This is a genomic window from Gordonia amicalis NBRC 100051 = JCM 11271, assembly GCF_000332995.1.
In the GTDB taxonomy this organism is placed as follows: domain Bacteria; phylum Actinomycetota; class Actinomycetes; order Mycobacteriales; family Mycobacteriaceae; genus Gordonia; species Gordonia amicalis.
In genome coordinates this window covers 56249-113919 of sequence record NZ_BANS01000019.1, presented here as the reverse complement: position 1 = coordinate 113919, position 57671 = coordinate 56249, and the positions used below count along the sequence as shown (strand labels likewise).

53 protein-coding genes (2 of these 53 running past the window's edge) are annotated in these 57671 nt (G+C 69.2%); 28 read left to right on the top strand and 25 right to left on the bottom strand.

All coding sequences use genetic code 11. The features are described from left to right. The 3 genes from GOAMI_RS10725 to msrB form a co-directional block, all read left to right on the top strand. Positions 1-526, top strand: partial view of an alpha/beta hydrolase gene (locus tag GOAMI_RS10725; protein ID WP_210738283.1) — the final stretch only. Its footprint begins 1043 nt before the window's first position; 526 of the gene's 1569 nt are visible here — the last part of the coding sequence; the start codon falls outside the window, past its left edge; the stop codon is at positions 524-526. Between the two features lie 70 nt (positions 527-596). After that, positions 597-1871, top strand: a complete 1275-nt coding sequence (locus GOAMI_RS10720; RefSeq protein ID WP_006436517.1) for a glycosyltransferase family 87 protein — start codon at positions 597-599, stop codon at positions 1869-1871. Between the two features lie 48 nt (positions 1872-1919). Continuing rightward, the gene (gene msrB, locus GOAMI_RS10715) at positions 1920-2357 is read left to right on the top strand and encodes a peptide-methionine (R)-S-oxide reductase MsrB (protein ID WP_040004760.1); all 438 of its coding nucleotides are present in this window, start codon (positions 1920-1922) and stop codon (positions 2355-2357) included. Positions 2358-2416: 59 nt separating this feature from the next. Here msrB and GOAMI_RS10710 read toward each other — a convergent pair whose 3' ends face one another. The 4 genes from GOAMI_RS10710 to hemE form a co-directional block, all read right to left on the bottom strand. Then, on the bottom strand, positions 2417-2743 hold the full coding sequence (locus tag GOAMI_RS10710; RefSeq protein ID WP_006436515.1) for a hypothetical protein: 327 nt from the start codon (positions 2741-2743) through the stop codon (positions 2417-2419). A gap of 182 nt (positions 2744-2925) precedes the next feature. Then, positions 2926-3621 carry a hydrogen peroxide-dependent heme synthase gene (gene hemQ / locus GOAMI_RS10705; RefSeq protein WP_006436514.1) on the bottom strand — a complete coding sequence of 232 codons (696 nt, stop codon included), beginning with the start codon at positions 3619-3621 and terminating at the stop codon, positions 2926-2928. A 38-nt stretch (positions 3622-3659) separates the two neighbouring features. Then, entirely contained in the window at positions 3660-5069 is a 1410-nt protein-coding gene (locus tag GOAMI_RS10700; protein WP_006436513.1) for an FAD-dependent oxidoreductase, read from the bottom strand. Continuing rightward, positions 5069-6130, bottom strand: a complete 1062-nt coding sequence (hemE, locus tag GOAMI_RS10695) for a uroporphyrinogen decarboxylase (RefSeq protein ID WP_006436512.1) — start codon at positions 6128-6130, stop codon at positions 5069-5071. The genes GOAMI_RS10700 and hemE overlap by 1 nt, the downstream gene beginning before the upstream one ends. 131 nt (positions 6131-6261) lie before the next feature. Between hemE and GOAMI_RS10690 the strand changes: the two genes are divergently transcribed. The 3 genes from GOAMI_RS10690 to GOAMI_RS10680 all read left to right on the top strand — a co-directional run bounded on the left by GOAMI_RS10690 (position 6262) and on the right by GOAMI_RS10680 (position 8704). After that, a complete protein-coding gene (locus tag GOAMI_RS10690; RefSeq protein WP_006436511.1) occupies positions 6262-6915 on the top strand; it encodes a DUF3000 domain-containing protein in 654 nt (217 codons plus the stop codon). A gap of 5 nt (positions 6916-6920) precedes the next feature. Continuing rightward, positions 6921-8195 (top strand): HRDC domain-containing protein, encoded by a 1275-nt coding sequence (locus GOAMI_RS10685; protein ID WP_006436510.1) that lies wholly within the window; start codon positions 6921-6923, stop codon positions 8193-8195. Between the two features lie 80 nt (positions 8196-8275). Then, on the top strand, positions 8276-8704 hold the full coding sequence (locus GOAMI_RS10680) for a type II toxin-antitoxin system Rv0910 family toxin (RefSeq protein WP_006436509.1): 429 nt from the start codon (positions 8276-8278) through the stop codon (positions 8702-8704). 22 nt (positions 8705-8726) lie between these two features. Here the strand turns inward: GOAMI_RS10680 and GOAMI_RS10675 are convergent, their stop codons facing one another. From GOAMI_RS10675 to GOAMI_RS10660, 4 genes are all read right to left on the bottom strand, one after another. Further along, a complete protein-coding gene (locus GOAMI_RS10675) occupies positions 8727-9827 on the bottom strand; it encodes a carboxylate-amine ligase (RefSeq protein ID WP_006436508.1) in 1101 nt (366 codons plus the stop codon). Between the two features lie 13 nt (positions 9828-9840). Further along, on the bottom strand, positions 9841-11799 hold the full coding sequence (dxs, locus tag GOAMI_RS10670) for a 1-deoxy-D-xylulose-5-phosphate synthase (protein ID WP_040004759.1): 1959 nt from the start codon (positions 11797-11799) through the stop codon (positions 9841-9843). Positions 11800-11921: 122 nt separating this feature from the next. Continuing rightward, complete coding sequence (locus tag GOAMI_RS10665) at positions 11922-13214, bottom strand: class I SAM-dependent RNA methyltransferase (protein ID WP_006436506.1); 1293 nt, start codon at positions 13212-13214, stop codon at positions 11922-11924. Then, positions 13211-15226 (bottom strand): APC family permease, encoded by a 2016-nt coding sequence (locus GOAMI_RS10660; protein WP_006436505.1) that lies wholly within the window; start codon positions 15224-15226, stop codon positions 13211-13213. Before GOAMI_RS10660 ends, GOAMI_RS10665 begins: the two co-directional genes overlap by 4 nt. 78 nt (positions 15227-15304) lie before the next feature. Here GOAMI_RS10660 and GOAMI_RS10655 point away from each other — a divergent pair, with 78 nt between their 5' ends. Both GOAMI_RS10655 and GOAMI_RS10650 read left to right on the top strand, forming a co-directional pair. Continuing rightward, complete coding sequence (locus GOAMI_RS10655; RefSeq protein WP_006436504.1) at positions 15305-15970, top strand: potassium channel family protein; 666 nt, start codon at positions 15305-15307, stop codon at positions 15968-15970. 17 nt (positions 15971-15987) lie between these two features. Beyond that, entirely contained in the window at positions 15988-16650 is a 663-nt protein-coding gene (locus GOAMI_RS10650; protein WP_006436503.1) for a potassium channel family protein, read from the top strand. Here GOAMI_RS10650 and GOAMI_RS10645 read toward each other — a convergent pair. Both GOAMI_RS10645 and GOAMI_RS10640 read right to left on the bottom strand, forming a co-directional pair. After that, entirely contained in the window at positions 16640-17320 is a 681-nt protein-coding gene (locus GOAMI_RS10645) for a DUF3159 domain-containing protein (RefSeq protein ID WP_006436502.1), read from the bottom strand. The genes GOAMI_RS10650 and GOAMI_RS10645 overlap by 11 nt on opposite strands. Beyond that, complete coding sequence (locus tag GOAMI_RS10640) at positions 17317-17697, bottom strand: OB-fold nucleic acid binding domain-containing protein (protein ID WP_006436501.1); 381 nt, start codon at positions 17695-17697, stop codon at positions 17317-17319. Before GOAMI_RS10640 ends, GOAMI_RS10645 begins: the two co-directional genes overlap by 4 nt. Before the next feature lie 198 nt (positions 17698-17895). On the opposite strand from GOAMI_RS10640, the gene GOAMI_RS10635 reads away from it, so the two are divergent. Next, positions 17896-18618 carry an alpha/beta hydrolase gene (locus GOAMI_RS10635; RefSeq protein WP_040004749.1) on the top strand — a complete coding sequence of 241 codons (723 nt, stop codon included), beginning with the start codon at positions 17896-17898 and terminating at the stop codon, positions 18616-18618. Between the two features lie 19 nt (positions 18619-18637). Here the strand turns inward: GOAMI_RS10635 and GOAMI_RS10630 are convergent, their stop codons facing one another. Continuing rightward, the gene (locus GOAMI_RS10630; protein WP_006436499.1) at positions 18638-19507 is read right to left on the bottom strand and encodes a DUF3710 domain-containing protein; all 870 of its coding nucleotides are present in this window, start codon (positions 19505-19507) and stop codon (positions 18638-18640) included. A 76-nt stretch (positions 19508-19583) separates the two neighbouring features. Further along, on the bottom strand, positions 19584-20054 hold the full coding sequence (dut, locus tag GOAMI_RS10625; protein WP_040004748.1) for a dUTP diphosphatase: 471 nt from the start codon (positions 20052-20054) through the stop codon (positions 19584-19586). A 23-nt stretch (positions 20055-20077) separates the two neighbouring features. Here dut and GOAMI_RS10620 point away from each other — a divergent pair, with 23 nt between their 5' ends. After that, positions 20078-20632 (top strand): DUF3093 domain-containing protein, encoded by a 555-nt coding sequence (locus tag GOAMI_RS10620; protein ID WP_006436497.1) that lies wholly within the window; start codon positions 20078-20080, stop codon positions 20630-20632. A 115-nt stretch (positions 20633-20747) separates the two neighbouring features. On the opposite strand, the gene GOAMI_RS10615 is transcribed toward GOAMI_RS10620, so the two are convergent. Continuing rightward, entirely contained in the window at positions 20748-21047 is a 300-nt protein-coding gene (locus GOAMI_RS10615; RefSeq protein WP_006436496.1) for a DUF4193 domain-containing protein, read from the bottom strand. 473 nt (positions 21048-21520) lie between these two features. Between GOAMI_RS10615 and cei the strand changes: the two genes are divergently transcribed. Further along, positions 21521-22213: an envelope integrity protein Cei gene (gene cei / locus GOAMI_RS10610; protein ID WP_006436495.1), complete on the top strand. Its 693-nt coding sequence runs from the start codon at positions 21521-21523 to the stop codon at positions 22211-22213. Between the two features lie 19 nt (positions 22214-22232). Here cei and GOAMI_RS10605 read toward each other — a convergent pair whose 3' ends face one another. Next, a complete protein-coding gene (locus GOAMI_RS10605) occupies positions 22233-23129 on the bottom strand; it encodes an inositol monophosphatase family protein (RefSeq protein WP_006436494.1) in 897 nt (298 codons plus the stop codon). Positions 23130-23258: 129 nt separating this feature from the next. Here GOAMI_RS10605 and ppgK point away from each other — a divergent pair, with 129 nt between their 5' ends. The 4 genes from ppgK to GOAMI_RS10585 all read left to right on the top strand — a co-directional run bounded on the left by ppgK (position 23259) and on the right by GOAMI_RS10585 (position 27469). Further along, positions 23259-24047 carry a polyphosphate--glucose phosphotransferase gene (gene ppgK / locus GOAMI_RS10600; RefSeq protein ID WP_024498516.1) on the top strand — a complete coding sequence of 263 codons (789 nt, stop codon included), beginning with the start codon at positions 23259-23261 and terminating at the stop codon, positions 24045-24047. Positions 24048-24102: 55 nt separating this feature from the next. Continuing rightward, positions 24103-25644, top strand: coding sequence for an RNA polymerase sigma factor (locus GOAMI_RS10595; RefSeq protein ID WP_081598228.1), 1542 nt, complete (start codon positions 24103-24105; stop codon positions 25642-25644). A gap of 418 nt (positions 25645-26062) precedes the next feature. Continuing rightward, complete coding sequence (locus tag GOAMI_RS10590) at positions 26063-27064, top strand: sulfite exporter TauE/SafE family protein (protein WP_006436491.1); 1002 nt, start codon at positions 26063-26065, stop codon at positions 27062-27064. Positions 27065-27262: 198 nt separating this feature from the next. Continuing rightward, positions 27263-27469, top strand: coding sequence for a DUF7455 domain-containing protein (locus tag GOAMI_RS10585; RefSeq protein ID WP_006436490.1), 207 nt, complete (start codon positions 27263-27265; stop codon positions 27467-27469). 93 nt (positions 27470-27562) lie between these two features. On the opposite strand, the gene GOAMI_RS10580 is transcribed toward GOAMI_RS10585, so the two are convergent. Further along, on the bottom strand, positions 27563-29317 hold the full coding sequence (locus tag GOAMI_RS10580; protein WP_006436489.1) for a DEAD/DEAH box helicase: 1755 nt from the start codon (positions 29315-29317) through the stop codon (positions 27563-27565). Positions 29318-29615: 298 nt separating this feature from the next. On the opposite strand from GOAMI_RS10580, the gene GOAMI_RS10575 reads away from it, so the two are divergent. Next, positions 29616-30932 carry a YihY/virulence factor BrkB family protein gene (locus tag GOAMI_RS10575; RefSeq protein ID WP_006436488.1) on the top strand — a complete coding sequence of 439 codons (1317 nt, stop codon included), beginning with the start codon at positions 29616-29618 and terminating at the stop codon, positions 30930-30932. Between the two features lie 21 nt (positions 30933-30953). Here GOAMI_RS10575 and GOAMI_RS10570 read toward each other — a convergent pair whose 3' ends face one another. Beyond that, positions 30954-31226 (bottom strand): DUF3039 domain-containing protein, encoded by a 273-nt coding sequence (locus tag GOAMI_RS10570; protein WP_006436487.1) that lies wholly within the window; start codon positions 31224-31226, stop codon positions 30954-30956. A gap of 146 nt (positions 31227-31372) precedes the next feature. Between GOAMI_RS10570 and GOAMI_RS10565 the strand changes: the two genes are divergently transcribed. Both GOAMI_RS10565 and GOAMI_RS10560 read left to right on the top strand, forming a co-directional pair. Further along, positions 31373-31813, top strand: a complete 441-nt coding sequence (locus GOAMI_RS10565; RefSeq protein WP_006436486.1) for a DUF3099 domain-containing protein — start codon at positions 31373-31375, stop codon at positions 31811-31813. A 288-nt stretch (positions 31814-32101) separates the two neighbouring features. Beyond that, entirely contained in the window at positions 32102-33040 is a 939-nt protein-coding gene (locus GOAMI_RS10560) for a sigma-70 family RNA polymerase sigma factor (RefSeq protein ID WP_174324729.1), read from the top strand. Positions 33041-33062: 22 nt separating this feature from the next. On the opposite strand, the gene GOAMI_RS10555 is transcribed toward GOAMI_RS10560, so the two are convergent. Next, positions 33063-35957, bottom strand: coding sequence for a bifunctional acetate--CoA ligase family protein/GNAT family N-acetyltransferase (locus tag GOAMI_RS10555; RefSeq protein WP_006436484.1), 2895 nt, complete (start codon positions 35955-35957; stop codon positions 33063-33065). Continuing rightward, positions 35950-37206: an acetoin utilization protein AcuC gene (locus GOAMI_RS10550; protein ID WP_006436483.1), complete on the bottom strand. Its 1257-nt coding sequence runs from the start codon at positions 37204-37206 to the stop codon at positions 35950-35952. Before GOAMI_RS10550 ends, GOAMI_RS10555 begins: the two co-directional genes overlap by 8 nt. 160 nt (positions 37207-37366) lie before the next feature. Here GOAMI_RS10550 and GOAMI_RS10545 point away from each other — a divergent pair, with 160 nt between their 5' ends. After that, positions 37367-38062 carry an iron-dependent transcriptional repressor DtxR gene (locus GOAMI_RS10545; RefSeq protein ID WP_006436482.1) on the top strand — a complete coding sequence of 232 codons (696 nt, stop codon included), beginning with the start codon at positions 37367-37369 and terminating at the stop codon, positions 38060-38062. A gap of 35 nt (positions 38063-38097) precedes the next feature. On the opposite strand, the gene GOAMI_RS10540 is transcribed toward GOAMI_RS10545, so the two are convergent. Both GOAMI_RS10540 and GOAMI_RS10535 read right to left on the bottom strand, forming a co-directional pair. Then, positions 38098-39192, bottom strand: a complete 1095-nt coding sequence (locus tag GOAMI_RS10540; RefSeq protein WP_040004757.1) for a DUF4192 domain-containing protein — start codon at positions 39190-39192, stop codon at positions 38098-38100. Between the two features lie 91 nt (positions 39193-39283). Beyond that, positions 39284-39949, bottom strand: coding sequence for a hypothetical protein (locus tag GOAMI_RS10535; protein WP_040004747.1), 666 nt, complete (start codon positions 39947-39949; stop codon positions 39284-39286). Between the two features lie 253 nt (positions 39950-40202). Between GOAMI_RS10535 and GOAMI_RS10530 the strand changes: the two genes are divergently transcribed. Beyond that, positions 40203-41180, top strand: a complete 978-nt coding sequence (locus GOAMI_RS10530; protein WP_006436479.1) for a PAC2 family protein — start codon at positions 40203-40205, stop codon at positions 41178-41180. Continuing rightward, the gene (locus GOAMI_RS10525; RefSeq protein WP_035760358.1) at positions 41177-43282 is read left to right on the top strand and encodes a DEAD/DEAH box helicase; all 2106 of its coding nucleotides are present in this window, start codon (positions 41177-41179) and stop codon (positions 43280-43282) included. Before GOAMI_RS10530 ends, GOAMI_RS10525 begins: the two co-directional genes overlap by 4 nt. 4 nt (positions 43283-43286) lie before the next feature. Here GOAMI_RS10525 and GOAMI_RS10520 read toward each other — a convergent pair whose 3' ends face one another. Beyond that, positions 43287-44219, bottom strand: coding sequence for a hydrogen peroxide-inducible genes activator (locus tag GOAMI_RS10520; protein WP_006436477.1), 933 nt, complete (start codon positions 44217-44219; stop codon positions 43287-43289). Between the two features lie 130 nt (positions 44220-44349). Here GOAMI_RS10520 and GOAMI_RS10515 point away from each other — a divergent pair, with 130 nt between their 5' ends. Both GOAMI_RS10515 and GOAMI_RS10510 read left to right on the top strand, forming a co-directional pair. Beyond that, complete coding sequence (locus GOAMI_RS10515; protein ID WP_006436476.1) at positions 44350-44937, top strand: peroxiredoxin; 588 nt, start codon at positions 44350-44352, stop codon at positions 44935-44937. Positions 44938-44947: 10 nt separating this feature from the next. After that, on the top strand, positions 44948-45481 hold the full coding sequence (locus GOAMI_RS10510) for an alkyl hydroperoxide reductase (RefSeq protein ID WP_006436475.1): 534 nt from the start codon (positions 44948-44950) through the stop codon (positions 45479-45481). A gap of 132 nt (positions 45482-45613) precedes the next feature. Here the strand turns inward: GOAMI_RS10510 and GOAMI_RS10505 are convergent, their stop codons facing one another. Next, a complete protein-coding gene (locus GOAMI_RS10505) occupies positions 45614-46873 on the bottom strand; it encodes an aminotransferase family protein (protein WP_006436474.1) in 1260 nt (419 codons plus the stop codon). 61 nt (positions 46874-46934) lie between these two features. Between GOAMI_RS10505 and hrpA the strand changes: the two genes are divergently transcribed. Beyond that, a complete protein-coding gene (hrpA, locus tag GOAMI_RS10500; RefSeq protein ID WP_006436473.1) occupies positions 46935-50921 on the top strand; it encodes an ATP-dependent RNA helicase HrpA in 3987 nt (1328 codons plus the stop codon). On the opposite strand, the gene nrdR is transcribed toward hrpA, so the two are convergent. Together nrdR and GOAMI_RS10490 are read right to left on the bottom strand one after the other, a co-directional pair. Then, on the bottom strand, positions 50895-51362 hold the full coding sequence (gene nrdR / locus GOAMI_RS10495) for a transcriptional regulator NrdR (RefSeq protein WP_006436472.1): 468 nt from the start codon (positions 51360-51362) through the stop codon (positions 50895-50897). The two genes, hrpA and nrdR, sit on opposite strands and share 27 nt — an antisense overlap. A 99-nt stretch (positions 51363-51461) precedes the next feature. Next, the gene (locus GOAMI_RS10490) at positions 51462-52028 is read right to left on the bottom strand and encodes a LysM peptidoglycan-binding domain-containing protein (RefSeq protein ID WP_006436471.1); all 567 of its coding nucleotides are present in this window, start codon (positions 52026-52028) and stop codon (positions 51462-51464) included. A gap of 236 nt (positions 52029-52264) precedes the next feature. On the opposite strand from GOAMI_RS10490, the gene lexA reads away from it, so the two are divergent. Next, a complete protein-coding gene (lexA, locus tag GOAMI_RS10485) occupies positions 52265-52972 on the top strand; it encodes a transcriptional repressor LexA (protein ID WP_006436470.1) in 708 nt (235 codons plus the stop codon). Here lexA and GOAMI_RS10480 read toward each other — a convergent pair. Next, positions 52950-54668: a phosphoenolpyruvate--protein phosphotransferase gene (locus tag GOAMI_RS10480; RefSeq protein ID WP_006436469.1), complete on the bottom strand. Its 1719-nt coding sequence runs from the start codon at positions 54666-54668 to the stop codon at positions 52950-52952. The two genes, lexA and GOAMI_RS10480, sit on opposite strands and share 23 nt — an antisense overlap. 135 nt (positions 54669-54803) lie before the next feature. Between GOAMI_RS10480 and GOAMI_RS10475 the strand changes: the two genes are divergently transcribed. The 3 genes in view from GOAMI_RS10475 to GOAMI_RS10465 are tightly spaced (at most 57 nt apart) and all read left to right on the top strand, a layout consistent with a single transcriptional unit that may run on beyond the window. Beyond that, positions 54804-55574 (top strand): DeoR/GlpR family DNA-binding transcription regulator, encoded by a 771-nt coding sequence (locus tag GOAMI_RS10475; protein ID WP_006436468.1) that lies wholly within the window; start codon positions 54804-54806, stop codon positions 55572-55574. Next, positions 55571-56536: a 1-phosphofructokinase gene (gene pfkB / locus GOAMI_RS10470; RefSeq protein WP_006436467.1), complete on the top strand. Its 966-nt coding sequence runs from the start codon at positions 55571-55573 to the stop codon at positions 56534-56536. Before GOAMI_RS10475 ends, pfkB begins: the two co-directional genes overlap by 4 nt. Before the next feature lie 57 nt (positions 56537-56593). Continuing rightward, positions 56594-57671: the 5' portion of a PTS fructose transporter subunit IIABC gene (locus tag GOAMI_RS10465; RefSeq protein WP_006436466.1), read on the top strand. 986 nt of this gene lie beyond the right edge of the window; the window shows 1078 of its 2064 coding nt (coding positions 1-1078); its start codon is at positions 56594-56596; the stop codon falls past the right edge of the window.

Below are 57671 nucleotides of genomic sequence, written 5' to 3'. Positions count from 1 at the left end.
GGCGGACCGTCCCGACGCGTTGCTCGACCTGTCCCGCGCCATCACCGCCGCCGACCGAGGCGACACGGCCGCGCTGGTCCGGCTCGCCGATCGGGCCGCGACCCTGCGGATGAGTGACGGTGCCCTGGTGTCCCGGTGCAACGACGTCACCGGCCCGGTGGGGCAGAACGAGATCCCTGGTCTCGTCGAGGCCTGGACGAAGCAGAGTCCGCTGACCGGCTCCGACAGCGCGCTGTCGCTGGTGCGCTGCAACGGCTGGGCGTCGGGCACCGCGGTGCGCCCACCGTCATCGCTGCCCGCCGACCCGCTGATCCTCAACGGCACCCGGGACCCGGTGAACGGGGGCAACGGCGCGAGCACACTCGTCCCGCTGTTCATGAACGCCGGGGCCGAGCCGGTCACCGTCAGCTGGGACGGACTGGGCTTCTCGGTGCTGGGTCGCAGCGCCTGCGCGGCCCAGGTCGCGGCCGAGTACGTGACCAAGACGCCTCTCGGGGGGCCGACCCAGCGCGGTTGCCCCACCTGACCGGGTCCGACCCGGTGCAGCCCGGAGGGTTCTGCGGAGTGTCCGAGGCCGACCGTAGTACGGTGCGCGGGTGGCCAATCTCGACAGGTATCTGTATCCCCAGATGAGTGCGCAGCGGATCATCCCGATGATCCTGTGGCCGATCAGCCTGCTCATGGTCGTGCACCGGTCGGTGTTCCTCGGCGTCAACGGCGACCGCACCGACGATTTCAAGCCGGTGTACGCCGCGGCCTACAACTTCCTCAACAACCTGCCGGTCTACGGCGAGAACTACGCCACGGTCGACCCGCACTACCTGTACCCGCCGTCGGGCACCCTGCTGATGGCGCCGGTCGCGGTGATCGACTACGAACGCGCACGCTGGGCGTTCATCGCGGTCAGCGTCGTGGCCCTGCTGATCTGCGCCTACCTGCTGACCCGGATGTTCGGCCATGCCCTGGACTCATGGGTGATGCCGACGGTCCTGTTCGTCTTCTTCTTCACCGAAACCGTCTCGCACACACTGATCTTCACGAACTTCAACTCGTTCGTCCTGCTGGGCATGATCGCCTTCCTGATGCTGATGCGCTCACGGCACGACTGGTGGGCGGGCATCCCGATGGGTCTGACGCTGGCCGTGAAACCCGTTCTGGCGCCGCTGCTGCTGCTGCCCCTGCTCAACCGGCAGTGGCGGGTGTTCGCCTTCGCCATCGCGGTCCCCCTCGTGTTGACGGTGATCGCGTTGCCGCTGTCGGTGGATGCCGACGCCTTCATCAGCCGGACCGTCCCCTACCTCGGCGAGGCCCGCGACTACTACAACAGCTCGATCGCCGGCAACGGCGCCTACTTCGGGGTCGCACCGTGGCTGGTGATGCTGCTGCGTGTCGCCTTCGTGCTGATGGCCGCGTTCTCGCTGTGGTTCCTGTACCGCTACTACCGCAAGACCAACGAACTGCTGTGGCTCGCGACGTCGTCGGGTGTGCTGCTGGGCACCACTTTCCTCGTCGGCTCGCTGGGCCAGGGCTACTACTCGATGCTGCTGTTCCCGCTGCTCATGACGGTGCTGCTACCCGGATCGGCGATGCGCAACTGGCCGGCCTGGCTCGGCGTGTACGGCTGCATGACCTTCGACAGCTTCTACTCGCAGCGGTGGACGGCCTTCGGCTGGATGGTCGAGTACAACAAGGTGACCTGGGGCTGGTCCTTGCTGATGATCGCGGTGTTCTGCTCGCTGCTGTTCCGCTACCTCGACATGCGCTCCGACGGCGTCGCCGGTGAGGATGCCGTGATGCGGTCGGAGTCCGGCACTCCCCCGGCGCCGGCGACGACGTCCGACGACGAGCTGTCGTTGTCGAAGTCCGTGTAGCACAGCGTGGAACGCGACGCTGTCGCGTCCCGCGCTACCGTGGACGACATGACCGACAGCACGCCCGAGAGCACCGCACCCGCCACGAACCCGGCGACCCTCACCGACGAGGAGTGGAAGCAGCGCCTCACCCCGGCCGAGTACCGGGTTCTGCGCCAGGCCAGCACCGAAGCGCCCTTCACCGGTGAGTACACCGACACCAAGACGGTCGGCGTCTACCGCTGCCGGGCGTGCGACGCGGAGCTGTTCCGCAGCGAGCAGAAGTTCGAATCCCACTGTGGCTGGCCGTCGTTCTTCTCACCCCTCGCCGGCGACAAGATCATCGAGGTCGAGGACAACTCGCTCGGCATGAAGCGAGTCGAGGTGCTCTGCGCGAACTGCAGGAGTCACCTGGGCCACGTGTTCGCCGGTGAGGGCTACGACACCCCCACCGATCTGCGCTACTGCATCAACTCGATCAGCCTGAAGCTCGAGCCGGCCGAGTAACAGAGTCGCACAACAGGTCACGGCCGACCCCCCGGCCGTGACCCCTACTTCTGCGGAATCTAGTCCCCCTGGCCGGGCTCCACGCCCTCGTCGTTCTTGTCCTCGGACTCGTCGACCACTTCTTCCTTTGTCGGCTCTTCTTCCGGCTCCAGGAAGCTGAGCTCCAGCGGTTCATGCGCGATCTCGGCGGGCTCGGATCCCGGCTCGTTACCCCCACCAGGGTCGCCGGGCGCGTTCGAGACGACAGCCGGGGGGCACGGGGCGACCTGACCGTCGGCCAGATGGATCTGGCAGGGCTGGGCGTTCGCGGCCGCAGCGCCGCCGGCGAGCGCTGTCGAGAAGGCCAGTGCGGCGATGACGCGGGCCACGGGGACAATTCGGACCATCGGGTTTCCTCCACGTTGAGTCGACCGGTTGTTTACCTCGTGTTGAGGTTCCATTCACCCTCCGCTTCCCCTCCCGTTGCCCGTGGCGGTTTCTGTCCGCTTTCGTTCGTTCCGGCGACACCGGTCACAGAAAAAGTAGAGGTTCTCGCATCTTCTGCGAGAACCTCTACTTTTCCGACGAATCAGGGCAGGGCGTCGATGAGCGCCGAGACCTCGACGCGGGGTCCGGTGAAGAACGGCGTCTCCTCCCGGACGTGCATCCGCGCCTCGGTGGCGCGCAGGTCGCGCATGAGGTCGACGATGCGATGCAGTTCGGGTGCCTCGAACGCGAGCAGCCATTCGTAGTCGCCGAGCGCGAACGACGACACCGTGTTGGCGCGCACGTCCTTGTACTCGCGCGCGGCCTTGCCGTGGTCGGCGAGCATCTTGCGACGCTCCTCGTCGGGAAGCAGGTACCACTCGTAGGACCGCACGAACGGGTACACGCAGATGTAGTTGCCCGGTTCCTCACCGGCGAGGAAGGCCGGGATGTGGCTCTTGTTGAATTCGGCGGGACGGTGCAGGGCGACGTTGCTCCACACCGCGTTGCAGGCGCGTCCCAGAACCGTCTCGCGACGGAACTTCGCGTAGGCGGCCTGGATGGACTCGACGTCGGCGGCGTGCCACCAGATCATGAAGTCGGCGTCGGCGCGGAGACCCGACACGTCGTACACCCCGCGGACCACGACGCCGGTGTCCTCGAGGGACTTGAAGAAGTCGGCGGCATCCGATTTCGCCTGGTCACGGTCGGTGCCGAGCTCGCCGGGGCGAACAGCGAACACCGAGAACATGAGGTAGCGGATCGTCGAGTTGAGTTCTGAGTAATCCAAGCGGGCCATATCTGACATGGTGCCACCGTGTCCGCCCGGACGAACAGTCAGGTCAGGTCGGTGAGCAGCGCCGCCACCGCGCGTCCGGCCTGTCCGATACAGGCCGGGACGCCGACGCCCGCATACGACGAGCCGGCGAGCACGAGACGGCGAGGGCGGGCCTCGGCGAGCCGCGCCATGGCGGCCAGGTGTCCCGGTCCGTACACGGGCAGCCCGTCGGTCCAGCGCTGCACGTACGTGTCGACGACGTGCGGCGAGGCGGGTGCCACGCCGGCGGCCCGGCAGACCTCGTCGAGGTCCTCGAGTGCCTCGGTCCGCAATCGGTCGTCGACGCCGGGTTCGTCGTCGACGCTCGGCACCGGGGCACCGAACCGGCCGAACGACGCCCGCACCGAGACGGGCGCGTCGTCGTGTGACAGATGCGCCCACTTCTGCGAACTGAGGGTGAAGGCCTTGGCGCGCAGACTTTCCCCGGTACCGACCAGGACCCCGGAGTGATCGGGAAGCGGGGTTCCGGGGGTGAGCGCGATCGAGATCACCACCGACGACGCGCCCCGCACCGCCCGCAGCGGGGCGGCGAAGTCGGCCAGCGAACGACGCAGCAGGTGGCCGGCCATCCAGGCGGGGATCGCGAGGATCACACCGTCGTAGTCGCGGACGTCGTCGCGTGCAGGACCGCCGACGTGCAGCGTCCAGCCGGTGGCAGTCGGCTCGAGCTCACGGACGTGGGCGCAGAGCTCAGGCCGCACCGCCGCAGCCTGTTGCAGGGCGTCGAGGAGGACCCGGTAACCGCCCACGAGGGTGCCGAAGACGGGACCCGAGCCGGTGGCGTCGGCGACGAGACCGGCGACGGCGTCGGTGAGATTCGCCACACCGGCGTCGAGACGCGCGGCGAGGGCGGGCAGTGCTTCCCGGAGACCGATGTCGCCGGCGAGGCTCGAATAGACTCCGCCGAGCATGGGATCGACGCTGCGGGCGACCACCGATGGGCCGAAACGTTCGGTCACGAGGTCCCCGACCGTCGGGTCCGCGGACGGGTCCCAGTGCCAGGGGCGATCGGGTTCGGTGCGGATGAGTTCGAGGTCGGCCGGATCGGCGAGGCCGGCGACCGCGTCGGGCGTCGCGGGGATACCCATCACCGCCGGCGTCGGCAGCGGGTGAAGGCGACCGCCGGACCAGACGGCCGGTCGGCGCCCGGTCGGTGAGACGACCCGATCCCCCAGCCCGAGTTCGTCGACCAGGCCGAGAGCCTCCGGCCGCCGCACGATGAACGCCTCGGCCCCGACGTCGACGGCCTGTCCGCCGACCGTCGTGGTGTGCAGGACGCCGCCGAGCCGCTCACCCGCTTCCAGAACGTCGATACGTGCGTCGGCGCCGAGTTCGCGCCGCAGTCGGTACGCCGCCGTCAGGCCGGAGACACCTCCGCCGACGACCGCGATCCGGGGCCCGGCACTCATCAGAGGCTGTGGACCAGTTCGACCGTGCGGGTGAGGACATCCGGATCGGTACCCGGAAGCACCCCGTGGCCGAGATTGAAGATGTGGCCGACGGCGCCGGCCGCGATCGCCCGGTCACCGTCGGCGACCACGCGGCGGACCTCGCTCTCCACGACCTCCGGTCCCGCGAAGAGCAGCGTCGGGTCGAGGTTGCCCTGGACCGCCTTGCCCGGTCCCACTCGCCGTACGGCCTCGTCGAGCGGCACCCGCCAGTCGACACCGATGACGTCGGCCCCGACGTGGGCCATCGGCGCCAGCAGCTCGCCGGTCCCGACGCCGAAGTGGATGCGCGGGACCCCGTACCCGGCGACCTCCGCGAGGACACGGGCACTGTGCGGCGCCACGAAACGCTGGTAGTCGGCGGCCGACAGCATGCCCGCCCAGGAGTCGAAGAGCTGGATGGCGTCGACGCCGGCCTCGAGCTGGACCTGCAGGAAGGCGATGGTGATGTCGGCCAGGCGCGCCATCAGCTCGGCCCAGGTCTCCGGATCGCCGTGCATCATCGCCTTGGTGCGCTCGTAATTGCGGCTCGGCCCACCCTCGATGAGGTAGGAGGCGAGGGTGAACGGCGCACCGGCGAAGCCGATCAGCGCGGTGTCGCCGAGTTGGGCGAGCAACAGCTCGATGGCGTGGGAGATCGCCCCGACCGAGGCGGGCTCCAGACGCGGGATGCGCGAGACGGCCTCCGCCGACCGCACGGGTTCGGCGATCACCGGGCCGGTCCCGGCCACGATGTCGAGGTCGATCCCCGCGGCCTTGAGCGGCACGACGATGTCGGAGAACAGGATCGCGGCGTCGACGTCGTGACGGCGGACGGGCTGCATCGTGATCTCGCACACCAACTCGGCGTCGAAGCACGATTCGAGCATCCCGTGGTTCGCGCGGATCGCGCGGTACTCGGGCAGGGAACGGCCCGCCTGCCGCATGAACCACACCGGACGGCGTGACGGAGTCCCACCCGTGGCCGCGGCGACGAGCGGCAGGTGCGACCGATGGACCCGAGTACCAGTTACGTTCGACATCACCGCTTACTCTGCCATGTCGACGTTCCGCACGGATCAGGGCAGGGACTTCACCCCGCGTCCCCATTTCCGGGGGCGGTGAACCGGCGCGCCTCCGCCGCTGCCAGGCGCGACACACCTACGGTCGAACGGTGACTTCCTCGGGAGCTCCGGACGAGCCTGCTGATTTCCGCGCGGCGGTGGAGTCGCTGCATGCTGCCCGCGTCCGCCATGAGATCGAGGTCGGGCCCATCCGCCCGCCGCAGCGCCTGGCGCCGTACAGCTACGCGGTCGGCGCCGAGGTGCGCCCGCCGGACGACCCCGACGTCGTTCCCACCGATTCCCAGGGCTCCGCGTTCGGACGACTGATCCTGCTGTACGACCCCGCCGGTCAGGACGCCTGGAACGGCACGATCCGCCTCGTCGCCTATCTGCAGGCCGAGGTCGAGGCCGCACTGGCGATGGATCCGCTGCTGCCCGAGGTGGCCTGGAGCTGGCTGTCCGACGCCCTCGGTGTGCCGGTCGGCGAGAGCAGCACCCCCGAGCACTCCGGGAACGGCCCGTCCCTCGACGGCACCGCCCGCCGCATCGAGGTGACCGCGCTCGGTGGAACCGTCACCTCCACCACGTCGGTGCGCTACGGCGACATCGCCGGACCGCCGCGCGCCCACCAGCTCGAGGTCCGCGCGTCGTGGACCGCGTTGACCGCCGAGGGTCTCAACGGACACCTCGAAGCGTTCTGCGAGGTGCTGGCATCGGCTGCCGGCCTCCCGCCGACGGGCGTGACCCGACTCGGCGCGACGTGAGCACCGTGGACACACCACCAGAGAACCCGACGCCGGAGGACGAGGCTCCCGAGGTCGAGCCGCTGCTCGCGCCCGCCGGCGGTGTCCCGCCGGTGCTGTCGACCGCGGCGGAGTTCGCCGACGCGGCGCGAGCACTCGCGGCGGGCGAGGGCCCCATCGCCGTCGACACCGAACGCGCCTCCGGCTACCGCTATTCGCAGCGTGCGTATCTGATCCAGATCAAACGACGCGGTGCCGGCAGCTTCCTGCTCGACCCCATCGCCGATCCCGGGGCCCTCGCCCCGGTGATCGACGCATTGCGCGGTCCCGAATGGGTGCTGCATGCCGCCGATCAGGACCTCCCGTGTCTGCGCGAGCTGGGTTTCGAGTGCGTCGAGCTGTACGACACCGAGTTGGCCGGTCGACTCCTCGGCCTGGCGAAGGTGAACCTGGCGGCCATGGTCGCCCAGTTCCTCGGCCTCGGCCTGCTCAAGGGTCACGGTGCGGCGGATTGGTCGCGACGGCCCCTCCCCGACGAATGGCTGAACTACGCCGCGCTCGACGTCGAGGTTCTGGTCGAGTTGCGGGACGCGATGGACGCGGCGCTGGCCGAATCCGGCAAGGACGGCTGGGCTCGTGAGGAATTCGCCTACGTCCTGTCCCGTCCGCCGGCACCGCCACGCACCGACCGATGGCGCAAGACCTCGAACATCCACACCGTGAAGTCCGCCCGCGCCCTCGCCGCGGTGCGCGAATTGTGGATGGCGCGTGAGGAATTGGCCGAACGGCGGGATGTCGCCCCGGGCCGGGTGCTGCCCGACACCGCGATCGTGAACGCCGCCACCGCCGACCCCCGGTCCAACTCGGAGCTGACCCGCCTGCCGATCTTCGGCGGTCCCCGCCAGCGACGCCAGGCCGGGATCTGGCTCAGTGCCCTCCAACGGGCCCGCGAACTGCCCGACAACGAGTTGCCGGCCCGCAAGACCAACGGCCCCGGACTGCCACCGGTGAGTCGCTGGGAACAGCGCAACCCGGAGGCCGCGGCCCGGATGCAGAAGGTGCGTCCCGCTCTCAAAGAGGTCGCCGAGAGCCGCAACCTCCCGGTGGAGAACCTCCTCGCCCCCGATGTGGTCCGCCAGCTGTGCTGGGACGGACTGCGGAAACCGGTCACCACCGAGGCGGTGGACGCGCATCTCGCCGCCGCCGGAGCCCGTCCCTGGCAGCGGCGGCTGAGCGTCGACGCGCTGACCGAGGCCCTGCGCGGGGGCGGCGCGACCGAGACCGGCGACGGACCCGAATAGGCAGCGGCCGACCTGGGTAAGAGACTCCCCGACAGGCACGACCTCGCACCAGGCACGACCTCACGGAATGGGAGCACTCAGTGGCCACAGTCTCCGTCGGCATCGACTCGGACCTCGACCCCAGCGCGGCCTGGGCACTCGCCGCCAACCTCTCGCGCTTCGACGAGTGGATGACCATCTTCGGCGGCTGGAAGTCCCCGGTCCCCGCCACGATCGACGAGGGGACGAAGGTCTCGTCGCTGATCAAGGTGAAGGGGTTCCGGAACGTCATCCACTGGACCGTCACGCAATACGACGAGCCCAGGCTGATCGCGCTCGCCGGCACCGGGCGCGGCGGCATCCAGATCGACCTCGCCATGAAGGTCGACGAGATCGCCGACGGTTCCTACTTCGATCTGTCCGCCGAGGTGTCCGGCGGATTGCTCAACGGACCCGTCGGGAGCCTGGTCGCCAGGGTGCTGGAGTCCGATGTGCACAAGTCGATCTCGAATCTCGCCACCCTGCGCTGAGAGCCCGGGCCGAGATCGACCGTCACCGGTCGACGCGCACGGTGGCCGCGCGGGTGATCGCGGGCGCCGAATGAGTCTCGCGGAAGATGCGCCGCTGACGTGACGCGCCGTTCCCCTCGCTCCACGTCCGGCGCAGCGCGGCGTCGACCTCCTCGCGCTGTCCCAACCGGTTCAGCGCCGGTCCGACCACGGTGACGAGCTCAGAGATCCTGGTCCAGGCGGGCATGCGCCCGCCCGTCACGGGATCGAGTGCGTCACCGTCGAGACCGTCATGGGCCGCCTTCCAGTAGGCGGCCGCCAGCACCATCGGATCGAGTGTGGCCGAGACGGATTCGGCCCCGCGCTCCACGTCGTCGAGCGCGGTCATCACCGCGGCGCGGACGATCGTGGCGAAGGCCCGGGCCTCGTCCACGCGCATCTGCACATCGGCCGCGCGGATCTCCACGGTCGGGAGATGATCCGACGGCCGGGCATCCCAGTAGAGCATGTGCGGGTCGAGGATCACACCGGTCGCCACCAGCAGCTCCACCAGCTCGGCGAAATGGGCCGCCGATCGCAGGTGCGGCGGCGGACCCGCGGCCGGCCATCGGGACCACAACACCGACCGCCAGCTCGCATGACCCGAGTCGGCATCACGGTAGATCGCGGAGTTGGCCGTCAGGGCGAGCAGCGCGGGTAGCCACGGGCGCAGCCAGTTGCACACCGCCACGGCGGCGTCCCGGTCGGGTACGCCGACGTGGACGTGACAACCGTTGATGCCCTGTTCGTGGGCGAGCATGCCGTATCGTCCGGCCATCGCGCGATACCGCGGCGTGTCGGTCACCGGGAAGGACTCCGGGACCCGCGGCGGCAGTCCGCATGCGACGACGTCGACCCCCACGTCGTCGGCAGCCGCCGCGACGATGCTCCGCAGCCGGTACAGGTGATCACCGATCTCCTTGGCGGTGTCGGAGGTCGGGGTGGCGATCTCGACCTGACATGAGGTGAGCTCCAGGGCGAGGTCGAGTCCACGAGCCGAGGCCGCCGCGGCCACCTCGCGGTTGCGTGCGACCGGACGTGCCGTCTCGCGGTCGACGAGGACGAATTCCTCCTCGACACCCAGCGGCGGCACCTGCCCGGCCACGTGTCCTCCGATGTCAGTCCTCGGCGCGGCTCTCCGCGGGATCGGCGGGGTTCTCGAGCTGGCGTTCCAGCGCGGGACCGGCCTGCATTCCCGCCACCGTCGCGGTGATCGAACGGGCGAGGTCCTGGGCGGTCAGACCGAGCTCGCCGAGGATCTCCCCGCGCGAGGCGTGCTCGATGAATGTCTGCGGGATGCCCTTGATCTGCACCGGAACCGGTACCTCGGCCGCCGAGAGTGCTCCCGCGACAGCCGATCCCACACCACCGCTGACGCATCCGTCCTCGAGGGTCACGACCAGGCGGTGACGACGGGCGACCTCGACCACCGAGGTCGCGACCGGCAGTACCCAGCGCGGGTCGATGACCGTGGCCTCGATGCCCTGCCGGGCCAGGCGCTCTGCGGTGTCGACGGCCAGGCTGCAGAAGGCGCCGGCCGCGACGATGACCACATCGCCGGTCGCCGGACCGAGATCGTGGTCGCTGCGGTGCAGCACGTCGACACCGTCGTCGAGTCGCTCGACCGCCCGGATGTCCTCCGGCACCGCACCTTTGGGGAAACGGAGCGCGGTCGGGCCGTCGTCGACGCCGAGGGCCTCGTCGAACTCCTCGCGCAGCCGGACCGCGTCACGCGGCGCGGCCACCCGCAGGCCGGGAACCATCGCCATGAGCGACAGATCCCACATGCCGTGGTGGCTGGGCCCGTCGGGTCCGGTGATGCCCGACCGGTCGAGGACGAGGGTGACCGGTTGTCTCAACAGCGCGACGTCCATCAGCAGCTGATCGAACGCGCGGTTGAGGAAGGTCGAGTAGATGGCCACGACCGGATGCAGGCCGCCGAGGGCGAGGCCCGCCGCCGAGGTCATCGCGTGCTGTTCGGCGATGCCGACGTCGAACATGCGGTCCGGGTAGCGCTCGCCGAACGGCGTCAGTCCGGTGGGTCCGGGCATCGCAGCGGTGATCGCGACGACATCGGGACGGTTGGCGCCGGCATCGAGCAGTGCCGCGGAGAAGACCTTGGTCCAGTCCTGCGGGGCGACGCTCGTGGGCCGGCCGGTGACCGGGTCGATGATCCCGGTGGCGTGCATCTGATCGGCCACGTGGTTCTCGGCGTGGGCATAGCCCATGCCCTTGCGGGTGACGGTGTGCACGATGACCGGGCCGCCGAAGTCACGGGCATGCCGCAGAGCCGACTCGACGGCACCGACGTCGTGTCCGTCGACGGGTCCGACGTACTTGAGGCCGAGGTCGGTGAACATCGCCTGGGGCGCCAGCAGGTCCTTGAGGCCGCTCTTCACCCCGTGGAGCACCGCGTAGGCGGGTTCGCCGACCACGGGCATCTGCTTGACGACGCGCCTACTCTCGTCGAGGAACTTCTCGTAGGCGGGCTGCAGGCGCAGACCCGAGAGGTGACTCGCCAGGCCGCCGATGGTCGGCGCGTAGGACCGGCCGTTGTCGTTGACGACGATCACGACGGGCCGATTGCACGCGGCGATGTTGTTGATCGCCTCCCAGCACATACCGCCGGTGAGCGCACCGTCGCCGACCACCGCGACGACGGTTCGGTCCGGCTGCCCGGTCAGTTCGAAGGACTTGGCCAGGCCGTCGGCGTAGGAGAGGGCCGCCGAGGCGTGCGAGGACTCGATCCAGTCGTGTTCGGATTCCGCGCGCTCCTGGTAGCCGGTCAGGCCGCCACGCTGGCGCAGACTGTCGAACCCGTCTTTGCGGCCGGTCACGATCTTGTGGACGTAGCACTGGTGGCCGGTGTCGAAGAGGACCGGATCGTGCGGTGAGTCGAAGACACGATGGATCCCGAGGGTCAGTTCGACCACCCCGAGGTTCGGTCCGAGATGGCCGCCGGTGGCCGCCACCTTCTCGATCAGGAACGTCCGGATCTCGGAGGCGAGAGTCTCCAACTCCGCTTCCGCCAGTGACCGCAGATCGGCCGGCGAGCTGATCCGGTCGAGCACACTCATCGTTTCCTCCATCGCGCGACGCCGCCGGAGACACCCCCGGCCCATAACCAGTCAGTCTACGGAAGCATTCGGATCCACCCCGCCCCGCGGATGGTCGACGGACCCACACCGCGGGTGACGGCTCAGGCCGGCACCAGACACGCGACCGCCTCCACATGGTGTGTCAGCGGGAAAGCGTCGAAGCCGCGGACCTGCGCGACGCGATATCCGGAACGGACGAAGAGACCGAGATCACGCGCGAACCGCGCCGCATCACAGCCCACGTGCACCACCACGGCCGGTCGGGCGGCGGTGATCGCGTCGACGACGCGCTCGCCGGCACCGGTACGCGGCGGATCGAGGACGACGATGTCGGGCGCCTCGCCGAGGGCGTGGATCCGGACCGCCACCTCACCCCGGTGGGTGACCACGCGGTCGCCGTCGTCGGCGAAGGTCTCCGACGCGGCCGCCAGCGCACCGGCGTCGGAGTCGACGATGTGGACCTCGTCGAGGCCCGTGTCGTATGTGTCCAGCAGGGCGCCGGCGAACACCCCCGCACCGCCGTAGAGGTCCCAGGCGACCCGGGGGCCGGAATCGAGATGTTCACCGACGAAACCGACCACCGTGTCGGCGTAGGTCTGCGGCGCGGCGCGGTGCGCCTGCCAGAATCCGGTCACCGGGATGTTCCACGAGCGGCCGCCGACGCGGTGCACCGCGAACTCGGCGCCCTCGACGACGACCTGTGCGCGGGGTCGGGAACGGCGCCGACGGTTCTGCTGAGCGCGCCGGCGGGGGTCGCCGTGACGAACCTCGGCGATCGGCGCGAGTTCGGTGATGTGCCGGGTGCCGTCGGCGTCGAGGACCACCGCCAGCTCGGCGTGCGGCGTGAACCGGCGACCGGCGAGGTCGTCGACCATCCCCGCCGCCGGCTGTACGCAGACGTCGTGGATCACCGCGGAACCGCGGAACGCGTGCTGCCCGGCGCGACCACGTCCGTCGACGGCCAGCCGCGTCCGGATGCGCCAGCCGGTGTCGGTTCCGGGCAACCGGTCGACCCCGCGGGTCGCGAGGTCGGTGTCGGCGATCGTCGCCTCGTCGAGATGGCCGACCCGGCTCAGGACGTCGAGCAGCACGGCCTGCTTCAGATCGCGCGCATGCCCGGGTTCGATGTGCCCGAGGTCGCAGCATCCCGCTCCCCCGGCCGCCGCCGGGCACGCCACCGGAATCCGATACGGCGACGGGTCGAGGATCTCGACGGCCTCGGCCCGCCAATACGAGTCGTGACGGTCGTCGGTGACCTCGGCGATCACACGCTCACCGGGGATCGCGCCGCGTACGAACAGCACCCGGCCGTCGGCACGGCCGACGGCCTCCCCGCCGTTCGCCGGACGGTCGACGGCGACCTCGACCCGGCGCGCCGGGGGCGATGGCGTCATGGGGTGCGCTCCGATTCGCCGAGGGCGCGGCGGGTCTCACCCGGCGCCCAGTACCTCTTGGTCTCCTTGCGGCGGTCCGACGACGTGAGCTGCCAGGGCACCGAGGTCACCATCACCCCGGGCTCGAACAGCAGGCGCCCCTTGAGCCGCAGCGCGGACTGGTTGTGCAGGATCTGCTCCCACCAGTGTCCGACGACGTACTCGGGGATGAACACGGTCACCACGTCGCGCGGCGACTCCCGGCGCACACGCCGCACGTAGTCGATCACCGGCCGGGTGACCTCACGGTACGGGGAGGCGATGACCTTCAGCGGGACCGTGATGTCGCTGGCCTCCCACTCGGACACGAGTTTGCGGGTGTCGCGGTCGTCGACGTTCACCGTGATCGCCTCGAGGACGTCCGGTCTCGTCGCCCGGGCATAGCGCAGGGCACGCTTGGAGGCCATGTGCAGACTCGACACGAGAACGATCGAATGCGTCCGGCTGGGCAGCACGCCCTCGTCGTCGGTCTCGGCCCGATCGAGTTCACGTTGTACCGACGCGTAGTGGTGGTGGATCAGCTTCATCAGCACGAAGATCGAGACCATCGCCAGCACCGCGATCCACGCGCCCGCGGTGAATTTCGTGATCAGGACCACCACGAGGACCGTCGCCGTCATCACCAGGCCGATCGAGTTCACCACCCGCGACTGCACCATCCGGCGCCGGGCGCTCGGGTCGGTCTCGGTGCGCAGCAGACGCGTCCAGTGCCGCACCATGCCGGTCTGACTCAGCGTGAACGAGACGAACACGCCGACGATGTAGAGCTGGATCAGCGCGGTCACCTGCGCGCCGAAGGCGACCACGAAGATGATCGCCGCGACGGCCAGGAACAGGATGCCGTTGCTGAACGCCAGCCGGTCACCACGGGTGTGCAGCTGACGCGGCAGATACCGATCCTGGGCCAGCACCGAACCGAGCACCGGGAAGCCGTTGAACGCGGTGTTCGCGGCCAGCAACAGGATCAGCGCCGTCACGGTCGCGACGAAGAAGAAACCGGCCGGGAACGAATCGAACACCGCGTGCGCGAGCTGCGCGATCATCGCCTTCTGCTGATAGCCCTCGGGAGCGCCGACGAGGTCCTGGGCGGGATCCATCACGTACTTCGCGCCGATCTCCTGGGCGAGGAGGACGATGCCGAGCAGCAGGGTGATCGAGAAGCCACCGAGCATCAGCAGCGTGGTCGCGGCGTTGCGCGACTTGGGTTTCCGGAAGGCCGGTACGCCGTTACTGATGGCCTCGACCCCCGTCAGCGCGGCACACCCGGAGGAGAACGATCGGGCCACGAGGAACGCCAGCGCGAGCCCGGTGAGGTTGTCCTGTTCCGCCACGATTCCGAAGTCGGCGGTCTCCGAACGGATCTCCTCGCCGAGGACGAAGATCTCGGTGAAGCCCCAGATGAGCATGCCCAGCACGCCGACGATGAAGGCATAGGTCGGGATGGCCAGCACCGCCCCGGATTCCTTGATGCCGCGCAGGTTCACCGCCGCCAGGATCACGATCGCCCCGACGCAGAACCAGACCTTGTGCTCGTTGACGAACGGAACGGCCGAACCGATGTTCTCCGCCGCCGAGGTCACCGACACCGCTACGGTCAGTACGTAGTCGACCAGCAGGGCGCTGCCGACGGTGAGGCCCGCATTGGGTCCCAGGTTGACGGTGGCGACCTCGTAATCGCCACCACCCGACGGATATGCGTGCACGTTCTGCCGGTAGCTGGCGACCACCACCGCGAGGACCACGGCGACGGCGATCGCAACCCACGGGGTGAAGGTGAGAGCGGTGATCCCGGCGACCGAGAGGACCAGGAAGATCTCCTGTGGCGCATACGCCACGGAGCTCATCGCGTCGGAGGCGAAGACCGGGAGGGCGATGCGCTTGGGTAGCAGGGTGTGGCCCAGCTTGTCGCTGCGGAAGGGCCTGCCGAGCAGGAGCCGCTTCGTCGCAACGGACACCTTGGAGACGGTGGACACCAGGCAACCCTAGAGCGTCCGCGTCGTGGCGGGTAGGTTCGACTCGCGGCACGCACGCCGCATCGGGAGAGGAATGTCGTGCAGGTAGTCATCATGGGTTGCGGGCGGGTCGGATCGTCGCTCGCGATGGCGATGCAGAAACGCGGACACGACGTCGCGATCATCGACCGGGACCCGTCCGCCTTCTCGCGGTTGTCCGCCGACTTCGCGGGCCGCACGATCACCGGCGTGGGGTTCGACCGGGACATCCTGGTGAAGTCCGGGATCGAGCACGCCGACGCCTTCGCCGCGGTCTCCTCCGGTGACAACTCCAACATCATCGCCGCGCGGGTCGCCCGGGAGACCTTCGACGTCGAACGTGTCGTCGCACGCATCTACGACGCCAAACGCGCCGAGGTCTACGAACGGCTCGGCATCCCGACCGTCGCCACGGTGCCGTGGACGACCGAACGGTTCGTCTCCGCGCTCGGTGAGACGGCGACGGCGGAGTGGCGTGACCCGTCGGGTTCGCTCGCGGTCGCCGAGGTCGACGTCCACGAGTCGTGGATCGGGGTCTCGGTGGGCAGGTTCCAGGAACAGACCGGTGCCCGCGTGGCCTTCCTCAACCGGGTCGGCCGACCGGTCCTGCCCGACGCCAAAACCGTTCTCCAGCAGGACGACGTGATCTATGTCGCCGTCCTGCTCGACAATCTGGTCAACGCGCGCCGGGTCGCCGCGGAACCGTTCACCCATCCCGAATCCTGAGTGACGAGGAGTCATCCGTGAAGGTCGCCATCGCCGGAGCCGGCGCGGTCGGGCGCTCGATCGCCCGCGAACTCCTGGTCAACTCGCACGACGTCACCCTGTTCGAGCGGAAGGCCGATCACGTCGACCCGGACGCGGTACCGGGTGCGAAGTGGATTCTCGCCGACGCGTGCGAGCTCACGAAGCTCGAGGACGCGCAGCTGCAGACCTTCGACGTGATGATCGCCGCGACCGGTGACGACAAGGCCAATCTGGTCGTGAGCCTGCTCGCCAAGACCGAGTTCGCGATCAACCGGGTCGTGGCCCGGGTCAACGACCCGCGCAACGAGTGGCTGTTCGGCGACGACTGGGGTGTCGACGTCGCGGTGTCGACCCCGCGCCTGCTCGCCTCCCTCGTCGAGGAGGCGGTGTCGGTGGGGGATCTGGTCCGGCTCATGACCTTTCGACAGGGCCAGGCCAATCTCGTCGAACTCACCCTGCCGGCGAACACACCGGTGGCGGGCAAACCGGTCCGCAAACTCGAGCTACCGCGGGACGTGGCACTGGTCGCGATCCTGCGCGGCGGGCGTGTCATCGTGCCGCAGAGTGACGACCCGATCGAGGGCGGTGACGAACTGGTCTTCATCGCGCCGGCCGAGGCGGAACCCGCGCTCTACGACGCCATGCGGATCACGCGCTGACGGTCTCCTCCTCGCGGACCGCGCGGCGGACGAGCAGGACGGTCGCGAGCACCGCCAGGGCCGTCAGCGGCCATCCCATCGCGATCCGCGCGAAGGCCAGCCATCCGGTGGCACCGAGGTCGTAGAGCTCGGACTGGGTGAGATAGCGTGCCGCGAAGACCAGTGCCCCCAGGGCGGTGGCGATGTCGTAGGCGCGCAGCGTCCGGCCATGCCTTCGCCAGGCGGTCCCCTGCCCGTTCACCAGATGCCAGGCGACGCCGATCAGGGGCCAGCGCACCAGGATGGAGACCACGAACACCACCGCGTAGACGAGGGTGGTCCAGATCCCGAACAGGAAGTACCCCTTGGCGTCCCCCACGCGACTGGCGATGAACACGCAGATCGCGACGCCGAGGAGGCCGGAGATCGCCGGGGTGAGACCTTCGCGGCGGATGATCCGCACGCCGAAGACGAGGGCTGCGGCGGCGAGCGCGGCGACGATGGCGGCCCGGAGGCCGAGGAACGAGTTCACCGGTACGAACACCACGACCGGAACCGTGGAGTAGATCAGCCCGGAGACGCCGCCGATCTGTTCCAGCACCGTCGGGGTCGGGGCGAAACCCGAGTCCGGTTCGACGTCGTGGCCGATGGACTCGTCACCCGGCTCGCCGGTGTCGCTCGTGGGAGTCACTCGTCGTCGCTGCCCTGCAGCTCGTAGTAGGGGTTGTAGATCACCTTGTGACCGTCCTGCAGGGCGAGACGTCCCCGCACGGTCACCTTGCGGCCGGGTTCGATACCCGCGATGCGATTGCGGCCCAGCCACTTGAGCATGACGATGTCGGAGCCGTCGAAGAACTCCGCCTTCACGCCGGCCTTGGCCGCGCGTGAACACGTCTCCACCGCACGCAGCTCACCGTGCATGGTGACCTCCTCGCCGCGAGTGCAGTCCGACGCGCGTTGTGCGCCCGTCGCCTTCGACTCCTCCGCGATTCGCTCCGCTTCGACGTTCCCGAGATCTTCGGTGAGTCGGCGGGTCAGACGCTTGAGATAGCCAGCAGTGGTGGGCATCCCAACCTCCCAATGGATTTCAGCCGGGCACCAGGCTTTCGCGTCAGCGTCCGTGGCCACCGAACGATTGATCGGTGGCTGTCCGCCAGCGTAGACCCGGCATCGGCCGGTGACAACGTGGACGACCGGGGCTCACCCGCAGTCCCGGGACACCCTAGGGGATGATCTCCTGGTGCCCTGCATCCGGATGAACATTTGATGCCCCGAATGGACCGTCCGTCCACACGAACACCCACCGCGCTGGTGGTGATTCCCGGGACCGGCTCCGATGCCGACCACGTCACACGTGCCTTCGGTCACGCCGCGGCGATGCTCGGGGTCGAGCTCGTGGCGCTCGAGCCGACGCCGGATCTGGTCGCCGGTCATCGGCGTGGTCTCGAACGTGCGACCGTCGAACACGACTCGGTTCTGGTCGGCGGAGTGTCGATCGGCGCCGCCATCGCCCTCGAATGGGCCCTCACCGACACCGGTGACCGATGTGCGGGCGTGTTCGCGGCGCTGCCCGCCTGGAGCGGCGACGCCGATTCCGCGCTCGCCGCGGCGAGCGCACGGGCGACCGCCGACGCGATGGAACGCGACGGGCTCGACGCGACGGTCGCCGCGATGGCCGCGAGCAGCCCGGACTGGCTGGCCGCCGAACTCTCCCGCTCCTGGGGACGCCTGCACCCCGAGGTCATCGGACAGCTGCGCGATGCCGCGGACTACTCGGCGCCCACACCGGAGCAGATCGCCCGACTCACCGTTCCACTGGCACTCGTCGCGGCCCCGGACGACGCCATCCACCCGATCGCGGTCGCCCGCACCTGGCATGACGCCGCGCCGCGTTCGTCACTGGTCGAGGTCACCCTCGAGGGGTGGGGCCGCGATCCCGCACTGCTCGGCGACAGTTGCCTCGCCGCATACACGCGCCTGTCGAGGTGAGACCCCGGCCGAAACGGATTCAGCGACGACGGAAGAAGCGCTGCATCGCCGAGCCCGACGACGGCGGCAGCGGGGCGTCGTCCTCGGGATCCGGGTCGGCGGTGACCGACGGATCGTCGTGGCCGCCCGAACCGCCCTCGGCCGGGGCGTCGGTATAGGTGTTCTCGCCGTAGACCGCGGCGTGCGCCACCTGGTCCAGCGCTCCCCCGGCGACGGCCTCCGACTCGTCGTCGGAGCCGGCCACCTCGCCGGCAGGTGCCTGGGGTCGGGCCGGGGTCTCCGCGCCCGCCTCCGCCTCGGCGAAGATCTGCTGCTGGGCGGCGGCCACCTGATCGGCGAGGACCGGCGGCAGGACGATCGGAAGCGGTTCCCGCGGCGGGTGCGGATCCGAACCGCGACGCACGACGGTCTCGGCCAGCACGGCACGACTCAGGCGCGCGAGGTCCTCGGCGCTCTCCGACGGCCCGCTACCGACACAGCGCACCAGCCACCGGGGGCCGTCGACGCCGATGAAGCGATGCGTGGCGCCCTCGACCTCGGCCACGACCTCCCGGCCCCAGTGGCCGTCCTCGATGCTGGTCGCAGCGCCGCCGTCACGCAACGACTCGGCCAGTTCGCGGACCACCTCGCGCCACGTACCCGGCGACTTGGGCGCCGCGAACGCACTCACCGAGATCCGGCCGATCGGGGTGACCAGGTAGACGTTCTGCGGCTGGTGTGCCTCCGACATCTCGACGGTGACCTGCCCGCCCTCGACCACCGGGACGAGCACCGACCCCAGGTCGAGGTGGGAGTTCTCCAGCTCGTGGGGTTCCGTCGCGAGGGCGTCGATGTCGTAGGGGCCCAGTGCCTGACCGACCCGCAGTTCATCCGAACCGTTCTTCGTCATCGTCTACTCCTCGTCAATCCGCGTTCCGTGTGAACAGTAATCGACGCGGCGTCGGACCGACCTCGGCGTGTCGTGCTCAGCTCAGGATGGCGTGGCCGCCACTGGATCCGTATCCGCCGTCGCCGCGGCTGGTGTCGTCGAGTTCCTCGACCTCGACGAAATCGGGAAGCTCGACGCGCTGCACGATCAGCTGCGCGATCCGGTCACCGCGCGAGATGGTGATGGACTGCTCGGGGTCGAGGTTGATCAGGCACACCTTGATCTCCCCCCGGTAGCCCGCGTCGATGGTGCCCGGGGTGTTGACGATGGAGAGGCCGGCGCGCGCGGCCAGTCCGGAGCGCGGGTGGATCAGGCCGACGGTGCCGAACGGCAACGCGATCGCGATCCCGGTACCGACCAGCTGACGTCGTCCCGCCGGCAGTTCCAGGTCGATCGCCGAGCACAGGTCGACGCCCGCATCCCCGGAATGTGCTCGGGTGGGCAACGGCAGATCAGGGTCGAGTCGACGTACCGCGATGGGCGGCAGAGGGGGAAGAGCTGTGGTCACGCACGCAGACTACGCTGGTCACCGTGACCGCACCCCAATCGCCTGACAACACCGGCGGCACGTCGGAGAATCCGGCGGCTCGCCGGGACGCCGGTTCCGCGGACCTCTTCGAGGAGCGTCTCACCGTGCCGTGGTGGTGGTGGCTGGCCGCCGCCGTCGTGACCGGTGTGGTGGGCTACGAGATCCAGTTGTCCGCCCACGGCAGCAAGTGGAGCGTGATCGGCTACGTCGTCACCGCGATCCTCAGCGTCCTGGTGCTGTGGTCGATGAGCCGTACCCGCGTCCGGGTGACCGCCGACCGCGAACTCCAGGCACATCGCGCGCGCCTGCCGCGGGCCGTCGTCGCCCGCGGGGCCTCCATCCCGGCGACCGCCAAGAGTGCCGCCCTCGGCCGTCAGCTCGACCCCGCCGCCTATCTGGTGCACCGCTTCTGGGTGAAGACGATGGTCCTCGTCGTACTCGACGACCCCGACGACCCGACCCCCTACTGGCTGGTGTCCACCCGGCGCCCCTCCGAACTGCTGGCCGCTCTCGACCTCCCCGATGCCGCGGCCGACCGCCCGTCGGCCGGCGCCTGACCGATCGACCCGCACCCATACGACGAAGGGGCCGCGCCTGATGGCGCGGCCCCTTCTTCGTCAGGCCCTGTGGGTCAGGGAGTCGTCGTACACTTCCGCGGGTGTCCCGCGGATCTCATGCGCAGTCGACGCAGATCAGCGAGTTGCCGTTCTCCTCCGCCAGCCGGCTGCGGTGGTAGACGAGAAAGCAGCTGGTACAAGTGAATTCGTCAGCCTGTTTCGGGACGACCCGAACCGACAGCTCTTCACCGGAGAGGTCCGCACCGGGCAGCTCGAAGGACTCCGCGGTGTCGCTTTCGTCCACGTCGACCGCCGCGGACTGCGCCTCGCTGCGGCGGGCCTTCAGTTCCTCGAGCGAGTCTTCGTTGAGGTCCTCGGCCTCGGTGCGTCGTGGCGCATCGTAATCAGTAGCCATTGTGTGCCTTACTTGTTCAGAGAGTGAGGGGGCGCTCTCGGTTCCGGCTCGTGGCCATCACCTGAGGGTGTGCGCACGACTCCGCCGGGATTGTCTTGCCGGTGGGGTCACTACAACGTCGTCTAGAGCACGATTCGTACCCAATAATCCGGCGTATTGTGTGACTTCGGTCACGGTTTGATGTCGGTTGCACCCCGAGGCTGGAAGCGCGGGCGCCCGAAGAATAGACCATGCCCGGTCAATCGTCAATGTGGCAACGCGAACTCGTCCGGAATCTGGCGATTCAGGCAGGTCGGACGCCTCGGAGACGGCGAGACACGGCTCCCGCGGCGAGGCTCGCACCCACCATGGGATCGACCCTCTAGAGTGTTGCGGAGATTGCGCGGGGCATCGCTCCCGGTGAAGTACATCCGCTCGAGCAGTGCGCCCACGGCGTGGCCGAGTGGGAAATCCCAGTGAGGAGTCGTTCCACGGTGGTCTCGAAGATTACGACCGGCTACCCGACCGACGAACAGGGCCGCCCGTACCCGCGGCGCCGGTACGCCCCGGCGATCATCACGGTGGTGGTCCTGCTGGTCCTCGGCGTCGTCGTCTGGGCGATCGTCCTCGGCGGCGACGACAGCGAATCGGTCCCCACCGCATGCAATCAGCCCACCCCGTCGACCGCCGTCGAACCCGGCGCACAACAACCGGCCGAACCGCCCGTCCTCAACCAGGTCCCGCGCGACGAGATGCTGGAGGTCGCTCCCGCCGCACTGTCGACCTTCCAGGTCCGGGTCCTCAACGCATCCGAGGAACGGGGCGCTGCCCGGTCGGTGTCCGAGGACCTCGCCGCGCAGGGTTTCACGCCGGCCGCCGACACCCCGTTCGCCGACGATCCCGTCTACGCGAACCGAGATCTCAACTGCGTGGCACAGATCCGGTTCGGGCCCGCCGGCCGTGCCGCCGCCGCGGCGACCTGGCTCGCGTTCCCCTGCGCCCAGCTCGTCGACGACGGACGCCGTGGCACCGGGGTCGATGTCGCCCTCGGCACCTATCACTCGGGCGGCGAGCTCTCCCAGGACGCGCAGGCGGCACTCGAGGCGTTGCGGTCGGCCGATCCCAAGAACCCCGAGACCGGCGCCGATCCCGCGTTGGTGAAGGCGGTCCACTCGGCTCCGTGCTGAATCGGCCCCACCGACCCCGCTAGGTCAGCGGTTCCCGGGCTCCGGCCCCATCGAGCAGGGCGAGGAACTCGTCGGCGATCCCCGGCGCCACCGCCACGGTGATGTGCCCCTCGTCCGCGCGCGAGTCCGGCGGCGGGGTCACCACGACCGCACCCGCCTCGGCGGCGATGAGACCACCGGCCGCCCAGTCCCAGGGACTGAGACCGTGCTCGTAATGAGCGTCGACGGCGCCGGAGGCCACCATGCACAGGTCGAGTGCCGCGGCACCGATCCGCCGGATGTCCCGCACCCGCGGGAGCAGCTCCGCGACGATCCGTCCCTGCGCGCGCCGACGGTCCGCGGCATAGCCGAAACCGGTTGCCACGAGGGCGAGTTCCGCACGATCGACGGCGTTGCACCGCAGCGGTACGCGCAGGCCGTCGCCGTCGGCCACCCAGGCACCGCCACCGAGGGTGGCGCCATAGACCACCTCGCGCGCCACGTCGACGACGACACCGGCGACCGAGCGACCGTCGACCTGCGCGGCGACCGACACCGCGTAGGCCGGGACCCCGTACATGAAGTTGACCGTGCCGTCGATGGGGTCGACCACCCAGCGCACGCCGGACGGGACGGCGCGACTCCCACCGTGCTCCTCCCCCAGGACCTCGTCGGTGGGCCGGGACTCGTGCAGGCGCTGCCGGATCAGCCGTTCGGTCTCGGTGTCGGCGACGGTGACCGGGTCGGTTTCCGTCGACTTCGTCGAGACGGGGTTCACGGCGGCCGACCCGACGGGTGCCGCGTCCACTGTCGGCGGCGTTGTCGCACCGAACAATTCGGGTCGGCGACGTCGCACGTGGGCGGCCGCCTCCTGCGCCACGTCCACCGCTATGGCGGCCAGTTCGTCCACCGGAATTGTCTGATCCACGTGTTCCATGTCAGCACATCGGCGGCCGGGGCCGCTCACCGGTGACGTGAAGTGCCGCATCCGGAGGATGCCGCGCGGGCGGCTGCGGGCGCCGATAGCCTGGTGTCGATCACCGCCGGCCCGGAAGGGGACTCCGCCATGACCGAAACGCCCGCCACCGACGATTCGCCGTCACCCACTCATCTGGGCTTCGGCGTCGACGTCGGCGGCTCCGGAATCAAGGGCGGCATCGTCGATCTCGACTCCGGTGAACTCGTCGGCGATCGATTCAAGGTGCTCACCCCGCAGCCGGCCACCCCGGAGGCGGTCGCAGCCGCCGTCGCCGAGGTCGTCGCCCATTTCGACTGGGCGGGTCCCGTCGGCATCACCCTGCCGGGCGTGGTCACCGAGGGCATCATGCGGACCGCCGCCAACATCGACAAGGGGTGGATCGGTACCGACGTCTACGAACTGTTCAGCCGGCACCTCGGCGGACGCGCGGTGTCGGTGCTCAACGACGCCGACGCGGCCGGGATGGCGGAGGACGCCTACGGCGCCGGCAAAGGTGTCGACGGCGTGGTGATGTTGCTGACGTTCGGCACCGGCATCGGGTCGGCGATCCTGATCAACGGCAACCTCGTGCCCAACACCGAGCTGGGCCATATGCAGGTCGGCAAGAAGGAGGCCGAGCACCAGGCGTCCTCGCGGATCAAGGAAGAGAAGGGCTGGTCCTACGAGAAGTGGACCGAGAAGGTCTCCGACGTGCTGAAGGCCTACGAGGCACTGTTCTGGCCCAAGGTGTTCATCGCCGGCGGCGGCATCAGCCGCAAGGCCGACAAGTGGATCCCGCTGCTCACCAACCAGACCCCGGTCGTGGCGGCCACGCTGTTGAACACCGCCGGGATCGTCGGCGCGGCGATGGCCGTCTCACAAGGCCTCAAAACCTAGGCCGCGCCTGGATTGACCAGGGCTTTGTCACATCGGACCTGCCGATGTCGTTACAATGGTCGTCACCGGTCATCTGAACCGAGAAACCAAGCCCTTGTCCACGGCGGCTCGTGCTGCCGTGTCACGTCTCACAAGACCCGACAAAGACACCGCAGAAGAGAAGTTCGAAAGGTTGTACGTGGCAGCCATCAAGACCCGCCAGGGGGACGCCGAGGCCGACGAAACCCAGTCGACCACCGCCTCGACCGAAGCCCCGGCCAAGCGGACCGCCAAGAAGGCTGCGAAGAAGACCGCTGCCCGTAAGGCGCCTGCGAAGAAGGCAGCAGCGAAGAAGGCCACCAAGAAGGCAGCCCCCAAGAAGGCTGCCAAGAAGGCCACCTCCGCCGAGGGTGTGGACAACACCGACGCCGAGCCCGACGACCCGGACTCGATCGACGACATCGACGGTCCCGACGCCGATCTCGAGGACGTCGAGATCGACGACGATCTCGAGGTCGACGACGAGGACGACGAGGACGACGCCGAGGACGAGGAAGCCGAAACGGCACCCGCCGGCGCCAAGACCCCGGCCAAGGAGTCGGCGAAGACCGAACCCGCCGCCAAGTCCGGCGACTTCGTCTGGGACGAAGAGGAGTCGGAGGCACTTCGCCAGGCCCGCAAGGACGCCGAGCTCACCGCGTCGGCCGACAGCGTGCGTGCCTACCTCAAGCAGATCGGCAAGGTCGCCCTCCTCAACGCCGAGGAAGAGGTCGAGCTGGCCAAGCGCATCGAGGCCGGCCTGTTCGCCACCGAACGTCTTCGCCGCATGATGGATTCCGGCGAGAAGATCAGCACCGCGCAGAAGCGCGACCTGAACTGGATCTCCCGCGACGGCAACCGTGCGAAGAACCACCTGCTCGAGGCCAACCTCCGACTGGTCGTCTCGCTCGCCAAGCGCTACACCGGCCGCGGCATGGCGTTCCTGGATCTCATCCAGGAGGGCAACCTCGGTCTGATCCGCGCGGTCGAGAAGTTCGACTACACAAAGGGTTACAAGTTCTCGACCTACGCCACGTGGTGGATCCGCCAGGCCATCACCCGCGCGATGGCCGACCAGGCCCGCACCATCCGCATCCCGGTGCACATGGTCGAGGTCATCAACAAGCTGGGCCGAATCCAGCGTGAACTCCTCCAGGACCTCGGCCGCGAGCCGACGCCCGAGGAGCTCGCCAAGGAGATGGACATCACCCCGGAGAAGGTGCTGGAGATCCAGCAGTACGCCCGGGAGCCCATCTCTCTCGACCAGACCATCGGCGACGAAGGCGACAGCCAGCTCGGCGACTTCATCGAGGACTCCGAGGCAGTCGTCGCGGTCGACGCGGTGAGTTTCACCCTCCTCCAGGACCAGCTGCAGTCGGTCCTCGAGACGCTCTCCGAGCGCGAGGCGGGTGTCGTGCGTCTGCGCTTCGGTCTCACCGACGGCCAGCCGCGCACCCTCGACGAGATCGGCCAGGTCTACGGCGTCACGCGTGAGCGCATCCGCCAGATCGAGTCGAAGACGATGTCCAAGCTGCGCCACCCGTCGCGGTCGCAGGTCCTCCGGGACTACCTGGACTAGTCACGCACTCTCCGTCGCCCCCGTTGCCGTCACTCGGCGACGGGGGCGAATGCGTTGTCGGGGCCGGATCCCGGTTCCGTGTCGAGCAGGGCATCTCGACTTCTGTCAAGGGTTGTACGCGGATAGATTCCGAGACGGGCCGGAAGATTCTGTTTCCGCAGGTTACTGCGTACGCTGACCCGGTGCCGTATGCGTTGACGTCGTCCGGGAGCAGCCCCCATGGTCCCCTCTTGGCGAGTGGTCCCCTTCTGGTGACCCGTCCCACCGTCGATCTGCTGCGGGTGGCCTCGATGCTGTGTCGCTGATGCGACCGACCCCACCTGGGACCGTCCTGTCCCCACCCGTCATCGCGAGCCCTTCGTGCGCTCGTCCCAGCCTCGGCGCGCCCTGACCACGTGCCAGCCCCGAAAGATCCTCCATGAGAACGATTGTCCTGATCGGCCTCGTCGGCCTCGCCGCTCAGCTCGTCGACGGCAGCCTCGGTATGGCTTACGGCGTCACCACCACCACGCTGCTCCTCGCGATCGGCACCAACCCGGCTGCGGCGTCGGCCACCGTCCACCTCGCCGAGATCGGCACCACGCTGGTGTCCGGTGTCTCCCACTGGAAGTTCGGCAACGTCGACTGGCGCGTGGTCCGCCGCATCGCCATCCCGGGTGCCATCGGCGCCTTCCTCGGTGCGACGATTCTCGCCAATCTGTCGACCGAGGCGGCCGCACCCCTCATGGCCGTCATCCTGCTGCTGCTCGGGCTCTACATCCTGATCCGTTTCACCTTCCAGGGCATCCCCCGTCACAACCTCGGCAAGCCGCTGCGCAAACGCTTCCTGAGCCCGCTGGGCTTCGTCGCCGGCTTCGTCGACGCCACCGGTGGCGGCGGCTGGGGGCCGGTCGGTACCCCGGCGATCCTGGCCAGTGGCCGGCTCGAGCCCCGCAAGGTGATCGGTTCGATCGACACCAGTGAGTTCATCATCGCCGTCGCCGCGAGCCTCGGCTTCCTGTTCAGCCTCGGCTCGCAGGGCATCAACTTCGCCTGGGTCGGCGCCATTCTCGTCGGCGGTGTCATCGCCGCCCCGATCGCCGCCTGGCTGGTCCGCCACATCCCGCCGCGCCTGCTCGGCGCCTCGGTCGGCGGCCTCATCGTCCTGACGAACACGCGCAGCCTGCTCAAGAGCGACTTCATCGACGCCCCCGGCGGCGTGCGGAACATCTTCTATGTCGTCATCGCCCTCGGGTGGGCGGCCGCCTTCGCCTACTCGCTCCGCGAATACCTGCGCGACCGCGAGAACGAGTCCTCAGACGCGATCACGCACTTCCGCGAGGAGCAGGAGGTGACGCTCGTCGGCGCCGACACCGATGCGCAGGTGCCGGATGCGGACTCCGATGCGGCGGGCTCCCAGGCGCCGACCCCCGCCGGCTGACCACGCCCTGACGGTTTCCGGCAGACGTTGTCACATTGTTGCCCGAGGTAAACGGTGAGTGACGACACACCGGTGGCACCTGCCGGAACAATACGAACCCGCCGAACGTCTGACAGAGTGAGGTTGACGCATCGCCCGGATGTGTCGGCTCGAAGGGAAGGCGACCGGACACCGGCGCCGGACCGGGACGGAGGAACCATGACTGACATCGCCACCACAGCCCCGATCTACCTGCCGCTCACCGCCGCCGATCGCTGTGATCGCTGCGGCGCAGCAGCCAAGGTACGTGCCGTCCTGCCCAAGGGCGGCGAGCTTCTCTTCTGCCGTCATCACTTCAACGAGCACGAAGCCCGCCTGGTGGAGCTCAGCGCCACCGTGGTCGAAGCCGCGGGCGAACTGGTCTGACATCGTCATGGCCTGACGGGCGACAGCCACAGACGAAGAAGAACCCGGCCGGATCATCCGGCCGGGTTCTCTCGTATTCGGTTCCGGTGTCGGTCAGCGCCACGTCCGCAGTGCGGCAATGCGTTCCTTGAGCTGCTCGGCGCTGGCCATCGCCGTCGGCGGACCGCCCAACCTGGTTCGGAGCTCGTTGTGCACCATGCCGTGCGGCTTGCCGGTGCGGTGATGGTGCATGGCGACCAGGGTGTTGAGTTCCTTGCGCAGCGCGTGCAGGTTCTCCCCCGTGGTGCCGGGAGCGCGCCCGGGCTCCGGTTGTTCGGACGCGGACTCCGCCGCGGGGGCCGACGTCCGGGACACGACCTGCTCGGCCTGGCGCTTCTGCAGGAGTGCCCGCACCTGGTCGGCGTCGAGGAGCCCCGGCAGGCCGAGATAGTCCGATTCCTCGTCGCTGCCGGCGAAGGTCGCCGTGCCGAACGACGCGCCGTCGAAGATGACCTGGTCGAGTTCGGCGTCGGCGTGCAGCGACTGGAACGCCGGCTCGTCCTCCCCCGGTTCGTCCTTCTGTTTGTTCGCGTCGATCAGCAGCTGATCGTCGAGACCGTCGCTCTCGCGGTGCGGCTTCCCGAGGACGTGGTCGCGCTGGGCCTCCATCTGGCTCGCGAGGTCGAGCAGCACCGGGACGGACGGCAGGAACACGCTCGCGGTCTCGCCGGGGCGCCGCGACCGCACGAATCGACCGATCGCCTGCGCGAAGAACAGCGGCGTCGACGAGCTGGTGGCGTAGACGCCGACCGCGAGCCGCGGCACGTCGACGCCCTCGGACACCATGCGCACCGCGATCATCCACTCGTCCTTCGACGCGGAGAACTCAGCGATCCGCGACGACGACTTGAGGTCGTCGGAGAGGACCAGGGTCGGCTGCTTGCCGGTGATGGCGGTGAGCAGTTCGGCATAGTCGCGGGCGGTCGACTGGTCGGTCGCGATGACCAGACCGCCTGCGTCGGGCATGCCGCTGGCACGCAGCTGGCCGAGCCGGGTGTGAGCGGCGGTGAGGACCGCGGGGATCCAGTCGCCGTGGGGATCCAGGGCGGTCCGCCAGGCCCGGGCGGTGTGCTCGGCCGACAGCGGCTCACCGAGACGAGCGGTGAACTCCTCACCGGCGCTGGTCCGCCAGCTCGCCTCACCCGAGTACGCGAGGAACACCACCGGACGGACGACGCCGTCCTTCAGGGCGTCGGCGTAGCCGTAGGTGTGGTCGGCCTTGGAACGCTGGTTTCCGCCGGGTTCGGGCTCGTAGACGACGAACGGGATCGGCGAGTCGTCGGAGCGGAACGGCGTACCGGTGAGCAGCAGTCGGCGTTCGGCGTCGTCGAAGGCCTCGCGGATCGCTTCGCCCCACGACTTGGCGTCGCCGCCATGGTGGATCTCGTCGAGGATCACGAGGGTCCGCCGGTTCTCGGTGCGGACACGGTGCTTGGTCGGGTGTGCCGCGACCTGGGCGTAGGTGAGGACCACGCCGTTGTAGTCGGAGCTGGTCTGACCGGCCGAGTTGGAGAAACGCGAATCCAGTGCGATACCCACGCGCGCGGCCGCCTCCGCCCACTGGTGCTTGAGGTGCTCGGTCGGCGCGACGACGGTGATCTGCTCGACGGTGCGGTCGTCGAGCAACTCGCGGGCGACCCGTAGACCGAACGTCGTCTTACCGGCGCCGGGGGTCGCCACCGCGAGGAAGTCCTTCGGCTTGCGCGTCAGGTACTTGGTGAGTGCACGGCGCTGCCACGCACGCAGCTGAGGCCGGTTGGGGGCCGCGGCTTCGGTCCCGGCGCTGGTGGAGGGTTCGGCTGACGTCACGTGTGTGCTGCTCCTGACGGCGTACGGATTCCCTACCGGGCATGAAATGACCCCTCGCGTTGGGAGGACCCGCGCCGAAGGGGACCCGGCAATCGTACCGCCGGGGCCGCCCCGCGCCCGCATCGCGACACCCCCTCGACGCGGCTCGCCGACAGCCGCGTGGGCATCCCCGTGTGGTCACTCCGAACGACGCGCCTGGTGACCCGGGTACCCTTCTGGGCCCTCGATCGGGGATATTGAACTCATCACAACGCGAAAGAGGAACCCGGTACCGCTGTCCGGCGACGCGACGTCGCCGGTGGCTGCCGTGTGTCCGAATCCGTCGAACGCCGTGACCGCTCCGCTCGACACCAGTCCGCGCGACACCAGTCCACTCGACACCCCGTTCCGAACTCCTCGCCGGCCCGCCCCGTTCGTCGGGGACACCTCGGCGCCCGGCGACACCGCTCCTGCATCGCGAGACGTCCCCGTCGTGCCCGAATCCCCCAGGAAGACGACCGGAGGAGAGAAGCAGGCGAAGCCCGAGGATGCCGAGAAGGAGGAGAAGCCCGAAGGCGTCGACGAACCCGTCCCCGCGAGCCGCGCGAAGCCGGCCGACCCCGACGGCACCGAGGACGAACCCGGCCCCCCGGTACTGCCCAACATCCACCGGGTGGTGTGGCGCACGATCGTGAAATCCTGGGACGACGGGATCATCGGTTGGGCGGCGCAGGCCGCGTTCTGGCAGGCGCTCTCCCTGCCCCCGCTACTGCTCGGGCTCCTCGGCTCGGTCGGTTACGTCGCGGGCTGGTTCGGCCCCGGCACCGTCGACATCGTCTACGACCGCATCATCGAATTCGCGCAGCGCACCTTCACCGAGACCGTCGTCGACGACCTGATCACCCCGACTGTCGACAGTGTGCTGGGCCGGGGCCGCATCGGACTCATGTCGGTGGGTTTCATCCTGTCGCTGTGGGCGGGCTCCTCGGCGATGTCGTGCTTCATCGCCTCGATCACTAAGGCGCACGACCAGCACGAGGTCCGACATCCGGTGTGGCAGCGCTTCTTCGCGCTGTTCCTCTATGTCGGCTTCCTCTTCGTGGCGGTGTTCCTGCTGCCGCTGGTCGCCCTCGGACCGAACTATCTGCGGGCCATCGTGCCCGCGTCATGGGGATCGTTCGTGACCACACTCATCGACTACGGCTACTTCCCGTTCGTCGCCGTCCTGCTGCTGTTCGTCCTCACCACGCTCTACCACCTGGCACTGCCCAATCCGCTCCCGTGGCACCGGCTCATCGGCGGCGCGATCGTCGCGGGCGTCTTCTTCTGGGTCGCCAGCTACGTCTTGCGCATCTACCTGACGAAGATCACCGAGGCCGGCGTGTCCTACGGTGCGCTGGCGACGCCCATCGCCTTCCTGCTGTTCACCTTCTCGCTCGGCTTCGGCATCGTCATCGGCGCCGAGTTCAACGCGGCGGTGCAGCAGTTCTGGCCGGCCAAGGCGTCCACGACGACCCAGGTCCGGCATTGGGTCAACTCGCAGACCTCCGACATCACCGGTCAGCTCAAGACGATCCCCGACCGGCTGTCGTCGGGACCGATCCGCCGGCCCACGCGTGACCGCGGGAGCGACTGACCGGTCCCGGCGCCCGCTCGGCTACTTGCGCAGCTTGGCGTAGATCTTCTTGCACTTCGGGCACACCGGCGAACCCGGCTTGGCCGCCCGGGTCACCGGGAAGGTCTCGCCGCACAGCGCGACGACGTGGCTGCCCATCACGGCGCTCTCCGCGACCTTGTCCTTCTTGACGTAGTGGAAGAACTTGGGCCGGTCGTCGTCACTGCTGTCGGTGGCGTCGGCTTCGGACCGCTCGTCGGTCTCGGTGTCGGTCCACTCGTCGAGATCGGGGCGTTCGATGGTTTCAGTTGCCATTGCTCTATTGTGCGTCACCGGGGCACCCGGGGCACAGAGAGGTCGCTGCGCATCCGGCACAGGGCGGCACCCGGGCCCGGAATCCGTGAGTGCAAAGAGCAACCGAAAGTGGGACAGTGGAGAGGGTGTTCGAACAAAGGGATTCCATGGGCGCGAACGGCAACGAGCCGCACGGCCACCACGAGGACTCGAAGCGCTTCGGCAGGTCGGAACATCCGGCCGTGCCCGCCGAGACCTTCCTGATCACCGACGCCCAGGACTCCCTCGAGGCGCAGCAGAAGGCCCGTGTCCGCAAGTACCTGATCATGATGGCGTTCCGCGTCCCCGCGCTGATCATCGCCGGCATCGCCTACTCGCTCACCGGTTCGGGGCTTCTTGCGCTGGCCATCGTCGCCGTCTCCATCCCCCTGCCCTGGATGGCGGTGCTCATCGCCAACGACCGGCCGCCACGCAAGCGGGGTGAGGTTCCGCTCTACAAGTACGGCGCCGATCATCACGTCGTCGGCCCGCCCGCCCTCTCGCGCACCGAACAGCAACTCCCCCACCGCACCGTCGACGGTCACGTCGTCGATCCCGACGACGACTGAGTCACCGTCGATCCCGACGACCGACTGGGCGGGACCGCAGTGGGTTCCCCCGCGCCCGACATCTCAGCAACTTCTCAGCCGTCCCTGCGAATCGGTGAAAGTCTTCGCAGGTCACCAAGCCTCCTCCGGGTTTGCGACGAATCACTTTCGGGAACTATCGCCAACGCATGGACGTTGGACCCAGTGAACGTATTCAAGTCAGGAGGCCGCATGTCACGCTCGACAGTTGCACGTTCGACCCCGACCACAGGTTTCGCGGATCCGTCCGCCCCGGGCACCCGCCCGGCGATGACGGAACAGGATCTCGACGCCCAGTCACCCGCCGCGGACCTCGTCCGCGTCTACCTCAACGGGATCGGACGCACTGCTCTCCTCAACGCAGAGCAGGAGGTCGAACTCGCCAAGCAGATCGAGGCCGGCCTCTACGCCAAGCACGTCCTGGCAACCAAGAAGCGCCTCTCGGCAACCAAGAAGCGCGACCTGGCGACCATCGTCCGCGAGGGTGAGGCCGCACGGTCCCACCTGCTCGAGGCGAATCTCCGTCTCGTCGTCTCGCTGGCCAAGCGCTACACCGGTCGCGGAATGCCGCTCCTCGACCTCATCCAGGAGGGCAACCTGGGTCTGATCCGCGCCATGGAGAAGTTCGACTACGCGAAGGGCTTCAAGTTCTCGACCTACGCGACGTGGTGGATCCGCCAGGCGATCACCCGCGGCATGGCCGACCAGAGCCGCACCATCCGGCTCCCCGTCCATCTCGTCGAGCAGGTGAACAAGCTCGCCCGCATCAAGCGTGAGCTCCACCAGCAGCTCGGTCGCGAGGCCACCGACGATGAACTGGCCAGCGAGTCGGGCATCCCGGCCGAGAAGATCGCCGATCTGCTCGACCACAGCCGCGACCCGGTGAGCCTGGACATGCCGGTCGGCAGCGACGAGGAGGCCCCGCTCGGCGACTTCATCGAGGACGCCGAGGCCACTTCCGCCGAGAACGCCGTCATCGCCGGTCTGCTGCACTCGGACATCCGTGCGGTACTGGCGACCCTGGACGAGCGTGAACAGCAGGTCATCCGGATGCGCTACGGCCTCGATGACGGCCAGCCGCGCACCCTCGATCAGATCGGCCGCATGTTCGGGCTGTCGCGCGAGCGCGTGCGGCAGATCGAGCGCGAGGTCATGGGCAAGCTCCGCGCCGGCGACCGTGCCGAGCGTCTGCGCGCCTACGCCAGCTGACGTCCACTGGCTCGAGAGCCTCCTAGCTCAACCGCCTCGGTCCGGTGTCCCGCCTGTCGGGCACCGGGCCGACGCGTATCTGGGCATTGAGCACCGACGCGCCGTCCACCGAGACGAGGATCGGGTCGCACAGCACCTCGCGCACCTCGGGGATGTCGTCGACCAGGGTGGAGATCCGTAGGAGCAGATCGACGAGGGCCTCCTTGTCGGCCGGCGCCTCGCCACGGTAGCCGTTGAGGAGCGGCGCCGATCGCGGCTCGTCGATCAGCTCCCGCGCGTCGAGTTCGGCGAGCGGGATCGCGCGGTACCCGTGATCGCCCAGCAGGTCGAAGGTCCGTCCCGACAGCCCGAACGAGATCACCGAACCGAAGGACTCGTCGTCGCGGACTCGGATGACCGTGCCGACGCCCTTCGGTGCCATCTTCTGGACGTGCAGGACGGGGTCGCCGGTCAGCTCACGCAGCTCGGCGAAGGCGTTCACGACCGCGGTCGCGTCGGGCAGGTCGAGCCGGGCGCCCTCGCGGTCGAGACGTCCCCGCCACTTCGACGAGGTCGCCTTCACCGCGACCGGGAAGCCGAGTTCGCGGGCCGCCGCCGACGCCTCGTGCATCGTCGTGACCTCACGGAACGGGACGACCGAGATGCCGTACCACCGCAGCAGCTTCGCCGATTCGACCTGGCCGAGAAGACGGTCCGACGACGAGCCGTCGGAGTCCATCGCCTCGCGGACGTACATGCGGGCCGCCTCCGGATCGGTGCCCTCGGCCCGATGGACGCCCGACTCCGGCCGCATCCGCCACTTGGCGTACTGCCAGGCGCGCGCGAGAGCCGCCGCGGCGCGCTCCGGGCTGGCATAGGACGGGATGGAGCCGCGTTCGGGCAGACCGTTCGGGCCGGGTTTCGTGAGGCCCGGCGGGATACCCTCGACCGCGAGGAACGTGGTGACGATCGGTTTGGCACCGTCGGCACCGGGGGTGTTGGCCGCGGCCATGAGTGCGCGGGCGTGCCAGTCGGCGTCGACGGCCACCGGCGGCACGAAGACGACGACGATCGCGTCGACGCCGGTGTCGGTCATCGCCGCCGACACGGCGTCCTCGAACAGTTCCTCCGTCGCCCCCGCGCCGAGATCGATGTTGTCGACCACCTCCAGGCCACCGTTGCGGGCCTGGTCGGCGGCGAGGCTGCCCAGCACCGACGAGTTGCCGATGATGCGGACGCGGGGTCCGCGCGGCAGCGGCTGATAGGCGAACAACGCCGCGCAGTCGAACAATTCGGGGATCGTGTCGACCTGGATGACACCGGCCTGCTCGAGCATCATGCGCGCGATCTGGTCGTCGAAGTTGGCCGCGGACCGGGCCGCGCGCACCGGGCTCATCGCTCCCCTGCCCGACTTCACCGCCACGATCGGCTTGGCCCGCGACACCCGGCGGGAGATGCGGGAGAACTTCCGCGGGTTACCGAAGCTCTCGAGGTAGAGCAGGATCACATCGGTCGAGGCGTCGCTGTCCCAGTACTGCAGCAGGTCGTTGCCGGAGACGTCGGCGCGATTCCCGGCGGAGACGAAGGTCGACAACCCGATCTGGCGCCGGGCGGCGGTGTCGAGGATCGCGATGCCCAACGCGCCGGACTGGCAGAAGAACCCGACCCGGCCGGCGGCGGGGATGCGCGGCGCGAGCGTGGCGTTCAGCGCGATACCGGCGTCGTTGTTGGCCACGCCCAGCGCGTTCGGGCCGACGAGCCGCATGCCGTGTTCGCGGACCTGCGCGACGAGGCGCCGCTCGTTCTCCAGACCCTCCTCCTCGCCGGAGTCACCGAAACCGGACGACACGACGACGAGGGTCCGCACGCCTTTCACCAGGCAGTCGTCGAGGACGTCGTTGACCCGGGACGCCGGGACCGCGACCACCGCGAGGTCCACCGGATCCGGGATGTCGCGCACCGTCTCGTAGGCGCGGATGCCGCGCACCGACGGCGGGCCTTCGTGAGTGCGCCGCCGGTTCGGCGACGTCGGGCGGCCCGGGCGCGGTGAGCCGGGGCTCGGCGGTTCCTCCTCGACTCGGGCGGGCCCGTTCACCGGGAAGACCGGACCGGTGAACCCACCGGCGATGATGTTGGCCAGCAGCGCGTTTCCGACCTTGTTCGGGTCGGTCGACGCGCCGATCACCGCGACCGAGGTCGGGCGCAGCAGGTTCGCGACGCTGCGGGCTTCCGACGCGTTCTCGCGGGCGTTGCGCACCGACAGCAGTGCCTCGGTGGGGTCGATCAGGAACTCCACGTGCACCGTCGAGCCGTCGAAGCTGCGGGCCAGCTGGTAGCCGGCGTCCCGGAACACGGCGACCATGTTCGGGTTCTCGCTGAGTACCTCGGCCTCGAAGCGGGTGAAACCGTTCTCGGCCGCGGCGCCGGCGAGATGTTCGAGCAGGACCGGTCCGAGGCCGCGGCCCTGGTGTTCGTCGGCGACGACGAAGGCGACCTCGGCCGACTCCGGCTTGCCGTCGAAGGCGAGTCCCTCGTAGATGCCGACGGCGATGATCTCGCCACCGAGCACGGCCACGATCGCGACGCGCTGCTGGTGGTCGACGGTCGTCATCCGCGCCACCTCACGGGGCGGCAGGGTGGGCGTCGGGCCGAAGTACCGCATGTAGCGGGTTCGTTCGGAGAGCTTGGAATGGAAGGCGACGATCCGGTCGGCGTCGTCGGGCACGATGGGCCGCAGGTGCACGACGCCACCGTCGGAGGCCAGCACGTCGGCTATCCAGTGCCGCGGATAGTCCCAGGCGCCACGGGGTTCGGGCTGATCGGCCAACGCCTGCGGCGCGGTCGTGGAGTGCTGTGGGGTCGTGGAGTGCTCTGGGGTCGTGCTGCGCTCTGGGGTCGTGCTGCGCTCTGGGTTGGACGACACGTCCTGATCAGTCACGGGGATCCTCCGGGTCGAGACCGTGCAGAGGGTACACCGCGCGGCGGGTCGCGAGGATGGCGCGATCGGTCTGTCGCTGTGCCGTCGCGCTCACCCCCTCGGGCGGCTCCTGGCCGGCGTCGCCGTCCCACGGCTGATAGTCGACGTCACCGCCGTCGCCCATCACCCCGACCGGTGGCCGGGCGTAGTCGGAATGCACCTGCGTCGAGATCTGTTCGGCTGTGGCGCACCAGGATTCGTCGATGGCCGCGGTGACGTCCACCTCGCGGTCGAGCGCCACGCCCAGAAGGTGGGTCCAGCTGCGCGGCACCACGTTGACCACGCCGTATCCGCCGCCGCCGACCGCGATCCAGCGCCCCTCGCAGTACTTGTCGGCGAGCTCACGCATCGCGATCATCGCCGCGCGCTGACCGTCGACGGTGAGCGACAGGTCGGTGAGCGGGTCGGCGCGATGACTGTCGGCGCCGCACTGGCTGACGATGATCTGCGGTTTGAACTCGGCGATCAGCGACGGCACGACGGCGTGGAAGGCCCGCAGCCACAGCCGATCCTCGGTGTTGGGCATCAGCGCGAGGTTGACCGCACTCCCCTGCGCGTCGCCGTCGCCGACCTCCGTCGGCCAGCCGGTCCCCGGCCACAGCGTCGCCGGATGCTGGTGCAGCGAGACCGTCATCACCCGCGGATCCGCCGCGAACTCCACCTGGACGCCGTCGCCGTGATGGGCGTCGACGTCGATGTAGGCGATCCGGTCGAATCCCTTGTCCAGCAGATATCTGATCGCGATCGCGCAGTCGTTGTAGATGCAGAAGCCCGCGGCGCGTGCCCGCATCGCGTGATGCATGCCGCCGCCGATGTTGACCGCGCGGGTCGCAGCGCCGGAGGCCACGGTCTGCGCGGCCGCGAGAGTGCCGCCGACGAGGAGCCGGGCGGCCTCGTGCATCCCGGCGAACACCGGGTTGTCGGCGTCGCCGAGTCCGAACAGCCGCTCGAGGAGCGGACCGGACAGCGACGCGGTCCCGGAACCCACCGCGCGGACGGCGTCGATGTAGTCGCGGGTGTGCACCACGGTGAGCGCGTCGTCGTCGATGGCCTGCGGCGGGACGGTCTCGACGTCGTCGAGCACGCCGAGGCTCTGGGCGAGGGTCATCGTCAGCGCGAGCCTCACGGGGTTCATCGGGTGGGTGTGGGCCCACCGGTAGGACAGGAAGTCCTCGCTCCAGATGACGGCCGTCGCAGAAGTGTCGGTCACACGTTCAGGCTAGTGGTTCATGTCGCGGCCGGGTGAGCGATGTCGGTTCGACCACACGTGCGTACCGTCAGGGTCGTGGTGACGCGACGACGGCCCCTGAGAGGGCGGTCACCGTGGGTAAACAGGGTAATCTTGGCGGGGACGAAAGGGATTGGGCACAGTGAACGATCTGGTTGACACCACCGAGATGTATCTGCGGACGATCTACGACCTCGAGGAAGAGGGGATCGTGCCGCTGCGGGCGCGCATCGCCGAGCGCCTCGACCAAAGCGGTCCGACCGTGTCCCAGACCGTTGCCCGGATGGAGCGCGACGGACTTCTGCGCGTCGCGGGCGACCGCCACCTCGAGCTGACCGAGCGCGGCCGTTCGCTGGCCGTCGCGGTGATGCGCAAGCATCGCCTCGCCGAGCGGCTCCTGGTCGATGTGATCGGCATGCCCTGGGATCAGGTCCACGAGGAGGCCTGCCGCTGGGAGCACGTCATGAGCGAGAACGTCGAACGTCGTCTGCTCGCCGTGCTCGAGTACCCGACGACCTCGCCCTACGGCAACCCGATCCCGGGTCTGGAACTGCTCGGCGTCGAGGTGCCCACGACCGACGACGGCGCGACCCGTATCGCAGATCTGCCCGCCGGCGACACCGTGGCCGTCATCGTGCGGCGCCTGTCGGAGCACGCACAGTCCGACATGGGTCTCATCTCGCAGCTGCGGGAGGCCGGAGTGGTGCCGAACGCCCGGGTGACGGTGACCAACTCCGCGGGCATCATCACGATCAACACGCCCGGGCACGAGGGCCTGGAGCTCTCCCCGGACATGGCGCACTCGGTGTTCGTCGAGAAGGTCGTCGAGAAGGTCTGAGGCAGTACAGGTCTGACGCGAGAGTACTTCGGAGATCACCCGGCAGCGCGCCGGGTGATCTCCGGCATCTGCACCCCGAGCGCCAGGGCGGTGGCGTACGAACCGTCGATCATCTCCCACAGTTTGCCGGGTCGGACTCCCGAGCGCAGGCAGCCGTCGAGGAGTCCGGCGAGCCCCGCATCCGGGTCGGATTCGAGGGCGACGTCGAGGGCGACGCCCGCGTAGGCCCCTTCCCCACCGATGTAGTGCAGGTGCGCGAGCAGGGTCGCGGCCCCGGCCCGTCCCGGCCCGGCGAGTCGCCGGGTGAGTTCCCGCCAGACCAGCTCGGCGTCCTCCCGTAGGTCGGTGACCGCGAGGACGAGCAGCGCATCGCGGGTGCGGGGTCGTACGACGGCCTGTTCCAGCAGCGCGACCTCGGTGCAGTCCAGCGACTCCCCGGCGTCGGCGATCGAGTCCATCACCAGGTCCAGCAGGTGTGCGTCGGACAGCGACCCGACCGGGAGGACCCGACAGTCGTCGCAGTCCGGGCGGGGCCGTGAGGCGCTGCATTCGCCGTCGACGGGTTCGAGCATCGCCCGCATCTCCGACCGGCGCGGCAGGATTCGGCGGCCCGATTTCACGGCCTCGGCGATGGCGGTCGGACAGGTCTGCGGATCGTCGAGAACTCCACCGTGGTCGTCGACGACGTCGATCGACCACGCCTGCCCGTCGGGACACCAGATGACCGACCACGGCGCCCCGGGATCGAACGCGGCCACCGCGAATCCGGCAGCTACGCCCCCGATCGCGTCGAAGTGCCGGTCGGCGATCGCGAGCACCCGCCGGTACTGCGCACTGTCGGCCGGATAACGGTCGTCGGCGACGATCGCCACGACCTCCTCGGCGCCATAGGAGTGTGTGATCGATCCGAGGTCCGCCAGCACCGCGGACAGCTCGGGTGTCGGGTTCCCGGTGTCGTCGAGGGCGAGGTCATGTCGCATGGTGGCCGAGATCCCACGGTCGGGCGCGAAGGCGACGACGATGATCGAGCGCTCCGGCAGGAAGCCGAGCAGCGCCGGGATCGCCGTCAGGAGCGTCGTCGGGTCGATGGGGTCACGGTAGAGGCGCGAGGACGCCGAGAATCCGGGCATGCACGAGAGCATCTGTCGTGTCCAGCCCCCACGACGGCGAGCCGGGAGACCTGTGGACAACCTCCGCGGCCCGTCCACAGGCCGGCGGGTCTCAGCCGAAGGCCGCCGACACCGCCTTCGTGAACAGCTCGTCGAGCGCCGCCGAATCCTCCGCCGGTACCGGACCTGCTGCGGGCCAACGATATTCGGCGTACACGCGCACCCCGTCGCGCTCGCCGATCAGGGCGAGCGAGCTGGTGGTCACCGGCGCGGTACCGCCACCGGTGACGATCGTGCGACGGATGGTCGCGGTCGCGACGCCGTCGGGTGCCGGCGGTGCGGGCAGGACCTCCGTGGTCACTGTCGACGACGCACCGAAGGTCGTCGTCGTCAGTTCCGGGCATTTCTCGGCGCGGTCCACCACCTCGGCGAGCGAGGTGTCGACGTGTGCGACGACGGTGGTCAGGGTCGATCGTTCCGCGGTCCCGGGACCGAGAAGGGCGACCGCGCCGTCGGCGGACACCGGTGAGGGTGCGCACTCGGCCGGTGACACCTCGGTGTTGCTCCCCTGTCCCGGTGCCGGGCCACCGGTGACGTCGGCGAGCGCGTTGGCCACCGCCTGAGGCGGGATCGGGCTCGCCGGACCACCCGGGAAATCCGAGGCGGCCACCGACCTCGACGACAGGTCCGGATTCGACGAATGGGCGTCGCCCTCGATCGAGCACGCCGACAGGACGCCACCGGCGAGAACTGTGCAGGCAGCGGCCAGCACCAACACGCGCAGGCGGCGGTCACGAGACGTACGGGGCGTAACGGTTGCCGGGGTCACAGCGATCTACTGTGCCACCGCGATCGCTCACCCACGCGGGTGACACACCCAATTCGGGAATCCCCGGCGCGGCGATGTCGTTGCATTGTTGGTGTTTCGCCGGATGCCCGTGCTCAACCGCGACCCCGGTGCGAGACAATGAGACATATGACGAGAATCCAGCCGTGCTGTGCCACGGCTGCCACGTACAAGGAGGGATGACGTGGACGAGCAACCTGCGCGGAACGACGCGCTGTACGAACTCGCCTTTCCCGCTCCGCAGGTCACCCGTGCCGATGGCACGGGCCCGGTTCTGATCCATGCGCTCGAGGGGTTCGCCGACGCCGGCCACGCCGTCGCGCTCGCGGCCGGCCATCTCCGGGACAGCCTGGAGTCGGAACTGGTCGCGACGTTCTCCTCCGACGAGCTGATGGACTACCGCTCCCGGCGCCCGACGATCTCGTTCAGCGGGGAGACCTTCACCGAGGTCGAGATGCCGGCGCTGACGCTGCACGCGATCCGCGACAACGCGGGCAAGGGCTTCCTGCTGCTGGCGGGCGCCGAGCCCGACCTGCGCTGGGAACAGTTCGTCGACGCGGTGCGCCGCCTGTCCGACCGACTCGGAGTCACCGATGTCATCGGTCTCAATGCGATCCCGATGGCGGTGCCGCATACGCGCCCGCCGTCGATCACCGCACACGGCAGCGACCCCGACGCCCTGGGGAACCTCCCCCGCTGGGGTTCGGCGATGAAGCTGCCGGCGAGTGCCTCGATGCTGCTCGAACTGCGGATGAGCGAGCACGACTACCGGGCCTCGGGCCTGTCGGTCCACGTGCCGCACTACCTGGCGCAGACCAACTACCCGGCCGCGTCCGCGCGACTGCTCGGTGCAGTCGCCGAGCTGGCCGGTCTGGACCTGCCGCTCGCCGCGCTGGAGAGCGCCGCCGCGAAGGTGCGCGCACAGGTGGACACCGAGGTCGAGGGCAACAGCGAGATCGAGTCGGTCGTCGCCGCGCTGGAGACCCAGTACGACACCTTCACCCGGGCCGCCGAGGAACGGGCGTCGCTGCTGGCCGCCGAGGAGTCGCTGCCCAGCGGTGACGAGCTCGGTGCCGAGCTCGAACGATTCCTCGCCGAACAGGCCGCCGAGCAGAGTTCGAAGGACGAGCCCGGAGACGAGGGACCGCAATCGTCGATCTGACCGCGAGCGCGGCGGCCCTGGCGCCCGTCGACGACGAGGACCAGGCGCTCGACACCTACACGCAGTGGTGGACCGATCGCGGCCTCGACCTGTACGAGCACCAGGAAGAGGCACTGCTCGAGCTGCTCGCCGGCAGCCACGTCATCCTGGCGACCCCGACCGGTTCGGGGAAGTCGCTCGTGGCCGCCGGCGCCCTGTATTTCGCGCGCTGCCGGGGTGAGCGCGCCTTCTACACCGCGCCGATCAAGGCCCTCGTCAGCGAGAAGTTCTTCGAGCTGTGCGCAATGTTCGGCGCCGACCAGGTCGGCCTGCTGACCGGTGACGCGACGGTCAACCCGGACGCGCCGATCATCTGCGCCACCGCCGAGATCGTCGCGAACCTCGCCCTGGCGGCCGGTGGCGACAGCGACATCGGCACGCTCGTCGCCGACGAGTTCCACTATTACGGCGAGCCCGACCGCGGCTGGGCGTGGCAGGTGCCGCTCATCGAGCTGCCCTCCACCCAGTTCCTGCTGATGTCGGCGACGCTCGGCGACGTCTCCTTCTTCGTCGACGACCTCACCCGCCGCACCGGCCGGGACACGGTCGAGGTCACCGGCGCCCAGCGTCCCGTGCCCCTCGAACACGACTATGCGATGACGCCCATCCACGAGACGATCGCCGATCTCGTCGAGCGCGGACGTGCACCGATCTACGTCGTGCACTTCACCCAGGCCGCCGCCGTCGAACGCGCCCAGGCACTGCTGAGCGTCAAGATCTGCGACAAGGAGCAGAAGGCCGCGATCGCCGAGGCCATCGGCGACTTCCGGTTCTCCACCGGCTTCGGCAACACCTTGTCGAAGCTGCTGCGGTCGGGCATCGGCGTCCATCACGCCGGGATGCTCCCCCGATACCGGCGCCTCGTCGAACGTCTTGCGCAGCAGGGACTGCTGAAGGTCATCGCCGGCACCGACACCCTCGGCGTGGGCATCAACGTGCCGATCCGGACGGTGTTGTTCGCCGGGCTGAGCAAATACGACGGCCGTCGCGTCCGCCGCCTCCGGGCGCGGGAGTTCCATCAGATCGCGGGCCGCGCCGGCCGGGCCGGCTTCGACACCGTCGGCTATGTGGTGGCCCAGGCCCCCGAGCACGACGTGGAGAACGCCCGCGCCGTCGCCAAGGCCGGCGACGATCCCAAGAAGCTGCGGAAGCTGGTGCGCCGCAAGCCTCCCGAAGGCTTCGTGTCCTGGGGCGAGAAGACCTTCACCCAGCTGATCGACGCACCCGACGAACCGTTGCGGTCGCACTTCCAGATGACCACCGCGATGCTGCTCGAGGTCCTCGGTCGGCCCGGCGATTGTTTCGCCGCCGTCCGGCACCTGCTCGAGGACAACCACGAACCGCGTGATCGTCAACTGCGCCACATCAAGCACACCATCGAGTTGTACCGCGGTCTGCGCGATGCCGGGATCGTCGTGCAGCTCGACGCCCCCGATGAGACCGGACGGCACATCGCGATGAGCGTGGACATGCCGGAGAACTTCGCGCTGACCAATCCGCTGTCGGCCTTCGCGATGGCCACGTTCGAGATCCTCGACCCGGAGTCCTCCACGTACGCGCTGGATGTCATCTCGATTCTCGAGTCGACGCTCGAGAACCCGCGGCCGTTGCTGCTGGCCCAGCGCAAGGTGGCCCGGGACGCGGCGATCGCCGAGATGAAGGCCGACGGAATCGAATACGAGGAACGGATGTCGCGTCTGGAGGACATCTCCTGGCCGCAGCCCCTCTTCGAGGAGATCTTCGGCGCGTTCGAGATCTATCGGCGCGGCCACCCCTGGGTGGCGTCGTTCCCACCCAACCCGAAGTCGGTGCTCCGCGAGATGCTGGAGAAGGCCATGACCTTCACCGAGCTGATCTCGGCGTACGGGCTGGCCCGGAGTGAGGGCGTCGTGCTGCGTTACCTGTCCGACTGCTATCGGGTTCTGCGCCAGGGTGTTCCGACCAGCGCCGTGACGCCGGAGATCGAACAGATCGTCGTCGACCTCGGCACCATGGTCCGCGAGGTCGATTCGAGCCTCGTCGACGAGTGGGAGGCACTCGCCGCCGAGGCTGCGGAGGCCTGACCGCCTAGACCGAGGTGACGGCGCCCGTCTCGGCGACGAGCTCACCGATGATCGACCCGAGTTCCCGATACGACTCGTCGTGGCGTCCGGACCGCCGGAACGCCAGCCCGATCCGACGCCCCGGACGCGGCGAGGCGAACGTGGCGATCGCCAGGTCCCCCGATGCGGTCTCCGAGGCGACCGCGGTCTGCGGGATGAGGGTCACCCCGAGACCGCCTACGACGCAGTGCACGGCCGTCGTCAGCGACGCCGCGCGGGTCTGTCCCAGATCGGGACGCACACCCGCGAGCGCGCACACCTCCAGCGCCTGGTCCCGCAGGCAATGCCCCTCGTCGAGGAGCAGCAACGGCAGGTCGGCCAGGGCGCTGGGATCCACTCGGCGCTTTCCGGCGAGAGTGTGCCCGGCCGGCAGGGCGAGGACGAAATCCTCAGTGTAGAGCGGCACCTCGACGATCCCTGGAATGTCGAGCGGCAGCGCGAGGAGCGCCACGTCGAGCGTGCCGCCCCGCAGTTGCTCGACGAGACGGGCGGTCTGCTCCTCGACGACTCGAGGGCGCAGGTCCGGAAGTCTCTCGCCGAGACCGCGCAGCACGGCCGGCAGCACATAGGGCGCGACGGTCGGGATGACACCGAGGCGGATCGTCCCGTGCAACGGCCGTCCGGCACCCGCGGCCGCCGCGGTGAACTCGTCGACGGCGTCGACGGCCGCGATCGCCCGCGGCAGAAGTTCCTCGCCGTCCGGGGTCAGCAGGACACGGCGCGTGGTGCGCTCCACGAGCGTCACCCCGAGGCCCGCCTCGAGCGCCGACAAGGCCTGCGAGAGCGAGGGCTGACTCACGCCCAGATCCGTTGCGGCGGCACCGAAGTGTCTGCGCTGGGCCAGGGCGACGAAGGCACGCAGTCCGGCGACGGTCGGCTGATAAGTTTTATCGGGCATGGCTATCAGTGTAGTGCTACTAATCACGTTTCGCTTTCGCGCAAAATCCGGCACGATGGTACTCGTACGTCGCGAAATTCGTTCGCGCGCAGTTTCCGTACACTCACTCACTCAGCTGAAGGAGCGCTACATGGCCCTGCTCACCATCGGTGACCAGTTCCCCGCCTACAACCTCACCGCCGTGATCGGCGGCGACCTCAGCAAGGTCAACGCCCAGCAGCCCGATGACTACTTCACCACCGTCACCTCCGACGACCACCCCGGTCAGTGGCGCGTCGTCTTCTTCTGGCCCCAGGACTTCACGTTCGTGTGCCCGACGGAGATCGCCGCATTCGGCAAGCTGAACGACGAGTTCGCCGATCGCGACACCCAGGTGCTCGGCGCCTCGGTCGACAACGAGTTCGTCCACTTCCAGTGGCGTGCACAGCACGAGGACCTGAAGACCCTCCCCTTCCCGATGATGAGCGACCTCAAGCGTGAACTGGCTACTGCTGCAGGCGTTCTCAACGCCGACGGGGTCGCCGACCGCGCCACCTTCATCGTCGATCCGAACAACGAGATCCAGTTCGTGTCGGTCACCGCGGGCTCGGTGGGACGCAACGTCGACGAGGTCCTGCGTGTCCTCGACGCCCTGCAGTCCGACGAGCTGTGCGCCTGCAACTGGAAGAAGGGCGACCCGACGATCAACGCCGGCGAGCTCATGACCTCGGGCGTCTAGAGGGGATCAGATGAGTATCGACAACCTCAAGGAAGCCCTTCCGGAGTACGCGAAGGACCTCAAGCTCAACCTGGGCTCGATCAGCCGGACCACCGCGCTGAACGAAGAGCAGCTGTGGGGCACGCTGCTGTCGACCGCCGCCGCCACGAAGAACGCCAAGGTGCTCGGCGAGATCGCCGACGAGGCCGCCGACATCCTGTCGGCCGAGGCATACAACGCCGCCCTGGGCGCCGCGTCGATCATGGGCATGAACAACGTGTTCTACCGCGGCCGCGGCTTTCTCGACGGCAAGTACGACGACCTGCGTCCCGGCCTGCGGATGAACATCATCGGCAACCCGGGCGTGGACAAGGCCGCATTCGAGCTGTGGTCGTTCGCCGTGTCCTCGATCAACGGCTGCGGACACTGCGTCGCCGCCCACGAGAACACCCTGCGCGAGGCCGGCGTCGACCGGGAGGCGATCTTCGAAGCCCTCAAGGTCGCCTCGATCGTGACCGGCGTGGCCCAGGCCATCGCCACCACCGAGGTGCTCGCGAACGCCTGATAGCGCGTCCAGACAACAAGGCCCGGTTATCGATTCGGTAACCGGGCCTTGGTGTATGGGCTGGTGTCTTCGGGAGGGCCTCCGCCGGCCGAGTACGTCGACCGAGCGGAGCGAGGACGCCGTGTATCGAGGTCAGCTCAGCGCGGCCCGCATACGGTCGGCGAGCTCGCCGACCTCCTCGGTCGTCATCACGAAGGCCGGCGAGATCTGCAGCGCACCCTGTCCCGCGGCGCGCGTGCTGACACCGTGCTCACGCAGCTTCACCACCGCCGCCGGGGCCGATGCCGGGTCGGCTAGCTGGACCGCGGTGACGGCACCGAGGCCGGTGCGCACCTCGGCGACCGAATCGAGGTCGGCCAGCGGGGACAACGCCGTGGCGAGATCCCCCTCGAGCCGCGTCGCCTCCGCGAGCAGGTTCTCGCGGCGGATGATCTCGAGGTTGGCCAGCGCGGCGGCCGCCGCGGCGGCGTGACCGCCGTAGGTGTAGCCGTGGCGCCACCAGACGCCGCCGGCGAAGAACGGTTCGGCGACGCGCGGCGCGATGAAGACCGCACCCATCGGCACATAGCCCGAGGTGAGACCCTTGGCGGTGGTGATCATGTCCGGCTGCAGGTCGAAGCGCGCCGAGGCGAACCACGAGTCGCCGCCGATACGCCCGAAGCCGGTGACGACCTCGTCGACGACGAACAGGACGTCGTGGTCGCGGCAGATCGCGCGAACCTCGTCCAGGTATCCGGCCGGCGGCAGGTAGATGCCACCGGCACCGATGATCGGCTCGCAGAAGAACGCGGCGATGTTGTCCGCACCGACTCGCTCGATGAGGCCGAGCAGGCTCTTCGCGTCATCCCAGTCGACGTTCTGCACGTCGTGCATGAGCTCGCCGTAGCCGTCGTGATTGAGGGGGATGCCCGCCAGCGACGTACCGGCGACGTGCATGCCGTGATAGGCCTTCGTGCGGCTGACGACGACGCGCTTGCCGGGCTTGCCCTGCTCCACCCAGTACCGGCGGGCGAGCTTGACCGCCGTGTCGATCGAGTCGCTGCCGCCCGAGGTGAAGAAGATCTTGGACCCGGGCACCGGTGCGATCGCGGCCAGCTCGTCGGCGAGCTGCAGCGTGACGTCGCTCGCGATGTCCCCGAAGTTGGAATAGTGCGCGATGGTGCCGAGCTGACGCGCCACCGCGTCGGCGATCTCGGTGCGGCCGTGGCCCACGTTGGTGAACCAGAGACCGGCCGTCGCGTCGAGATAGGACTTGCCGTCGCGGTCCCAGATGCGGGTTCCCTCACCCTTGGTCACGACGAACGGGCCACTCGCGGTCACCGCACCCATGTCGGCGAAACCGTGCCACAGAGCGCCAGGAGTATCGGACAGTGCCCTCGAAGAATCAGCCATGGCCCCCATGATGCCGGGCGAGGTGAACACCCCCGGCAGCGACCCATATCCTGGAGTCATCATGTCGGTCGAGTCCCCAGATCCAGCCCCGCGAGATCCTGAGCCCGGCATCTCCCGATCCCAGCTGTTGCGCTCGCTCGACCAGGTGGGGATCCTCGACGCTCACCGACTCCGCCGCCGGGTCGACAAGCTGGGCCGCACCCCCGACCCACGCAAGTGGGAGCAGCTCGTCGCCGACGTGGCCAAGGCACGCAACCGCCTCGAACGGCGCCGGGCAGGCGTGCCGGTGCTGCGCTTCCCGGACGAACTCCCCGTGTCGGCAGCTCGTGAGGAGATCGCCGACGCCATCCGGGACCACCAGGTCGTGGTGGTCGCCGGTGAGACCGGTTCCGGCAAGACCACCCAGCTGCCGAAGATCTGCCTCGAACTCGGGCGCGGCATCCGCGGCACGATCGGGCACACCCAGCCGCGTCGTATCGCGGCGAGCTCGGTGGCCAAGCGCATTGCCGACGAGACCGACACCGAACTCGGTGACGCGGTCGGCTACTCGGTCCGGTTCACCGACCGTTCGGGGGCCGACACCCTGATCCGCGTGATGACCGACGGCATCCTGCTCCGCGAGATCGCCACCGATCCGATGCTGCGGCGCTACGACACCCTGATCATCGACGAAGCCCACGAGCGCAGCCTCAACATCGACTTCATCCTCGGCTATCTGCGCCGGCTGCTGCCGCAACGACCGGACCTGAAGGTGATCATCACCTCGGCCACCATCGAACCCGCCCGTTTCGCACGGCATTTCAGCACACCCGACGCCTCGGTGCCGGTCATCGAGGTGTCCGGTCGCACCTACCCCGTCGAGATCCGTTACCGGCCCCTGAGCCTGCAGGAACGCCCGGACAGCGGCGACGACACCGGGGGCGGCGAGCACGCCGACCTCGACCAGATCCAGGGCATCGACGCCGCGATCGACGAGTTGTGGGCCGGCGGCCGGGGCGACATCCTGGTGTTCCTACCCACCGAGCGCGACATCCGCGAGACCGCGGATGCGTTGCGGCGCCGGACCGGAACCGGCCGCGATGGCGGTGCGGAGATCGTCCCGCTGTTCGCACGTCTGTCGATCGCCGACCAACAGAAGGTCTTCGCTCCGTCGAACGGCCGACGGATCGTCCTGGCCACCAACGTCGCCGAGACGTCGGTCACGGTGCCCGGCATCCGCTACGTCATCGACACCGGCACCGCTCGCATCAGCCGGTACTCGACCCGCACCAAGGTCAATCGTCTTCCCATCGAACCGGTCTCGCAGGCCAGCGCCCGCCAGCGCGCCGGCCGATGCGGTCGCGTCGCCCCGGGTGTCTGTATCCGGCTCTACAGCGAGAACGACTTCGACTCGCGGCCGGCGTTCACCGACCCGGAGATCCTGCGCACCAACCTGGCCGCGGTCATCCTGCAGATGACCTCGCTCAAACTCGGTGAGATCGCGGATTTCCCGTTCGTCCAGCCGCCCGACGAGCGCGCGATCCGCGACGGCATGGGCGTGCTGACCGAACTCGGCGCGATCACCGTGAGCCGCGAAGGCGGACCGCCGCGCCTCACGCCTGTCGGCCGTTCGATGTCGCGGATCCCGGTCGACCCGCGGATCGCCCGCATGCTGATCGCGGGCCGCGAACTCGGCTGCCTCGACCACCTGCTGGTCATCGCATCCGCGATGTCGCTACCCGATCCGCGCGAACGACCGGCCGAACATCGCGAGGCGGCCGACGCCTCCCATCGTCGATTCGTCGTGCCGCAGTCGGACTTCCTGTCCTACGTCGAACTGTGGCGCTACCTGGACGAGCAGCGTCAGGAGTTGTCCAGCAGCCGATTCCGCCGGATGTGCGAGCGCGAGTTCCTGCACTTCCTGCGCATCCGGGAATGGCGGGACCTGCACCGTCAGCTCACCGAGATCGTCAAGGATCTCGACTGGCCCGTGCGTCCGGCCGGCGAGGAGTTGCCGGAGGTCGACGCCGACGCCGTCCACCGCGCGATCCTGTCGGGTCTGCTCAGCAACATCGCGGTCCGCAACACCGAGGGTCGTGAGTTCACCGGGGCGCGGAACACGACGCTCATGATCTTCCCGGCGTCACCGCTGGCCAAGAAACCGCCGGCGTTCATCATGGCCGCGGAGGTCCTGGAGACCTCCCGGCTGTTCGCGCACACGGTCGCCGGGATCGATCCGTTGTGGGCGGAGAAACTGGCCGGCGATCTGGTCAAGCGCACGCACAGCGAGCCGCACTGGTCGTCGAAACGCGGCGCCGCGATGGCGTACGAGGGGGTCACCCTCTACGGCGTCACCCTCGTCGCCCGTCGCCGCGTCGACTACGGTCCCATCGACCCGGTCGTCTCGCGCGAGCTGTTCATCCGCCATGCCCTCGTCGAGGGAGACTGGCGTACCCAGCACCCGTTCTTCGAACGCAACCGCGCCCTCCTCGAGGCCGCCGCCGACGTCGAGAACCGTAGGCGCGAACGCGGACTCGTGATCACCGAGGATCAGCTCTTCGAGTTCTACGACAACCGGGTCGGTGCCGAGGTCACCTCCGCACGTCACTTCGACACGTGGTGGAAGAAGGCACGGCGCAGCGATCCTGCTCTTCTGGACCTGAAGCCCGAGGATGTCACGGCGACCGCCGAGGCCGCACCGACCGACTATCCGGGTGCGTGGCAGCAGGGCGACACCCGACTCGAGCTCCGCTACCGGTTCGAACCCGGCGCACCCGATGACGGTGTCACCGTGATCATCCCGCGCGCGCTGCTCCCCCACGTCCGGCCGGCGGGCTTCGACTGGTCCGTGCCCGGGATGCGGTCGGAACTGGCCACCGCACTGGTGAAATCGCTGCCCAAGAGGTTGCGCAAGTCGATGTCACCCGCCCAGCGGTTCGCCGACCTGGCGCTGGCCCGTCTCACGCCGCGCAGCGAACCGCTCGCGGTCGGGCTCGCCCGCGAACTCACCACGATCACCCAGATGACGGTCACCGCAGCCGATTTCGACCTCGACCGGATTCCCACCCATCTGCGGATGCATTTCGCGGTCGTCGACGACGACGGACGGATCACCGCGCGTGCCGACTCGATCGACGAGCTTCGGCGTGCGACGACGCCCGCGGCGTCGAAGACGGTGAAACGCACGCTGTATCGCAACTGGACCGACGACGGCATCGGCACTCTCGCCGCGCAGCGGACCGTCGACATCGCCGGTCAGCGCCTCACCCGGTACCCGACCGTCGACGCGATCACCGACGACGCCGGACGTACACGCGGGGTCGTCGTGATCGACGCGGTGTCGGAGCAGGCCCGAGATCGCCTGGCGGAGAGGGGGATCGTCGCACTCCTCGACCTGGCGATCCCGCCACTGCACCGGCGCGTGGCGAGTTCGCTCGGGGCCGCCGGCCGGCTCGCGTTGAGCCAGAGTCCCTATGCGGATCTCGATACACTGCTGGCCGACTGCACACGCCGGGCTATCCGCGACGTCGTCGCCGGCCTCGACGCCGGGGCCGTGTCCGCCGTGCGTTCACCCGAGGCGTTCCGCACCCTGACCGAGAAGATCCGTCCACGGATCACCGAGTCGGCTCCGGAGTATTTCTCCCTCGCGGTGGAATCGCTCGGCTCGGTGGCGCCGGTACGCGCCGCGATCGACCGTCATGCGGGTTCGCTCGCCGCCGACGACGTCGCCGAACAACTCGACAACCTCGTCTTCGACGGATTCGTGGCCGCCACTCCGCGACGTCATCTGGAGAACGTGCCGCGCTACCTCGCGGCCGCCGAGGCACGGTTGACGGCACTGCCGGCTTCCGCCGCGCGCGATCAGGCCGGAGTCGCCGTGATCGACCGCGTGACCGAACGCTGGGCGCAGCGGCTGGCCCAGGTACCCGAACACCGGAAAGCGCACGTCAACGACGAGGCGCAGTGGCTCGTCGAGGAGCTGCGGGTCGGATTGTTCGCCGAACGGCTGGGCACCGCGTTCCCGGTGTCGGAGAAGCGGGTCCTACGAACTCTTGACCGACTCGGCTGAGGCGGCACGGAGGTCGTCGATCTCGCGCTGGAAGTCCTCGAGGGAGTCGAAGGACCGATAGACCGACGCGAAGCGCAGGTAGGCGACCTCGTCGAGGTCCCGCAGCGGCTTCAGGATCGCGAGTCCCACCTCGTTGCTGGGGATCTCGGCCGAACCACTGGCGCGGACGGTGTCCTCGACCTGCTGGGCGAGCTGGGCGAGAGCGTCCTCGGCGACGTGGCGCCCCTGGCATGCGCGCCGGACACCTCGCATCACCTTCTCGCGACTGAACGGTTCGGTGACGCCGTTGCGTTTCACCACCGAGAGGACCGCACTCTCCACGGTCGAGAAGCGTCGCCCACACTCCACGCAGGAGCGGCGGCGCCGGATGGCCTGCCCCTCATCAGCGACACGCGAGTCGATGACCTTGGTGTCGTCGTTCTTGCAGAAGGGGCAGCGCATCGTATCCTCACGCAGGTCACGGGACGCTCTGATGCAGCCGCGCCGCATGCCGGGCCGATGCTCGGCTGGTCCCTGTGTCATCGAGGATACCGCCCGGCCTCAGTGATACCGGGGGGTGAGGAGCGGCTGGCCGACGCGCAGCCCACTCGACGCGAGGTCATTCAGCTGGATGATCTCGTCGACGACGGCCTCACGCGGCATCTCGGGGGCGACCCGCGAGGCGATCGTGCTCAGCGAGTCACCCGACCGAACGTGCACGACCTCGGTGCCGACCGCGGCAGGCGTGACCGACGCGGCGTAGTCGTGGCCGACGACCGCGATGACCCACACGGCCAGGGCGAGCGCGACGCCGGCGAGGACAGCGGTCGCCGTGCGGCGACGCCGGCGGATGACGGCCGCGGGAACCGTTTCGGCGGGACGCGACGCCGGGACCACCGGTCCACGACCACGCATACCCACCGGCGACGCGCACTGGGTGGAGGCGACGCGGCGGACCCGGACCGCCGATTCCGGCACCGGACGGTTGTCGACGGGCCGCCGGGCGTCTCCCCGACGTGTCGGGCGCGGACGCTCCAGGACGTCGCCGCGGACGGGACCGCCGTGCCGGGCGGGGTCGAGGTGGACGGGGTCGAGGTGGACGGGGTCGATGAGAGTGGCGGTGCGCATGGTGCCCTCCGTGTATCCGGTCGAACGGTGTTCGTGAGTGGGACCGCGTCGTCCCGATCGAACTGTTCGAATGTCGATCATCTGTTCGATGAACTGATGTTCGATTTGTAGCACGGCACTCCGACAATTGTCTCGCGACACGTCGAACAAATGTTTGATGCGGTCGGCGTTCTCGGCTAGGCTCGTCGACAGACAAGCGATCTACCAGCACGTTCGGAATCGAGAGGAACCCGATCATGAGCGATGACGGCGGTAAGCGCACCGGAGCGCGGGGCGCCGACGAGCCCGTCACCCCGGCGGACATGGCGGCGGCCGAGGCGTCGCTGACGCCGCGGCAGCGCGGAGTTCTCGAGGTGATCCGCAAATCCGTGCGAGAACGCGGTTACCCGCCGAGTATCCGCGAGATCGGTGACGAGGTGGGTCTCACCTCGACCTCCTCGGTCGCCCATCAGCTGCGGACCCTCGAACGCAAGGGCCTTCTCAAACGTGATGCCAACCGTCCGCGGGCGGTGAACATCGCGCCGAGCGAACCCCCGACGCCGACGTCGCCGACCGGCGGAGCACTACCCGAGCCCACTTTCGTACCGGTGCTCGGCCGGATCGCCGCAGGCGGGCCGATCCTCGCCGAGGAAGCCGTCGAGGACGTGTTCCCACTCCCCCGGGAGCTCGTCGGCGAGGGATCGCTGTTCCTGCTGAAGGTCGTCGGCGAGTCGATGATCGACGCCGCGATCTGCGACGGGGACTGGGTCGTCGTCCGCCAGCAGAACGTGGCCGACAACGGCGACATCGTGGCCGCGATGATCGACGGCGAGGCCACGGTCAAGACCTTCAAACGCCAGAAGGGTCATGTCTGGCTGATGCCGCACAACGAGTTGTTCGACCCGATCCCGGGCGACGAGGCCGTCATCCTCGGCAAGGTCGTCACCGTGATGCGGCGAGTCTGACCTCGTCGCTGTCAGTGTCGGCGCCACTGTCGAGTACCGCGGCGGCCGCCGCGCGAGCCGTAGCCGGATCGGTGGCGGCCAGCGCGGCGGCCGCCGCGTTTTCGCAGGTTGCCAGGGTGACCGCGCCGAGTTGGGCGCCGACCGCGGGCGCCGCGACGGGAGCGCTCGACAACGAGGTGACCCCGAGTCCGACCAGCACGCAGGCGAGATGCGGATCGGCCGCGGCCTCTCCGCAGACGCCCACCGGTTTCCCCTGATCACGTCCGGCCCGGGCGACCGTTGCGACGAGATGCAGCACGGCCGGCTGCCACGGATCGGTCAGCGATGCGAGCTCGGCGGACATTCGGTCAGCGGCCATCGTGTACTGCGTGAGGTCATTGGTGCCGATCGAGACGAAGTCCACCTCGGCCAGGATCGCCGGGGCCAGGATCGCCGCGGCGGGGACCTCGATCATCACACCGGCGACGAGTCCACGCTCGCGCACCTGCGCGGCGAATGCCGCAGCCTCGGCGGGTGAGGCGATCATCGGGGCCATGACCCACGGCTGCGCGTCGGCCTCCTGCGCCGCCCGGGCGATCGCGTCGAGCTGGCGCGCGCGGATCTCGGGGTGCGCCAAGGCGATTCGGTCGCCGCGCACACCGAGTGCCGGGTTGGCCTCGTCGGGATGGGTCACGAAGCGCAGCGGCTTGTCCGAGCCGGCGTCGAGGGTGCGGATGACCACCTTGCGGCCGTCGAAAGCGTCCAGCACCTCGCGATAGATGCACGCCTGCTCGTCGACCGACGGCTCGTCGGCGCGCTCGAGGAAGGCCAGTTCGGTACGGAACAGTCCGACACCCTCCACCGGGTGATCGGTGGCCGCGCGGGCCGACGACCCGTCGGCGACGTTGGCCAGGATCGCCACCTCCACCCCGTCGCCGGTGCGGCCCGGACCCGACCACCCGGCGATGCGAGCGGCGTGACGCCGATACTCCTCGACTCGGGCTCGCGCGGCGGTGTCGTCGGGGTCGACGGCGATCTCACCCGTGGTGCCGTCGACGAGGATCGCCGTACCCGCATCGATCCCGACGAGTCCGGACACCGCGACGACGCACGGGATGCCGAGCTGGCGGGCGATGATCGCGGTGTGACTGGTGGGCCCACCCAGTCGCGTCACGAGGGCAATCGTGGTGGTGGGGTCGAGGCCGGCGGTGTCGGCGGGTGCGAGGTCGTCGGCCAGCAGGATCGAGGGCACCTCCGGCGTGGGCACCCCGGGTTCGGGCAGTCCCAGGAGTTCGGCGAGCACGCGGTCGCGGACGTCGTTGAGGTCGGTGACCCGCTCGGCCATCAGGCCGCCCAGCTTGGTGAACACCGCGGCGAACTGTTCGGTGGCGGCAACGGCGGCCGACGGTGCCGACGCACCCCTGGCGATCAGGGCCGACGCCGCACCGATCCAGCCGCGGTCTTCCGCGAGTCCGGCGGTGGCGGCGAGTACTTCCGCGGCGACGCCGGTGTTCTGCGACGCGCGCTCACGGAGTCGCGCGGCGACGACGCCTGCCGCCGCGGTGAATCGAGCGACCTCCTCCGGGCGCTGGTCCTCGGAGATCTCGACACCGGCGCCGAGCGCCTCCGCACTGTGGTCGGGACGGCGTCCCGGCGACAGTGCGGGTCCATGAGCCACACCACCGACGACCGGCGTCCCCGTCAGAATCTGCGTCATGTGACCACGGTTACAAATTTGGCTTGACTTGTCAACATAAACAGGCGTAAACACAGTTACTACAACATTGAAAGCCACATATTCCCACATTCACGGGGTGGCCGAGTGTGCAGGAACGATCAGAACGGAGCCGGTGTGTACGCCGAGGAGAGACAGCAGGCCATCGCCGAGGAGGTGCGCGTCGCAGGGCGCGCCTCGGTCGCCGAGCTCGCCGCGAAGTTCGACGTGACCAGCGAGACGGTTCGGCGCGACCTGGCCGTTCTCGAGCGCGGCGGGCACCTGCAGCGCGTGCACGGCGGTGCCGTCCGCCCCGAGGTGATGCGGGTGATCGGTGAACTCGGCATCGCCGAACGGGAGACCGAACAGATCGAGGAGAAGGCCGCCATCGGCCGCGCCGCCCTCCGTTTCCTGCCGCCCGACGGCGGATCGGTGCTCTTCGACGCCGGCACCACCACGTTCCGCGCGGCGGAGGCCATGCCGCGGGACCGCGATCTGACGCTGATCACCAACAGCCTGCCGATCGCCGGGTTGCTCGCCGGCCGCCACGCGGACGGTCTGCACGCCCTGGGCGGTCGCGTCCGCGGACTCACCCAGGCCACGGTCGGCGCCGAGACGGTCGCCGCACTGGGACGGCTTCGCGTGACGACCGCATTCATCGGCACCAACGGCCTCAGCGAGGCGCACGGCCTGTCCACCCCCGACCCCGACGAGTCGGCGGTGAAGGCGGCGATGGTTGCCGCGGCCCGACGCGTCGTCGTCCTCGCCGACAGTTCGAAGATGGAGCGCGAGGAGCTGTCGGGATTCGCCGGCATCGACGACATCGACGTCCTGATCACCGACTCCGGCATCGATCCGAGGTTCTCGGCCGCCCTGTCCGCCCGCGGCGTCGAGGTCGTGATCGCATGATCCTCACCGTCACAGCCAATCCCAGCGTCGACCGCACCCTCGAACTCGACACCCCGCTCCGGCGCGGCGAGGTGCAGCGAGCCGGTGTGGTCCGCGCCCAGCCGGGCGGCAAGGGCGTCAACGTGGCCCGCACCGTCGCCGCCGCCGGACTACCGACCCGGGCACTGCTCCCGGCGCGTGCGGGCGACCCGCTGCTCGCCGCCCTCGACGAACTCGGACTCCCCTACGACGCGGTCCCCGTGGACGGCGAGGTGCGCTCGAACGTGACCATTGCCGAAGCCGACGGCACCACCACCAAGATCAATGCCCCGGGCGTCAACCTGACGGCGGCTCAACTGGCCGCGCTGAGCGCACTGATCCGCACCTACGCGGACGGCGCGGACTGGGTCACGCTGTGCGGATCACTGCCGCCCGGCGTACCGGAGGACTGGTATCGGACCGTCGCCGACGCGCTGGTCACCGCCGGTTGCCGCGTGGCGGTGGACACCTCGGGAGCACCGCTGCGTGCGGCCGCCGCCGGACGGGTCGACCTGATCAAGCCGAACGAGGACGAACTCGCCGAACTCACCGGCACCGATCCGGCAGAGTTGCGGGAATCGCTCTCCCGCAACGACCTCCGTCCCATCGTCGCCGCGTCCACGGCGCTCGTCGAGCAGATCGGCGGCACCGTGCTGGCCACGCTCGGGGCGCGGGGCGCCGTACTCGCCACCCCGGCGGGCGTCTGGTGCGCGACGCCGCCACCCATCGTTCCGCGCAGCACCGTCGGCGCGGGTGATTCCTCCCTCGCCGGATTCCTCGTCGCGCAGACGCGTGGCGCGTCGGCTCCCGACTGTCTGCGGTCCGCCGTCGCCTACGGTTCGGCCGCCGCCGCACTGGCGGGCACCTCCTCCCCCGCCCCCCACCACCTCGACCTGTCCGGGGTCACGGTCACGGAACTCTCCGGGGCCGCCCCGATGAACTGAACCGAATCCCCACCGGGCACCCGACCACTCCACCCCCTCCATGCCGAAGGACATCCTATGACCGAGCAGATCATCACCGCCCAGACGGTGAGTCTCGACGTCGACGCCGGTGCAGACCCCGCCGCCGTCATCACCACCCTCGCCGACACCCTGGCCGCTGCCGGACGGACCACCGACCCCGCCGATCTGGCCCGCGCGGCACTCGAGCGGGAAGCCAAGTCGGCCACCGGGCTCCCCGGCGGCATCGCCATCCCTCACGCGCGCACCGCATCGGTGACGACGGCGAGCCTCGCCATGGCGCGACTGTCGCGCCAGGTCGACTTCGGGGCACCCGACGGGCCGGCCGACCTCGTCTTCCTCATCGCCGCCCCCGAGGGCGGTGCGGCGGCGCACATGAAAGTGCTGAGCTCCCTGGCGCGTTCGCTGGTCCGCCCCGACTTCGTCGCGTCCCTCCGCGCCGCCGAGAACGACGAACGCATCATCGAACTGGTCACCGAGGCCATCGATCCCGACGCCAAGAAGACCGCAACCACTCCCCCGGCAGCGCCGATGGCGCCGGCCACGGACACCCCGGTCACCGCCCGGACGCCGACGCAGAACCGGCCGCACATCGTCGCGATCACCGCCTGCCCCACCGGGATAGCGCACACCTACATGGCCGCGGACGCGCTCAGGTATGCCGCGGACCGGGCCGATGTCGACTTCGCGGTGGAGACCCAGGGGTCGTCGGCCACCACGCCGTTCGACCCCGAGGTCATCGCGAACGCGGACGCCGTCATCTTCGCCACCGACATCGGGGTGAAGGGCAAGGGTCGCTTCCACGGCAAGCCGGTGATCGCCTCGGGCGTCAAACGAGCCATCAACGAACCCGATGCGATGATCGCCGAAGCCGTTGCGGCCGGACGGAACCCGGACGCCGCGCGGGTGACCGACGACGGAGGCACCGAGGGCGCCGAGACCGGCGCGTCGTCGGGTGTCGGACTCGGTGCGCGCACCCGTCAGGCACACATGACCGGTGTCAGCTACATGATCCCGTTCGTCGCGGCAGGCGGCCTGCTCATCGCCCTCGGTTTCCTGCTGGCCGGGTACGAGATCGCCAACAGCACCCTCGACAGCGCCGGGTCCCTGAACGACG

What these genes read in the sequence shown, in the direction of transcription:
- msrB (WP_040004760.1), top strand. Translation starts at nt 1,920, where the DNA reads ATGACCGACAGCACGCCCGAGAGCACCGCACCCGCCACGAACCCGGCG.
- GOAMI_RS10710 (WP_006436515.1), bottom strand. Translation starts at nt 2,743, where the DNA reads ATGGTCCGAATTGTCCCCGTGGCCCGCGTCATCGCCGCACTGGCCTTC.
- hemQ (WP_006436514.1), bottom strand. Translation starts at nt 3,621, where the DNA reads ATGGCCCGCTTGGATTACTCAGAACTCAACTCGACGATCCGCTACCTC.
- GOAMI_RS10700 (WP_006436513.1), bottom strand. Translation starts at nt 5,069, where the DNA reads ATGAGTGCCGGGCCCCGGATCGCGGTCGTCGGCGGAGGTGTCTCCGGC.
- hemE (WP_006436512.1), bottom strand. Translation starts at nt 6,130, where the DNA reads ATGTCGAACGTAACTGGTACTCGGGTCCATCGGTCGCACCTGCCGCTC.
- dxs (WP_040004759.1), bottom strand. Translation starts at nt 11,799, where the DNA reads ATGAGTGTGCTCGACCGGATCAGCTCGCCGGCCGATCTGCGGTCACTG.
- GOAMI_RS10665 (WP_006436506.1), bottom strand. Translation starts at nt 13,214, where the DNA reads ATGACGCCATCGCCCCCGGCGCGCCGGGTCGAGGTCGCCGTCGACCGT.
- GOAMI_RS10640 (WP_006436501.1), bottom strand. Translation starts at nt 17,697, where the DNA reads ATGCCCACCACTGCTGGCTATCTCAAGCGTCTGACCCGCCGACTCACC.
- GOAMI_RS10635 (WP_040004749.1), top strand. Translation starts at nt 17,896, where the DNA reads ATGCCCCGAATGGACCGTCCGTCCACACGAACACCCACCGCGCTGGTG.
- GOAMI_RS10630 (WP_006436499.1), bottom strand. Translation starts at nt 19,507, where the DNA reads ATGACGAAGAACGGTTCGGATGAACTGCGGGTCGGTCAGGCACTGGGC.
- GOAMI_RS10615 (WP_006436496.1), bottom strand. Translation starts at nt 21,047, where the DNA reads ATGGCTACTGATTACGATGCGCCACGACGCACCGAGGCCGAGGACCTC.
- GOAMI_RS10605 (WP_006436494.1), bottom strand. Translation starts at nt 23,129, where the DNA reads ATGGAACACGTGGATCAGACAATTCCGGTGGACGAACTGGCCGCCATA.
- ppgK (WP_024498516.1), top strand. Translation starts at nt 23,259, where the DNA reads ATGACCGAAACGCCCGCCACCGACGATTCGCCGTCACCCACTCATCTG.
- GOAMI_RS10595 (WP_081598228.1), top strand. Translation starts at nt 24,103, where the DNA reads ATGGTCGTCACCGGTCATCTGAACCGAGAAACCAAGCCCTTGTCCACG.
- GOAMI_RS10590 (WP_006436491.1), top strand. Translation starts at nt 26,063, where the DNA reads ATGAGAACGATTGTCCTGATCGGCCTCGTCGGCCTCGCCGCTCAGCTC.
- GOAMI_RS10585 (WP_006436490.1), top strand. Translation starts at nt 27,263, where the DNA reads ATGACTGACATCGCCACCACAGCCCCGATCTACCTGCCGCTCACCGCC.
- GOAMI_RS10570 (WP_006436487.1), bottom strand. Translation starts at nt 31,226, where the DNA reads ATGGCAACTGAAACCATCGAACGCCCCGATCTCGACGAGTGGACCGAC.
- GOAMI_RS10565 (WP_006436486.1), top strand. Translation starts at nt 31,373, where the DNA reads ATGGGCGCGAACGGCAACGAGCCGCACGGCCACCACGAGGACTCGAAG.
- GOAMI_RS10560 (WP_174324729.1), top strand. Translation starts at nt 32,102, where the DNA reads ATGACGGAACAGGATCTCGACGCCCAGTCACCCGCCGCGGACCTCGTC.
- GOAMI_RS10540 (WP_040004757.1), bottom strand. Translation starts at nt 39,192, where the DNA reads ATGCCCGGATTCTCGGCGTCCTCGCGCCTCTACCGTGACCCCATCGAC.
- GOAMI_RS10520 (WP_006436477.1), bottom strand. Translation starts at nt 44,219, where the DNA reads ATGCCCGATAAAACTTATCAGCCGACCGTCGCCGGACTGCGTGCCTTC.
- GOAMI_RS10515 (WP_006436476.1), top strand. Translation starts at nt 44,350, where the DNA reads ATGGCCCTGCTCACCATCGGTGACCAGTTCCCCGCCTACAACCTCACC.
- GOAMI_RS10510 (WP_006436475.1), top strand. Translation starts at nt 44,948, where the DNA reads ATGAGTATCGACAACCTCAAGGAAGCCCTTCCGGAGTACGCGAAGGAC.
- GOAMI_RS10505 (WP_006436474.1), bottom strand. Translation starts at nt 46,873, where the DNA reads ATGGCTGATTCTTCGAGGGCACTGTCCGATACTCCTGGCGCTCTGTGG.
- hrpA (WP_006436473.1), top strand. Translation starts at nt 46,935, where the DNA reads ATGTCGGTCGAGTCCCCAGATCCAGCCCCGCGAGATCCTGAGCCCGGC.
- nrdR (WP_006436472.1), bottom strand. Translation starts at nt 51,362, where the DNA reads ATGCGCTGCCCCTTCTGCAAGAACGACGACACCAAGGTCATCGACTCG.
- GOAMI_RS10490 (WP_006436471.1), bottom strand. Translation starts at nt 52,028, where the DNA reads ATGCGCACCGCCACTCTCATCGACCCCGTCCACCTCGACCCCGTCCAC.
- lexA (WP_006436470.1), top strand. Translation starts at nt 52,265, where the DNA reads ATGAGCGATGACGGCGGTAAGCGCACCGGAGCGCGGGGCGCCGACGAG.
- GOAMI_RS10480 (WP_006436469.1), bottom strand. Translation starts at nt 54,668, where the DNA reads ATGACGCAGATTCTGACGGGGACGCCGGTCGTCGGTGGTGTGGCTCAT.
- pfkB (WP_006436467.1), top strand. Translation starts at nt 55,571, where the DNA reads ATGATCCTCACCGTCACAGCCAATCCCAGCGTCGACCGCACCCTCGAA.